The sequence below is a fragment of the Streptomyces sp. ISL-11 genome, assembly GCF_018614525.1.
In the GTDB taxonomy this organism is placed as follows: Bacteria; Actinomycetota; Actinomycetes; order Streptomycetales; family Streptomycetaceae; genus Streptomyces.
Genome location: NZ_JAGGOL010000018.1, coordinates 1 through 56,965 on the forward strand (window position 1 = coordinate 1; position 56,965 = coordinate 56,965).

Sequence of the window (56,965 nt, forward strand, 5' to 3'; positions counted from 1 at the left end):
CGCAGGCGCAGCAGCGCGGCGCCGTCACCCGCCGCCGCGAGGGTCACGGCGGCGTGCAGGGCCACGAACGCGGTCGGCGGCTCCGCCCGCCAGCCCTCCGGGGCCCCGGCGAGGACCGCCTCGGCCGGCAGCGGGCCGTCCCAGGTGCCGGTCACCCGGCAACGCCAGAGCAGCGCACCGGAGTCCACCAGCGCGCGGGCGCCGGTGACCATGGGCGGCGCGAGCTGGGCGAGGTAGCGGGCGCGTACGGCGTCGGTGTCGCCCGTCATCAGTTCGTGCAGGGCCGCGTGCCAGCTGAAGTGGGCCCGGTTGTTGGCGCGCGGGCCCTCCGCGTCGATCCAGCGGTCGATCCAGGCCAGGCCCTCGGTGTGCCGGCCGGTCTCGTAGAAGATGTGGGTCCGCGCGTGGACGGCGTGGCCGGAGCCCGGCTCGGCGGCCAGGGCTCGGACGGTCAGCTCCTCGGCCTCGTCCCAGCGCTCCTGTTCCTGGCGGACGAAGGCGAGCTGGCCCTGGTACCACCAGTCGTCCCCGTAGGCGGGGGCGAGCCGCTCCACGAGGTCCCAGCTCTGTTCGCCGCACGTCACGCCGCCGAAGGCGATGGTCGGTACGGCCAGGCTCACGGCGAAGGCGTCGCGCGGGTGGTCGTCGATGTGGCGCAGCAGGGCGGAGGAGCCGCCGCCCACGGCGCTCGCGGCGGCCGCGACGAAGCTGCGCTCCCGCGCGTCGCAGCCCCGGCGCACCGCGTCGCGGGCGGCCGCCAGGGCGCCGGGTATGTCCACGTCGGCGCCCCATTCGTGGCCGAGGAGGGCGAGGGCGGCGTGGCCGACGGCGAAGCCGGGGTCGGCGGCGACGGCCTCCTTCAGGCTCTCCTCGGCGCCGCACGTCACCCGCAGGACGCTGTCGAGCGCCCGGTTGTACGCGGCGGCCGCGTCCAGCGTGGTGGTGAGCCGCAGTCCGTAGCGGTCGGTGGGCGTACGGCGGCGGGCGACCGGGGCCGCGCCGAGGGCGTCGACGACCGCGGCGGCCACTTGGGCGGCCTGGGCGCGGATCTCGGGTACGGCGGTGGTCTCCCACAGCTCGCCGCGGCGGGGCGCGCCCAGCGTCCACAGCCGCGCCTGCGGGTGTCCGCCGTTCAGGCGTCCGTCGGGGCCGGTGCTCAGCCCGAGGCCGTGCGGGCCGGGGCGGGCCAGGCCGCCGTCGAGCAGGGCGGCCGGCAGGGGGTCGCCGGCGCGGCGGGCGTCGCCCTGGGGGCCGGTGCAGTTGACGACCGCTCCGACGGTGACCGCCTCGCCGTCGGCGAACTCGACGCGCAGGAGGTCCCCGTCGGGCTTGGCGGCCGTCACCTCGGCGGCCCGTACCGCCAGCCGGCCGCTCTCCCGCGCGGCGGCGATCCGGGCGGCGGTGGCGGCGGGCATGCGGTGCCGGTGCACCTCCCACAGGCGCAGGTCCTCGCTCAGGAAGCGGGCGCGGTCCGGGGCGGTGAGCCGCTGCCACAGCGTGGTGGTGAGCGGGCGAAGGCTGTCGAGCGCGGGCCGCCAGTCGCCGTGGGTGCGCCGCGTGCGGGCCACGTGACGCAGGACGGCGGCGCGGAGGGCGGCGAGGTCCTCGGTGCCGGTGAGGGGCGGGGCGGGGACGGGGGCAGGCGCGGGGACGGGGGCAGGCGCGGTGCGGCTGTGGGATCGGCCCGCGCCGCCGTCGCCCTGGCCGGGGGCGTGCGCCGGGGCGGTGGTGCTCGCGGGCGGGCCGGGATGAGCCGCACCGGCCGGCTGTGAGGTGCGCGCCGGGGCCGGCATCGGCCTCGCGGCCGGGCCGTGGGGCCCGCTGGGGGAGTCCTGGCCGCGGCCGGGTGCCGGCGCGGTGGTGCTCGCGGTCGGGCCGGGAACCCGGTCCGGACCGGCATGAGCCGCACCGGTCGGCTGTGAGGCACCAGCCGGGGCCAACATCGGGCCCGCGGCCGGGCCGTGCGGCCCGCCGAGGCCGTCCTGGCCCGGACCGTCCTGGCCCGGACCGTCCTGGTCGGGGCCGTCCTGGCCGGGGCCGGGCGAGTTCGCGTGCGGCGCCGTGGCGCGGGTCTGCGGCAGCAAGCCGCGGGCCCCGCCGGGGCCGTCCTGACCCGGTCCGTCCTCGCCCGGACCCTCCTCGCCGCGACCGCCCTGGCCAGGGCCGGGCGCTGCAGGGCCGGGCGCCGGGCCGGGCGAGTTCGCGGGCGGCGCCGTGGCGTGGGTCTGCGGCAGCAAGCCGTGCCGGGAGACCGCGTGGACCGTGCGGTCCGGCCGGTCGAGGGTCACGGCCACGTCGGCCATCGTCAGGCCCGTACCGACGAGGAGGACGTCCGCGCCCTCCGGTACGCGCGCGAGCGCGCCCGGCTCCCACGGGTCGGCGACGAACCCCGCCGACTCGCGCAGGCCCTCGGGCGCCCAGTCCGTGCCGGGCGCGTGGTTGCCCGTGGCCAGCACGACCGCCTCGGCGGCCAGCTCACCGCCGGAGGCCAGGCGCAGCGTCACGCCGCCGTCCGCGCGCGCGGCGGCGTGGACGACGCGGTCGCGCAGCCGGCGCAGCCGGGTGTCGCCGGCCCGCGCCGCGCTGTGCCGCAGGTGGTCGGCGAGGTAGGCGCCGTAGAGCGCGCGCGGCGCGAACGTGCCCTTGGCAGCGGCCGGTTCGCGGTCCCGGAGCCAGCCGAGGAAGTCCTCGGGGCGGTCGGGATCCGCGCTCATGCGCTCGGCGGGGACGTTCAGCAGGTGCCGGGCGTCGGTGGTGGAGTACGCGGCACCCCGCCCGTTCTCCGCGGCCGGGTCGATCAGCACCACCTCCAGGGGGAGGCGTGCGGCGGCCGCCGCGTCGAGCAGTCGGGCGGCGGTCATCGTCCCGGCGGCGCCGGCCCCGACCACCACGACGGTGCAGAATGGATGTACCCCAGCCATAGAGCGAGAACCCCCAGCGCAGCACGATGTCTACTTTTTCGATGGACATAGTTGTCTCGGTCCATCCAAGACTCTCTCGCCGCCGCGCGCCAGGGATCCCCGGATATACCCTTAGCCGCCCCCTAGTTCGTGCCGGAACCGGCCGGAGAGGACCCCGCGTGAGGATTTCGGCCAAGTCCGACTACGCGTTGCGCGCCATGGCGCAGCTCGCCCGCGACGGCGCGGACGGCTCCCCGGTCAAGGCGGTCCGCCTGGCGTCCGAGCAGGACATCCCGCTCAAGTTCCTCCAGGGCGTGCTCTCCGAGCTCAAGCGCGCCCGGCTGCTGCACAGCACCCGCGGCCCCGAGGGCGGCTTCGTCCTGGCCCGCCCGGCGACGGAGATCACCCTCGCCGACGTCTACCGCGCGATCGACGGGCCGCTGATCAACGTCCGCGACACCCGGCTGTCCGGCATCGAGTACGCCGGCCCCGCCGAGCCGCTGCGCGAGCTGTGGATGGCCGCGCGCAGCAGCCTCCGCAACGTCCTGGAACAGGTCACCCTGGCCGACCTCGCCGCCGGTTCACTGCCCGCCGCCATCACCGAACTCGCCGAGCAGTACCGGCGCGACGTCCGCACGTACTCCTGACGCCGCGTCCCCTCCTGGAACCCGGGGGAACATTCCAGGGGTTGCCGGGGGTTTCTCCGGACCTGTGATCGTATGTAGGTTCGGAAGACTGGGGAGGACGTCACGTGTCCAGGGGAAAACTGCTGGCGGTCAGCGATCTGCATGTCGTCTACGAGGACAACCGCGCCATCGTCGAGACGCTGCGGCCGGAATCCGACGACGACTGGCTGATCGTCGCCGGTGACGTGGCCGAGCAGTACGCGGACATCGCCTGGGCGCTGCGCCTGCTGAGCGAGCGCTTCACCAAGGTGATCTGGGCACCGGGCAACCACGAGCTGTGGACGCACCCGCAGGATCCGGTCGACCTGCGCGGCGAGAAGCGCTATCTGCACCTGGTCGAACTGTGCCGGAGCCTGGGCATCGCCACCCCCGAGGACCCGTATCCCGTCTGGCAGGACGAGGACGGACCGGTCGCCGTGGCCCCGCTGTTCGTGCTCTACGACTACTCCTTCCGCGTCCCCGGCGCCGACACCAAGGAGGAGTCGCTGCGCCGGGCCTACGAGGCGGGCGTGGTCTGCACCGACGAGCACTTCCTGCACCCGGACCCCTACCCCTCGCGCGACGCGTGGTGCCGCGCCCGGGTCGAACTCACCGAACGCCGCCTGGCCGCGGTCGATCCGGCGCACCGGACGGTCCTGGTCAACCACTTCCCGCTGGTGCGCGAGCCCACCCGGATCCTGCGCTATCCCGACTTCGCGCAGTGGTGCGGCACCGAGCTGACCGCCGACTGGCACGTCCGCTTCCGGGCCGCCGCCGCGGTCTACGGTCACCTGCACATCCCGCGCGTCACCTGGCACGACGGGGTGCGGTTCGAGGAGGTGTCGGTCGGCTATCCGCGCGAGTGGCGGCCCCGGCCGCCGCGCCGCCACCTGCGCCAGATCCTGCCCGTGCCCGCCGGCGAGACGCCCGGGGCGGGCCGGTGATCGAGACGATACTGCCGGCCGGGACCGTCGCCGAGGAGACCTTCGCCGACCCACCGCCGACGGCCGGCGCCCTCTTCCCCGAGGAGGCGGCGGTCGTCGCACGGGCGGTGCCCAAGCGGCAGAACGAGTTCACGACCGTACGGCTGTGCGCCCGCAAGGCGCTGGGGCGGTTGGGCCTGCCCCCCACGCCGCTGCTGCCGAACCGGCGCGGTGCGCCGCAGTGGCCCGCGGGTGTCGTGGGCAGCATGACGCACTGCGACGGCTACCGGGCGGCGGTGGTCGCGCGGTCCGCGGACGCGGTCTCCCTCGGGATAGACGCCGAGCCGAACGGGCCGTTGCCGGAGGGGGTGCTGTCGGCGGTGTCCCTGCCGGGTGAGCGTTCCTGGGTACGGGCCTTCGCGGCGCGGCGGCCCGATGTGCACTGGGATCGGCTGCTGTTCAGTGCGAAGGAGAGTGTTTTCAAGGCGTGGTATCCGCTGACGGGGGCTGAGCTGGACTTTTCCGAGGCGGAGTTGGGTGTGGAGCCGGAGTCGGGGACGTTTACGGCTCGGTTGTTGGTGCCGGGGCCGGTCGTCGCCGGGCGGCGGGTCGGGGAGTTCTCGGGGCGGTGGGCGGCGGGGCGGGGGCTGGTCGTGACGGCGATCGTGCTGTGACGGGGGGGCGGGGTTTTTTTTTCCCCAGCCCCGCCCCTTCCCGTAACCGGGGGCGAGCCCCCCGGGCCCCCGGCTGCTGCGGCACGTCGTACCGGACGCGATGTTCGAGACCCGGTTCGGACTGAAGTACCTGCACGCGCGGGGCCACCACCACCTCGCCACCAACCGGCTCCAGGCCGCGCTCGCCGACTTCCGGCGGTGCGGAGAGCTGATGCGGGAGTGGTCCCTGGACCTGCCCGCGCTGGCGCCCTGGCGCAGCGACACGGCACGGGTCCAGCTGGCGCTGCACCAGCGCGAGGCCGCCCGCGAACTGATCGGCGAGGAGCTGGCGCTGCCGGGCGCGGCCGGTGCCCGTACGCGCGGCATCGCGCTGCGCGTCCTCGCCGCGGCCCGCGACCTCAAGCAGCGGCCGCTGCTCCTGCGCGAGGCCGTCGACCTGCTCCAGGCGTCCGGCGACCGGGTGGAGCTCGTCCGCGCGCTGGCCGGCCTCAGCCGGGCGCACCACAGTCTCGGCGAGTTCAACCGGGCCCGGATGATGGGCCGCCGGGCGCTTCAGGTGGCCACGGACTGCGGCGCGGAGGAGCTGTGCCGGCAGTTGCTGGCGGGCCAGGACATGGCCGACGGCGCCGACAGCGCGGAGGCGGACGAGGCCGACAGCGCCGAGGCGCTCAGCGACGCCGAGCGCCGCGTCGCCGCGCTGGCCGCGATGGGGCACACCAACCGGGAGATCGGCAGCAGGCTGTACATCACGGTCAGCACGGTGGAGCAACACCTGACGCGGGTGTACCGGAAGCTGGACGTGACCCGGCGGACGGATCTGCCCCTGCGCCTGAAGGACGGCGATTACAGCTTTCCGCAGCAGGTGACGGCCGAGAGGTGGCCAGTGGGCGCGGAGGCGTAGGCGGTGTCCGGTGGGTCTTCGGCCGCCGGCCGCCTTTGCCGCCTGCGGCGGCGGGCGCGGGTCTTCGACCGCAGGCCGGCCTTGCCGCCTGCGGCGGCGGGCGCCCTGCGGGCGCGTCCTCAAGCGCCGGACGGGCTGATTGTGGCTGAGCTCAGCCGAAATCAAGCCCGTCCGGCGATTGAGGACACCACCGCGCAGCGGAGGTGCGCACGACGCCACCCGCTCACACGATCCGCCGGACACGGCCCCCGTCAGTCCGTCGACAGCAGCCGGAACTGCATCGCGCGGGTGACGGCCGCCGTGCGGTCGGAGACGCCGAGCTTGCCGAAGGTCCGCAGCAGGTGGGTCTTGACCGTGCTCTCGCCGATGAACAGGCGGCGGCCGATCTCGGAGTTGGTGCAGCCCTCGGCCACCAGCCGCAGCACCTCCAGCTCCCGCTGCGAGAGCTGCGGCCGGTCCGGCTCGCCGCCGCGCAGCCGGGAGACCAGCGCGGCCGCCACCGTGGGGGCGAGCACGGTCTCGCCGCGCGCGGCCGCCCGTATGGAGTCGGCGAGGTCGCCGCTGGAGGCGTCCTTGAGGAGATAGCCCGCGGCACCGGCCTCGACGGCCCGCAGGATGTCGCGGTCGGTCTCGTACGTGGTCAGGACCACGACGCGGGTTGCCGGGTGGGCGGCGAGGATCTGGCGGGTGGCCTCCACGCCGTCGCCGCCGGGCATCCGCAGGTCCATCAGCACGATGTCGGGCTTCAGCCGGGCGCAGAGGGCGACGCCCTCGGGCCCGGACGAAGCGCCGCCGACGACGTCCAGGTCGGGCTGGACGTCGAGCATGCCGCGCAGGCCCTCCCGTACCACGGGGTGGTCGTCGACGAGCAGGATCCGGATCATCGGTTGGTCTCCTGGAGCGGTGCGGGAAGGGCGGGCGCGTCGGGGCAGGACGCCGCGGTCAGCCGTACGGTCAGCCGGGTACCCTCGCCGGGCGCGCTGGTCAGCTCCGTGGTGCCGCCGATCTCCGAGACGCGGGCGCGCATGCCGGGCAGGCCGTAGCCCTTGCCGGGGCTGGTGGGGACGAAGCCGCGGCCGTTGTCCCGTACGGTCAGCTCCAGACCCTGGGGCGTGTGGGCCAGGGAGAGCTCGACGCGGGTGGCGTGCGCGTGCTTGCGGATGTTGGACAGTGCCTCCTGGGAGGCGCGCAGGGCCACCACCTCGACGGCGGGCGGCAGCTCGCGGGGGGTGCCGGAGACGTGGACGTCCACCTCGATGCCGAGCTCCTCCGCGAGCCGGTCGCCGAGGCGTCGTACGGCCTCGTCCAGCGAGCTGTCGTCGAGCTGGGCGGGGGTGAGCGAGGCGACGAGGGAGCGGGACTCGGCGAGGTTCTCGCGGGCGGTGCGCTGCATCAGGTCGACGTAGCGGCGGGCCTGCTCGGGGTTGCGCTCCAGCTCGCCCTCCAGCGCCTGGCAGAGCATGACGAGGCTGGTGAAGCCCTGCGCGAGGGTGTCGTGGATCTCCCGGGCGAGCCGCTCGCGCTCCAGCAGGGCGCCGTGCGCGACCGAGAGGCGGGTCAGTTCGTCGCGGCTCTCGTCGAGCCGGCGGATCAGCTCGGCGCGCTCGGTGCTCTGCACGACGATGCTCTCCACCCAGCCGCCGATGGCCATCGAGGAACCGGCGACGACGACGGCGATCAGCACCGTGCGCAGCAGGTGGCCGGGGTCGTCCCACATCAGGACCGTCCAGCCGACCAGCGGGGCGATGTTGTAGACCAGCAGGAAGGCCATCGCCCGGAGCCGGTCGAGCAGCATGTACGACAGCGGCGCCAGGGCGACCATGGCGACGGACGCCTCCTGCGCGAGGATCGCCGCCGGGGTGTAGAGCACGGCCATGCCGGCGCAGAAGGCGACGGCCCGCCGGGAGTTCTCCGGGTCGCCGTGGAGCGCGGGCCGCCCGACGGCCACGTACAGCGGTACGGACAGCAGCAGCCAGCCGTTCATCAGCCAGACCCACAGGCCGGGCCCGTGCGAGAAGGCGACGAACAGCTCCGCCACCACCAGCGCCACACCGAAGTGGAAATCCCACAGCCGAGCGTTCCGCTGCCACGCATGGGTGGCACGGGCGCTCGGCTGTGGGGCCGCGGAGGGCACGGTCATCCGTCGCGCCGGCCCTTCCAGCGGAATGTCGTCAGGCACAGAATCAATCCTCCGATGCACCAAGCGCCCAGGACGAGGGCGACCCGGCCGAGCTCCCAGTCTCCGGCCTGCTCCAGCATCTTCGCCTGGTCGGGCAGGAAGACCGCACGGAAACCCTGGCACATCCACTTCAGCGGGAAGAAGGCGCCCACGTGCTGCATCCAGCCGGACATCGAGTTGATCGGGATGTAGACGCCGGAGATGAACTGGATGACGAGGAAGGGCAGGGTCACGATCGGCGTCGCGCTCTTGGCGTCGCGCGGCACGCTGCTCATCGCGATGCCCAGCAGCGAGCAGGCGATCAGGCCGAGCAGCAGCACCCAGGCGAAGGTGAACCACTTGGCCGGGTCGCTCGGCAGCTCCAGGCCGAAGAAGGAGATGCCGAACACGAGCAGCAGCAGCGTCTCGGAGACGCCGGTCGCCAGGACCAGCCACAGCTTGCCGAAGAAGAACGAGCTGCGCGGGATGGGCATGGCCGCCAGGCGGCGCAGGTTGCCCTCGTCGCGCTCGGTGGCGATGCCGATGGCGATGGCCTGGAAGCTGGTCGACATCAGACCGGCGCCGAGCATCGCGGCCACGTACAGCTGGGAGACGGTGACCCCGGCGCCCTCGACCTTGTCGTGGAAGATCGACGCGAACATCGTCATCATCATGATCGGCAGGGCGAAGGTGAAGACCACGGCGCCCGGGTTGCGGCAGAAACCCTTGATCTCCAGGCCGCCGCGGAGCAGGCCGAGACGGAAGGCGCCGGGGAGCTTGCCGGCCCCGCCGGCCGGGTGCAGGCCGGGTGCGGCGGGACCGCCCGCGAGAGTCTGGGTCATGCCGCTGTCTCCTGTTCCTTGATGAGGCCGAGGTAGATGTCTTCGAGGGAGGGCCGGCTGACCGTCAGCTCGGGGATCTCGCCCTTGAAGTACGCCGCGAGCTCGGTGACGACCGCGGTCGGCGAGTCGGTGCGGTGCTCCATGGGCCCGTCGGCGCCCAGCCAGGAGACGGTGGCCTGGGCGGTGGCACGGCCGCCGAGGGTGACCGGGTCGCCTTCCGTGACGACCTTGCCCTTGACGACGACGGCCAGCCGGTCGGCGAGCGCCTCGACCTCGTCCAGGTAGTGCGAGGTGAGCACGATGGACGTGCCGCCGTCGGCGAGCGAACGGATCAGGTCCCAGAACTGCCGCCGGGCCGCCGGGTCGAAGCCGGTGGTCGGCTCGTCCAGGAACAGCAACTCGGGGCGGCCGATGACGCCGACGGCGACGTCGACGCGGCGCCGCTGGCCGCCGGAGAGGCCGCCCACCCGGGCGTTGGCCTTCTCGGTGAGGCCGACGAGATCGATGATCTCCTCGGGGTCGCGCGGGTTGGGGAAGTACCGGGCGAAGTGCCGTACGGTCTCGGCGACCGTCAGCTCGCCGGCGACGACCTCGTTCTGCCAGACGATGCCGATCCGCGACTTCCAGCGCCGCGAGGGGCGGCCCGGGTCCTCGCCGAGCACGTCCACCTCGCCGGCGTCGCGCTTGCGGTGACCCTCCAGGATCTCCACGGTGGTGCTCTTGCCCGCACCGTTCGGCCCGAGGATGCCGAAGATCTCGCCCCGCCGGATGTCGAGGTCCAGACCGTCGACGGCGACGTGGTCACCGTAGGTCTTCCGCAATCCGCGGACCCGTACTGCTGTTTCTGCCATATCCCCAGCCTGTCGGCCCGGGGAGCGCGGCGGTACGACCGAGGGGACAGACCTGTGTCCACCATCCGGTGGACACGGAGGGCGTCCGCCCCGGCGGGCCGTGGCCGGCCGGGGGTCGCACGGATCCGCGGGTTCGCGTCACTCACCTTGCGAAAAGGGAAACAAGCGGTGGGGCCGGCCAGGGCCCGTCACCGCGGCCTCTGTATGAACCTTCTGTCCGAATCCTGGGTGCAGGTCGAAGAAAGGCTGTCCATGGCAGTGAACGGTCGTGGTACGAAAGGCAATTCCCCGCGCTGGAAACTCACCCCCACATCGGTCGGAGCTACTTTCGGTTCCGTCACCGCGGGCGTCAGCGGCGCCTATGTGACGACCGGCTCGGTGCTGGTCACCTGTGTCGCCGGCGGCCTCGGGCTGCTCGTCGTGGTGATGCTGCTGGCGGTGTTCCTTCTCGCCCGCTGAGCCGGGAGATCCGGGGCCGGTGGCCGCTGTGCGGCGGCGACCGGCCCCGGGCCGGCTTTTCACGAGCACGTCCTCACTGCCAGACGGTGATATTGACCAGGCAGCGCGCCTCCGGAGCTTCCCAGCGGGGAAGCGGCGAAGTGTCCGGGGCGAGTTCGGGTACGGCCGGAATGCCTGCCGTACCGCTCTCCGGTCCCTGTTCCGGGCCATGCTCCGATTCCTGCTCCGGCGCGCGATATGTGGTGAACGCATTCGAACTGAACAGCATTCTGAAGATCAGGCAGGCCGTTCCCCAGGCGGACAGGGAATCGTAGAAGGCCCGGTCGACCATGACGCGCTGCGGTACGACCACGTCCAGGTAGTGCCGCCACGCGTCGGATCCCGGCAACAGGTCGGCGTCCGGACGGACATAGCCGTCCCACAGGGGCCCGGCGATTCCCGGCCGGTAGGAGAAGACCCAGCGGCACTGCTTCGGGTACGAGGCGGCCATCGCCGGGTGTTCGGCGGGTGGTCCCAGCAGGGTGACGTCGCCGCGGAAGAGATTCCACAGCCGCGGCAGGGTCTCGAGGCCGAGCTCCTGGAGGAAGGTGCCCAGCCGGGTCAGCTGCCCCGACCGGTCCCGGGTCCGGAAGTCGTACAGCTGGAAGACCCTGCCGCCCGCGCCCACGCGTGGGTGCCGCACGAGGACCGGGCCGCGCGAGGTGAACCGGATCCACAACGACACGATCGCCAGCATGGGCAGCGCCGACCACAGCAGCGTGGCGCCGACGGCGAGGTCCAGGGCGCGCTTGCTCCTCCTCATCGGCGTCTTCGGGCTCCTCGGCACCGGGGGCCCGCTCCTGGGCGCCGCCTCCTCCCGGAGCTGGGACAGGGCCTCCGGGTGCAGGCTGTCGGGCCGGTGCTCGCGGAGGTCACGCAGCTGGATCACGGTGAACAAGGTGGTCGAGACGATCACACCGAGACCGGCGGAGTGGATCACCGCCTGGCCCCATCTCGGGACGCCGTTGCCGGGCAGGGCCACCACGGCCAGGGCCGCCATCCCGACCAGCAGCAGCCCCAGCCCCAGGTAGCACCACCACCGCCGGAGGCTGCCCTTCCGGGCCGCCTCCGGCAGCGGCGCCGGGCGGCCCCCACGCGCCGCCGCACCCCCCACGCAGCCGGTCAGGCTCAGGAACTCCTGGAGGCCGGCACTGCCCGACTTGTGGTCGCGGACCACGGCCCGGCGGGCGGCCTCGATCTTGATCTCCAGAAGCTTGCGCTCCACCGCCCCGTCGGAGATCTCCGCCGCGAGCCCGGCGTCGAAGGCGTCCTTGAACTCCTTCAGCCGCCGGTCGGCCTCCCCCTTGACCGGATCGCTGACCAAGGCATACCTGTTGAGAGGGGTCAGCAGATCCCGGATATTTCCATCGATGGGTTTTCCGACACTTTCATCGAAGCCTTCATCAACGCCTTCGTCGCCGTAGGTGCTCATTACTCCTCCTCACCATGCGTGTCAGCTGTTGCGCGACTCTCCTGCAGAATGCTGGTTAGCTTGGCTCTCGCCGATCGCAAATTGGACCTCACCGTCGCCGGAAGATCACCGGTGATCTCGGCGATTTCGGAAGGATTGAAACCGTCGTAGGTATAAGCGATGACCTGGCGCTGTTTGTATCCGAGATTCCTCATCAGCGCGAGAACGGCTTCCTCGTCCGCACGCGACGGCACCTCATGACCGGGGAGCCCCGCGCCCACCGCCCAGCCGCCCTTGAGCGCCCGCTTCGGTGCGTCCAGATCACGGGCCGTCGACCGCAGAAAGTGTCGCTCGGCCGCCTTGCGCACCCACGCGAAGGGGTGGGTGATCTCGGCCCAGCATTCCAGCGCGTAGATCATCGCGGCGGACGCGGAGTCCTCCGCCTCCTCCTTCGTGGCGCCGATGAACCGGAGAAAGCCGATCAACTTCCGGTAGTCCGACCGGAAGAACCTGTCGAATTCATTCCCGTCGGGGCCCCTGCGGTGCTGCACGAGATATCCCTCCTCAATCGGCACTCGCTGCTGATGCAGGGGAGTGACACGAGGAAGGGTCAACGTGTGATGCGAGCCGGAACTATATCCAGCCCATCGCATAAATCTATATCCGGCCCCGCCGGCCATGAAGAATTGATCAACCGGATCCCCCCGACCCGTCAATACGTTCGAACTTCGCCCCATCGCAACGACCCCCGTCCGGGCCCGCACAGGCGGCTGACAGCGAGACCCGCACATGGCCTTCCCTTTTCGGAACGGCAACCGAACACGAACAGACGACCGACCCTGCCATCCCCCCGGAACGCCCCCCGTGAGCGCTCCGACGAGCCGGTGTCCGTCGCCTTCACCCATGAGTGCCGCGAAGCCCCCGGAACGTGCAGTGTCCCGCCAACTTTTTTGTCGAACCCCCACGAGCACGCCGGCCCCCCGCGAGGACACGGCCCGAAGGCACCACCGCACACGACGAAGGCCCAGCTCACAGAGTGAGCTGGGCCTTCGTCCTTCGGAGCCGCCTTCGGGATTCGAACCCGAGACCTACGCATTACGAGTTGTCCGATCTTGGTCCGGGGGCGTCCACGGCCGTCCGCGTCCCCTCACCAACCGCAGGTGAGAGAGGGTGGCGGACGAGAACGGATGACGGTGGACGATGGTGGACCAGCCTGCCAATCGAGACCGGAATTGAGACCAGGGCGCCCCGCCGGAGCAGGTGCTCCGGCGGCTCCAGACCTCGTCCTCTCGCCTCAACTTCAACAGGTCAGCCCAGCAGGTGGACGTTCACCGCACGGGCTTCTTCCGCCATGTCAGGGAGCTCCACCACGCTCACCCCCTCGTCACGGAGTGCCTCCACACCGATGCAGTCACCCACGAACAGATCCGGCTCTCGCCACGCAATGACGACGCGGCGAATGCCAGACCGGAGTACGAGCTGGGTACAGGTGAGAGGTCTCGACTTACGCTCTGAGCAGGGCTCCAGGGTGCTGTAGAGCGTGGCCCCGGCGAGTCGCGCATCGTCGTCTGCGGACAGCTTGGCCAACGCGGACTCTTCCGCGTGAACGTGCAGATCGGTCTCTCGTGAGTAGCCGTGCGAGATCTCGTTGCCATCTGCGCCGACGATGACAGCACCCACGGAATACGCGCCTTCCGCCGGCGGGCACCGTCGGGACAGCTCGATGGCGGCCGCCATCCAGGTGCGATCAGCGGCGGTGACCGCGTCGTTGTTCACTTGATGCTCACCAGGTTCGGAAGGTAGCGCAGCAGGACGACGTCACCGATGGTCCGGGCTTCCGCGAGTGCCATGCGGCGGCTTGATCCGCCGGGGTACGAGGCTGGGCTGAGGAACCGGGGCGCGTCGGCATCGCCCACGAGCAGAGGCGCAATGGCGAGATGGATCTCGTCGGCCAGCCCCTGGGAGAGGAACGCGGTGTGGACACTGCCGCCTCCCTCCACCATCAGCTGCTTGACGCCGCGCCCGCCCAGGTCGTCCAAGAGCTTGCCGAAGTCGATGTCCGGCCCGAGGGAAACGACGTCGGCGAGCCCCGCGAGCCGTGCGCTGAGCCTCTCCTGCCCCGCATCGGTGGTGTAGGCGACCTTGGCCCCGCCGTGGTGCCAGAACTTCGCTGCCGGGTCGAGATCACCACTGCCGGAGATCGTGACTTTCAGCGGGTATTCAGGGAGGCCCCGGGAAACGCGGTCGGCCCGGCGCTTGTCGCTGTTGACCAAGAGTCTGGGATTGTCCGCTCGGATGGTCCCGGCGCCAATGAGGATGGCGTCGGATTCGGCGCGGACCTGGTCGACCCTGTCGAAGTCGTCGCTGTTGCTCAAAAGAAGACGCTGGGGGCTCGCGTCATCGATGTAGCCGTCGACAGAGGTAGCGACGCTCAGCAGGACGTATGGGCGGGGCAAGGTGTTCTCCCTGGTTACGGCAGCAATGGTGGAGTGAGGAGTCATGCTTCGTGAAGAACGGAGGCGTTGAGTGCGTCGCGGAACTCTTGCACGGAGGGGACCGTACGCCACCGGTTCAGGTCAGAATCGAGCCGCGCCAGCTCACTCAGGATTCGCGCGGAGCCCGTCTCGTTGCCGATGTTGAGCGCCTGAAGTCCGATGATGGCGGCTTGCTCAGCATCCCGGCTTCCAGCATGCGCCAAGGCTTCCCGTGCGAGGTAGACGCCGTGGTCGCGGTGATAGCCGGCGGGTAGGGCTGCGATCGCGGTTCGGAATCCCTCAGCGGCTGCTTGGTGGTCCCCAAGGACGGACAGGCTGCGGGCGCGCTGCACGTCGATGTACGCGTCGTCCAGCCACACCCCCCAACTGCCCGCCTGGTTGCCGTCCATGGCGTGCAGCAGTTCCCGCGCGTGGTCGTACGAGCGCATGCACTCCCGTGAGTCCCCGCGGAGCGCGTGCCCGTGAGCCGCGTACGTTGCAGATACAGCAGCCAGCCGGGTGCCGGGCCGGGCCGCGTCCTCCGCAGCTTCCGCGACGTCGACCGCTTCAATCGCGTCCCGCATGTCGCCAGCGAGCTGGCTCTTCCGCGCCAGGATGTAGACCGTGAGGTCCGGGTCTCCGGCCATGTGCGACCACTGGAGTGCCCGGTCTGTCCAGTACTGCGCCGCTCGGTGGTCCCCCGCGTCCTGGTGGAACCAGCCACAAAGCTCGGCGAACTGCGTCTGCACCTGAAGCAACTGGCGGCGGTCCGTGCCGCGCTTCCCCTCGCGCAGTGCCGTGATGACGTGGATCTGTTCCTGCACCTTCGGAATCAGCTGACGCGGACCGAACAGGTTGTCCGAGTCGATGAGCACGCGACGGATGGCCTGGAGGTGCTCGACAGGGTTCCGGTCCACGACGGGTATCCGCGGCGTCGGAGCACCGGCCTCTGCTAATGGGGCACTCGCGATGCTCGCTGCTGCGGCGCCAAGGCCACCCAGGAAGATCCTGCGCGGTACAGACACGAAGATGATCCTTCCGTCGGAAGTACGGCAGGGGACAGTCACCCCCTCCTCATCCGACATTGCCTCGACGCCCGTGACGCCAGCCAGGGCCACTGGGGCCTTAGCCACATGAGGCCCGGCTTTGGCCACATGGCCGCGAGACAAATCCCCCATAGCGACCCCGCTATGGATCTCCTGGAAGAGCCCGACTAAGGCACCGCCGGCGTCGAGCGCCTGATCGTATGCCTGCACCAAAGCTTCCGAGGGCGCTTGGTCTCCGCGCTCAACTCGGGCCATATAACTGATGTCATACCTGATCCGAGCCTTCAACTTACCCAAGGACAAGCCGCGCTGATCGCGCCACGACCGCATGTTGGAGCCGAGGTGATGCAGGGGGCTCGCGTGCGGTGTCAACTCATTCGGACGTTGTCCCATCCGTCCTCCCCATATAGCCCATGTGGCTGCTCATGGGCGGCCACATCACGTACCTGGTAGCCAGTCAAGTGCTCTCGCTACAAACGACGCATAGCGAAAACCAACCTATCGGCGTCGGCCAGGCAAGGAGGAGCGATGGCATTAACAGCTGCTGAGCGGCACCAGCTGATGGTGGCTTTACGCCAACTCTCGGCGGATGTCCACCGACTGGAGCGGCGAATCGAACGCACGGCCCAGCTTGTCAGTCTGCACGGGTCGAGCTCTCCAGCTGTTGAAGCCGGTCATCCAAGCGGGCCAAGTGTGCCCGCAACAGCTCGATCTCTCGCATGATCGTCAGGAACTCCGAGCCGGGACCTTGCTCCGCAAGCGTCTCGGGGCGATCGCTCACGAAGTAGCCGCGCGTGGAGTCGGCGCGGATGAAGCCACCTTTGACAAGCAACTGAAGGGCCTTGGTCGCGGTGCCTGCGGCGACCTGGAAACGGGCTGCGATGTGGCGGACTGCCGGCAGCTTCTCTCCTGGCCTCAGCTTGCCGGAAACGATTTCCGCGCGAAGGGCATCCGCGATCTGTTCGTTCACCCGGCGTGCGTCGTCAGCGGTAGGCGTCATGCCCCGATGCTAACCGCCTCCTTCCTGGTCCAACTGGCACTGCCAACACAGACTCTTGTACTGCCTGTGTCAGTCATGCTAGAACAGTCTCACCAGCAAGCGCAGCCACCGAACTGGGCGGCGCGAACCGGTGAGAGACCCGTTTGACGTGCGCAACGTACGTCCGGAGGGCCCTCGTGAGACGGGTCCGAAGGAAGCGTCTGACCCTTGAGAACTGCATAGCGATCATGCGGGACCGCTACGGGAGCGCAGCTCCGGCAGGCGCCTAGGTTGAGGAACCGGGGGCGAACCGCCGAAGCAACTGTTGCTCTCCCCCTACGCACGGCAACGCCACCCCGGATTGGGGTGTGGGGAAGGACCGGGAGCTGACCAGTACGCGAGGCACGCGAGTGTGCACGGCTGGATGGCAAGCGGTATGACCAGTGGGGTCCCAAAGCATGTGGCGAGATGAGACAGATCGCCCCCGAGACGGCCGGGTCACGTTCGTCCCAGAGCGGCACGCCAACAGCCTCGGCAATGGAGAACACCGCAGCATCACCATCCGGTGCCACCCGACGCTCGCCGCCCTGCTTCGTCAGGCAGAGACATGACGCCCGGGAGTACGAACCCCGGCAGCCCCGAGAAGGCGGGCGCATTGCGCGCCATCACGAACTCGCAGCCACGCGCTGCCCAGACGCTTGCCGTACCGCCCCATGCGGTCCGGTGGAGCGGTGGAGAGCGCGGCGGCAATCCCACGGATCATCAACGACAAGCCGATGACCGCGAGGTCGCAAGCGCTTCCCGGCAGCGATCACACCTGCCGTCCTGCACCACCCGAGTGAGCTGTCGTCTCGCCAAAGCCTGCGGCTCACTCGGGCATCCCTGCCCGTTCTCCACTGATCAGGAGACCTGTGCTGATGAAGACTTATATCGGCGGACATGAGGCCGTCACCGTCGACGACTTCCTCGAACTGGCGTTAGGGACGCCGCCCGAGCTGTGGCTGGGCGTCGAGGACGAGAGCGAGGAGGAGCGGTCCGCCCGGCTGGACGCGGCCCGCGACATCCTCGCCGACAACCCGCACCTGTACGACACCGTCACCCGCGTCGCCGCGTCGCTGATCGAAGCCCGCGCCGTGGCCCCGCACCGGCTCACACCGGTGAGCCGCCCCAGGAAGAACCAGGGCGGCCAGGTGGCGCCCGGGGCGGAGGCGGCATGAACACGCTGGCTTCCGTATCCGCGGCCGCCGCCCCGCTGCTGGCCGGATGGTCGGTCCACACCTTGCTGCTGCGCCGAAGGATCGCCCGGATCCGCCTGGACCCGCTGACCGGCTTGCCCGGTCGCGCGCAGTTCACCACCTCGGCCCGGCGCGATCTGCGCGCCCCCGGCGCCGTGGTCGTGCTGTTGGACCTGGACGGTTTCAAGGCCGTCAACGACACCCACGGGCACGCCGCCGGCGACGCGGTCCTGACCGCGGTCGGCGACCGGCTACAGACGTGGGCGGCCCTGCTGGGCGGCAGCGCCGGACGGCTGGGCGGCGATGAGTTCGCCGCTACGGCCGTAATCCCCGACTCCGCCCGCCGGCCGTTCGAGCTGCGTGAGCTCGACGAGGTGCTGTGCTCCCCGGTGCCCTTCCGGGGCGCTGAGCTCACCGTAGGCGCCTCCATCGGCGCGTTCGCCGTCGCCGGCCTTCCCGCCCCGGCCTTGGATCTCGCGCTGCGGCGTGCGGATGAGGCCATGTACGCGGCGAAGCGTACGGGCGGCGGCTGGCGCATCGCGGAGGGCCCGATCCCGGAGATGACCACCACCAACGGTCGCCGGACCGGCCGCCCCGGCACCACCGCCCCGGCAGGAGGCCGCCGATGACCGCACTGCGCCACCGCCTCTACCGCCGCCTCCACCCACGCCGCTACCGCGCCGGACAGCTCGCGGAGCAACGGCATCAGCTCCTGGACCTTGATGCGCATCTGGTGCGCGAGGACTACACCCAGCCCGCCGCCCTCGACGCCGTCATGACGCCCGTTGACGGGCGTCGAGCGGGTCAGGCCATCGGCCGCCGCACGCCCGCCCCCGCAAAGGGGACCTCATGAAGATCTGGCGTTGGAGGCCCGGCCGCGTACCCGGTAGCGGAAGGCGTTCGACGGGCGTCAACGGCCCGTCGACGCCCGTCGGCGTGACGATGCCGCCGCTGGTTGAGGTGGCGATCACCTCGCTCGCGGGCGGGCTGACGATGGTCCTGACGGCGATCGCCTTCTGGCTGTCGTACGAGCATTTGCAGGAACTCGCCGCCCGTCACGGCATGGCCGACGCCGTCGCCCGGTCGTGGGCCTGGCCCGGCACCGTCGACCTGTTCATCGTCGTCGGCGAGCTGCTGATCCTGCGCGCCTCACTCGCCCGGCGCGTCGACTTGTGGGCAATCGGCCTGGCCACAGCAGGTTCTGGCGGATCGATCGCACTGAACGTGGCGGGGGTCGGCACGGACGCCACCACCCTGGACTACGTGGTGGCCGCCGTGCCACCGGTCGCCGCGCTGCTGGCGTTCGGCGCGCTGATGCGGCAGGTCCACGCCTACCTCGCCCACCGAGCGCAGACGCCCGTCACCCCCGTGTCGACGCCCGTCGACCGCCCGTCGATGGGCGTCGAGGTCCCGTTGACGCCCGTCGAGACGGCCCCCGTACCCGTCACGGTGACCCTCGACCGGCCCCCGGTCGGCGAGTCCGTACAGGAGCCTGCCGAGGGCCCTGCGACGCGGGAACTCCCGCCGCCGTCGACGCCCGTCACCCCGGTGTCGACGCCCGTCGAAGCCTTGTCGACGCGCGTGCACCTGTGCCCTCCGGTGATCTACCGCAATCGTGCCGACCAGGTGATTCGCGCACTGTTCGGCACGGACTTCGCCCAGCCGAGTACCGCCCGCATGACGGAGGCGATGGCCGCGGCTGGGCTGGGCGGCTCGGAGTCGACCGCCCGCACCGCGCGCGGCCGGGTCAGGGCCCGTGAGCCCTACCTGGCCAGTCTCCCCACCGCCATCGCCAGCTGACGCGCACCTCCCACAAAGGAGCACCGCAGATGGAACCCCAGACCATAGGTGACCAGGGTCCGGCCATCGTGGCCCTGTACCGGCTGCTCAAGACCTTCCCGCACCTGCCCGCCGCTGACTTCAGGGTCGGCACCGTCATCCTGCGTTCCCGCGTCGTGGAGGGCATCAGCATCACGCTGTACAGCTCGTTCTCGGACTTCGAGACCTGGCGGGAAGCGCTGGGCATCGACGTCAACACCGTCGAGTGGCAGCCCAAGCCGGACCTGTCGTACGAAGTCCTCAAAGGCGGCGGCTCCTTCGCCGACGTCGCGGTCGACCTGTCCGGCCTCATCCCCCGGGAGCCCGAACCGGTACCGGTGACTGCTGCCGCCGCGCTCTGATGTCGCCGACTTTCGGCAAGTGCTACGACCCGACCGGGGAGGTCCACGGAATCCCTACCTTCCCGTGGCGTCTGGCCCCGGACGGCCTGGCCACGATCAGGCAGTTACGGGCCCAGGACCTGCGCCCTGGCGGCCAGGCGATCGCCGCGCAGGTGATGCGCCACAACCGCCGCCGCGGCGGGGTCCAGGTCGCCTACCTCTACCCGATCGCCGGGGCGAAGAAGGTCCGCCCGATGACCCCCGCGAAGCGCGCCGCTCTGGCAAAAGCGATGGCGGCCCGCCGTACGTGTCCCGCCTGCCGCATCGACGCCGGTTACTGCATCCCCACCTCACTGGGGATGTGCGTGACCTGCGCCTATCCCGAGGAACAGCGCGCCGCCTGAACCGTCCAGAGAAGGGAAGCGCATTGCAGTACCGACGTCTTCGTCTCCCGGCCGCCGCCCTTGTCGGCGCGGCCGTCGCTCTGACTGCCGGATCGCGCCTGCGCGGTTACGACGTGCCGGTGGCCTTGACCACGGCGTGCGCGCTGGCGCTCTTCGCCAACGTCACGTGCTCGATCAACCACCTGGTGGAGGTCGCCTTCGCGACCACGCACCGGTGCCAGGTGAGCGGCTGCTCCTTCCGCGTCCGCCTCTCCGACGCGGACGCTGCGGAGAGCCGCCGGTGGCAGGAGGCCGCCGCCGCGCACCCGCGCCACGTCCCCACCTCCCGCAGCTGAGGCAAGTCACCAGTTGGACGCCCCCGGCCTGCTTACCAGGGCCCGGCCGGGGGCGCCCTTTCACTCCCCAAAGGAGCGAAAACAGTGTCCAACACCAAACCTGCGGGGGCACTACCGCCGCCCGCACCGACACGAGAGACGGAGCCTGCCGCTGTTACGGCCGTGTCCGACGGTGGGCAGTCGGTTCCGATCGAGTTCACCGTCACCCACGCCCCCGAAGAGCAGGCCCAGACCCGCTCCCGACAGGGTGCCGGGCTGCCTGTTCTGCCCGCTGCCGTGTTCGGGGCGGAGGCCGTCTCGACCAGCTCGGCCGCCCTATATGCGTCAGCCGGTCTGGTCGGCACGATCGCCGCGGCCGGCGTCGTGGCCGGTACGGCAGCAGGTGTCGCGGTAGTCAGGTCACGGCGTACCCGCCGTGCCGGCCTGGGAGGTTCAGCCGGAGTCTTCCGGGGTGCGAGGCGGGGCGGTCTGGGCCGGGCGGCCGGCATGTTCGGCAGTACGGATGCTGGTGGTGGCCGCCGCCGTTCGGTTGGTGGCCGCGGAGTCGGGGCGGGATGGGGCCGTGGGCGGATTGGCCGCCAGCGCCGCGCAGGTTCCCTGGCCACTGGACCGGCAAGCGCAGGGGCATCGACACCGCGCAGCGGCAGCAGTCGCAGGGGCGGTGCCGGCCGGGGGGTGTCGCTGGCCAAGCAGCCCCGCATGGCGGCTGGATCGGTGGCCGGCACCCGCGGCCCCGGCCCCAGGGTCGGGACGCTCGGCGGTAGTCCCCGCGGCGCCCTGGGCGCCCCCGGTACGCGTTCCAGGGCCCGTGCGGGCCGTGGCACGGGTGGCGGGAAGGTCGGGAGAGCTGGCGGTGGGCACGCCCATCGCGGCGCCGGTGGCCGTAGTAGTGGGCGTGCCGGGGTTCTGGGGCGCCTGGGCTTGCGTCGTGGCGCGGCCTCGGGCGCGGGTTCGGCTCGTTCGGCCGACCGACCGGGCCGGGGCGGCAGCACTCCCAAGGCGGGTGCTGCCGGACGGGCCCTGGCTGCTGGCCGGGGCGGGGTGCGGCCTGCGGTTGCGGCTGCCGCGCGCCGGGCCGGGCGAGTGGCGGTGCGCGGTCTGGCCTCAGCCGGGCGGGCCACCGCGAAGGCCGCTCAGTCTCCTGCCGCACAGAGCCTGCGGGAGCGGATCCGTACTGCCCGGCGGGAGCTGGTGAAGAAGGGGCGGACGGTGGTGCCGTATCTGGCCCGGTCTGCGGGGGCGAAGCTCGCGGCCGGAGCCGTTGGTGCTCTGGCCGCAGTGCCGGGCTTCCTACTCAAGACGCTCGCGGCCGGCGGCGGAGCGGTGCTCCGGTGGCTGCACCTGGCCCCACGCACCGGAAGGCCCTGGGGTGAGCACTTCCTGTCCTGGGGTCCGAAGGCTGCCAGGGCGGTGCACCGGCGTCTGATGCGCAGGGCGAAGAGCAAGTACACCGAGGCCACGCGCCCGGACGTCGCCCTGCGTTTTCCGCAGCCGGGCCGCCCGTTCGCAGGTGCCCTGATCGCCCCGGGCGGGGCGCATTTCGGAGGAGATCTGGTGTCCGTCTTCAAGCGTGAGACCGAGGGCGTGCGCGAGGCGTACGCACGTTACGAGCCGCCGATGATGCTGGCGGTGGCGGCCGAGTACTGGGGCCTGCCCGAGGGCCTGACGTCCACGGCTGAGGCGGTGCGCCAGCTCGCGGTCAACACTGCCGACAAGTACCCCGCCGACGCCCGCATGGCGGACCTGGTTGCCCAGGTCTACGCCCTGATCCACCGGGCCGCGCAGAAGGCGGGCGAGGTCGGGCCGCTGTTCGCCAAGGTTCACGAGCACGACCTGCGCCGCTACGAGGAGCCCCGCAACGGGGAGCACATGTGGAACATCCTGGAGCGCCGCCAGGACGGCAGCTTCGGGCAGCGCCAGCCCTCGCAGTTCGTGGCGGTGTGCCAGGACATCGCGCACGTCTACGCTCGCTACGAACCGGGCCACATGAAGCAGGTCGCTGCCGAGTACGAGGGCATCCCCGACGGCATCGAAAACGTCGCCGCGGCGGTGAACCTGCTTCAGGTCCGTTCCAACGACCGCTACCCGGTCGACAAGGCGGTCGTGGATGCGATCGCCGATATCCACACCCTTCTCATGCAGGCCGCGTCCGCCGCGCAGGAGCTGATGCCGAACTTCCGGCGCCTGCACGCCCCCGACATCTCCCGCCACGAAGCACCTCGCAACGGCGAGGAAGGCGAGGCCATGTGGGACGCCTGACCAGCGCCCCATGAGCACCCCGGATGCCTTTGAGAGCACAGCGCTTCCGTCCCTCTCTCGCGGGCCAGGCACCGGTTACCCCCGGGTGCCTGGCCCGCCCCGTCGCCCGCGTGAAGGAGACCGATCCCTGATGGCACGTAGCAGTACCTCCTGCCTGGACTGGGGCTGGAAGGTCACCCCTGCCGCTGGGGCGGCCATGGCCGCCGGCGGCGCCTACAGCCTCGCTGCCACCGGCGGCCTTACCGGGCTCCCCCCGGGCTACGCCCTCCTGGCCGCCGGGGCCGGCGCCCTCGCGCAGGCCGGAGGCGACCTCTACCAGCGCCGCCCCCACGGCCACATCGTCACCCGCTGCGCCGCCTGGTTGGCCGCTGGCGGTTGGACCGCCGTCGCCCTCACCGATCACGATGCCTTCACCTGGGACAGCGCCGGGTGGTGGGGAGCGGGGACTGCGGCCGCCGTGGTCCTGGCCCGCGCCCTGGCCGGCGCGGAGCAGACCGCGAAGACCGAGCGGGCTCAACGCAGCCTGCAGAAATGGGCAAACGGCAAGGCCGGTGAATGGCAAAGGCGCCTGGCCGAGCTGTTCCGCCTCGAAGGACACAAGGTCGATGGAGTGACGCCCTGGAAGGGCGACGTCGGCTACACCGTCCGCGTCCAGATGCCCGAAGGCACCCCAGAACTCCCCGCCAACGCCGGCCACACCCTCGCCGCAGCCTTGCGGCTCCCGCGCGGCGGCGGCATCCAGATCACCGACGGCATGGTCTACGGCGAGATCCAGATCCGGGTGACCGCCAAAGACGTCATGGCCGAGGAGATCCCGTACCCCGACGACACATCCGTCACCAGCATGGATGACCCCCTGGCCCTGGGCCTGCACCCCGACGCCGAAGACGCCGTCATCCGCCTAGCGGCCGACTGCGCCCTGTTCGTCGGCCAGGTCGGCTCCGGCAAATCCAACCTCGTCAACGTCACCAACGCCTCAGCCCTGCGCACCAGTGACGCGCTGGTATGGCACATCGACACCACCGGCGCCGGCATCTCCATGCCCTGGCTACGCCCCTGGGCCGTCGACGGCACCGCGCACGTCCCGGTCATCGACTGGACGGCGGACACGGTCGAAGAGGCACACATCATGCTCGACGTCGCCATCGCCGGTATCGAGTCCCGCAAGTCCGGCTACCAGGACCTGATGTACGACGCGAACGACGACAAGATCCCCGTCTCCGAGGAACTTCCGGCGATCGTGATCCTGGTGGACGAGATCGCCGAACTCCCGATGAGCATCCTGAGCAAGCTCGACTCCGTCGTCGACACCGGCCGGGCGGCACGGGTCCGCGTGGTGATCTGCGGACTGCGCGCCACTCAGGACGTCATCACCGCCGCGATGAAGAAGCAGTCCCGAAACCGGGCCGCCATGCGTGTGTCCGACCCGGAAGAGCTGCACCACCTCTTCCCCACCGGCACCGGCCGCCTGGACCCCAAGGCCGCCCCGCACCGCGGTTGCGGCTTCCTCTCCTACCCGGGTGCCGAGGACATCGAGACCGCCCCGGCCCCGTTCAAGGCATACCGGCTCACCCCCAAACGGATCTCCCACCTCGCTGTCACCTTCGCTGGCCGCCGCCCCACCCTGGACCCGGTCTTCCTCGACACCGCGCCCGCCCGGTTCTACGCCTCGCGCTGGGGCCGCATCCTGCCCCGCCGCTACAAGGACAAAAAGCTCTCCACCGCGACCCTGCCCTACACCGACATGGAGATCCTGCGCCCGCTCATCGACGAGATCACCGGCCTCCCCCTCACCGGCGCAGGCGAGAAGGCCACTACCAACCCGGCATCCCGCACCCCGGCCGCCAGCGCCGTGGACGCGAGCGACGGTGAAGGGGAGGGCGGCCCGCAGATCCGGTTCCGCGGTGACCTGCTCTCCCAAATGCTCGACGCCGCCCGCACCGTCACCGGCCGCCACGACCAGGCCCCCGAGGACGAAGCGAACGTGATCCGGGCCGAGTTCGGACGCGTCGTCCAGCAGACCGGCGGACCTGACAACCGCCCCGACCCCGTTCCCCAGCTCCTGCGCGACGCGCACCAAGCCGTCATCGCCGCCGGCGGGCGCATGCACTCCGGCACGCTCGCCGCAGCACTGGACCTCGACCCCAGCGCGTTCGGTGCCGAGCTAAACAAGATCCTCAAAACGGTCGGCGTCACCCGCCCCGGGGCCGGGACTGTCCGGATCGGAGACGACTCCAAGGTCGGCTATCTGGCCGAGACCCTCGCGGAAGCCATCACCCGGTACCGCAACGCACAGTGACCGCTACAGGTCGCGTGACCCACACACCCGCAGCTCATACGCACCCCGCAGCATCTGTATGACGCACACGCCCTGTGTGAGCCATTGACCAGTGCGTATGAGCCGTGTGAGTCGCACAGCACGACGGGCCGCAACCGTCCGCGACCCCCTCCGGAACCGGATCCGGGCCCTTCCTTCGCCGCCCGTATGCCTCACACAAAGGTGCTCACTCCACGTCACCGAACTCAGGAGAACACGTGGTCCTCTCCCTCTCCGCCGTCGTCGTCCTGGGCATCATGACCGCCCTCATCCTGCGCGCCCGCACCGTCGGCCCCGGCACCGCCGTCGTGCTCTTCCTCTTCGGATTCTTCGCCGCCGGCACCGGCGCGGCCGGGCCCATCAACCGCGTGTGCGCCGCGCTCATCCACGCCATCCCCAACCTCACCTCCTGACAGGAGACCCCGCATGCGCCAACCACCCCCGCCCAACGTGACGTTAGGGACCCTCGCCCCGCACATCCCCGCCGAGCTCTACCGCCAGGCCGGCGGCCGCCCCTTCGTCATCGTCCAGACCACCCCGACCCCCGAGCGCACCGCCCGCTCCTACGCCGGGCCCGTCTTCATCGGCCTGGCCATCGCGCTCGGCCTCATGGGCACGATCGCCGCCGCCCTCGCCCTCTTCGAGTTCGCGATCCGCACCGCGGCCGTCGTCGGCTCGCTCTCCGGCCCCATCGGGGTCGGCCTGAGCCTCAAGCTCTTCCACTCCAAGAAATAGCCTCGGGAGGCTCCTGTGATCCGCCGCTTCCTCGCACGCCGGCGCCTGGAGATCCGCTTCCACCCCGCGTGGTACTCCCACCGGCTGGGCCACCGCCCCATCGGCCCCCGCCCCATGCTCGCCCTGCACCGCCTCCCCGACCCCGCATGCCCCACCTGCGAAGGTGACGGCGCCGTGATGTCCGGCTACCCCGGGGCGGAAGAGCCCGACTTCGAGGACTGCCACTGCGCGCCGTTCCTGCCCCTGGCCCGGTTGTGGCTGCCCCACAAGACGGCCACGCTCCAGCGCTGCTCCGTCTGCAAGCACCGCCGCCGCGCATGCACGTGCACCTTCGCCACCGAACCCCCCTTCTGACCCGCACTGAGGAGACCGACATGTCGTTCGGAGAGACCCCGATCACCGTCATCGGCAACCTGACCGCCGACCCGGAACTCAAGTTCACCGACAACGGATCCGCCCTGGCCAAGTTCACCGTCGCCGCAACCCCGCGCACCTATGACAAGGACTCTGGGCAGTGGCGTGACGGCACGTCGACGTTCTTCCGCTGCGCCGCCTGGCGCACCCTCGCGGAGCACATCGCCGAGTCCCTGACGAAGGGCTCCCGCGTCGTGGTGTCCGGCCGGATCCGCCAGCACAACTGGCAGACCCCCGAGGGCGAGAACCGCTCCATGCTCGCCCTGGAAGTCGACGACATCGGCGCGTCCCTGCGCTTCACCACCGTCGCCATCAACGGCAAGCAGCCCCGGCCCACGTCCAACGACGCCTGGAGCACCGGATCCGGCCCGACCACCGCCGAGGCCGGCACCGAGCCCCCGTTCTAGCTGTGCCAAGGGCGGCCCCCGTCTCGCCAAAGCCTAGGGCCGCCCTTGCCTGCCAGCACTTCTCACAGAACTGGAGACATCCAGCATGACGCAACCCACCCCCATCGGGCGAGCCTGCCCCCGGTCGCACTTACCTGGGCGGGCCGCCACATGAACGAACCCTTGACGATGGACCTCCAACACCAGCACCTGTTCGCCGCCGCCCTGGACTGCGCAGAGCGCGGCTGGCCCGTCATCCCCCTGCACCCGCGCGCCAAACGGCCCGCCGGACACCCCGAGCGCTCCTGCCCCCGCACGGGGCGCTGCGCGCGCGGGCACCGGACCCCCGAGCAGCGGGCCACGACCGACCCGGGACTCATCCACGCCGCATGGGCCCACCACCCCTACAACGTGGGGATCGCGACGGGTCCGGCCAGTCTGCTGGTCATCGATCTGGACATGGCGAAACCGCAAGAGCCAAAAGGAGCGCCTGACGGCGCCACTTCCTTACGGGCGCTCTGCGAGCGCGCCGGCCAGAGCATCCCGGCCACCTACCAGGTGCGGACACCCAGCGGAGGCCACCACCTGTACTTCACCGCCCCGCCCGGGGCGCGGCTGAAGTGCAGCGTCGACCGCCTGGGGCGGCACATCGACACCCGCGCGTGGGGCGGCTACGTCGTCGCCCCAGGCAGCACCACACCCGAGGGCGTGTACGAGGTCACCGAGGCTGCGCCCGTCGCCGCGCTCCCGCGGTGGCTCGCCGCGCTGCTGCTGGACGCACCAAAACCCGCGGCACCGCCCGCCATCAAGCCGGTGCGGGACGGCACACGGGCCGCACAGACCGCTCTCGACCGCGAATGCGCGGTCGTCCAGGCCGCCCAGCAGGGAGGCGAGAGCGGCCGCAACGCCACCCTGCATCGCAGCACGTGCAAGGTGGCCCGGTTCGTCGCCTGGGGACACATCTCCCGCCACACAGTCGAAGAGGCAATCCAGGCGGCGGGGGAGTCGACCGGACTGTCCGCGGCCGAGTGCCGCACCACCATCCGCAGCGCCATGGAATGGATCCTCGCCCACGCCACACCACAGGCGACCGCATGAGCGCCCCCAACTCCCCCCACCTGGATTGCCCTAACTCCACCGCCAAAGCCCGCCAGCACGCCAACCGGACCGCGCCCCACCCGGCCGTGGTGCGGCCGAAGGGCGACGCCGAAGGCGTCCGAAAAGCTCTTCGCCCTGACCCGCGGTCGCACGACGGGCGTTACGCGGTGGCGTGGCTGCACATCCGCGCACCCCACGGCGCCACCCCCACCGCCACATCGACGTGCGCGTGCGGCAGGGACCGCAGCGCCGTCGGCCGCACGAAAGTACTCGCCCTGATCGCCGACCACACCGCCCACCGCGACACCTGCCCGCTGCGCAACCCCCAGGAAGGGAGGAACGCCGCATGAGCAACACCGACGCACCCACACAGCCCATCGACGGCGCCGCCGTGCTGGACGACGTGGAAGCATTCCACCGCCGCTTCAACGTCTTCCCCACCGAGGCCGCCTACGTCGCCGTCACCCTGTGGGACGCCCACGCCCACCTCATCGACGCGCTCGACGGCACCGCACGGCTCGCGTTCCTCTCCCCGGAACCGGGCTCGGGCAAGTCCCGCGCCCTGGAGATCGTCGAAACCCTCACCCCCCGCGCCGCGACCACGGTCAACGCCTCCCCCAACGCCCTGTTCCGGCTGGTAGAGGCAGCCGAGGGCCCTCCGACCCTCCTCTTCGACGAGATCGACACCGTGTTCGGCCCCAAAGCCGGGGACAACGAGCCCGTACGCGGCTTCCTCAACTCCGGATACCGGCGCGGCGCCAAATCCCTGCGCTGCGTCGGCGACGGCTCCAACCAGACCGCGGGATGGTTCTCATCCTTCTGCGCCGTCGCCATGGCCGGGCTCGGCTCCCTGCCCGACACGATCCTCACCCGCTCGATCATCATCCGCATGCGCAAGCGCGCCCCCAACGAGAAGGTCGAGCCCTACCGCCGGCGCATCCACGAAAGGGAGGGCAACGCGCTGCGCGACCGGCTCGCCGAATGGGCCGACACCGTTCGCGACGACGTCGCAGACGCCTGGCCGGTCATGCCCGAAGGGGTATCCGACCGCCCCGCCGACGTGTGGGAGCCCCTACTCGCCGTCGCGGACGCCGCTGGCGGGCACTGGCCCACGCGGGCCCGCGCCGCCTGCCTGGAGCTGGTCCACACGGCGCAGGACGACGAGGCAGCGTCCCTCGGCGTTCGACTGCTTACTGATCTGCGGGACGCGGTGTTCCGGGGCGCCGACCGGATGCCCACCGCGACCATCCTGGAGCGGCTGTTGAGTCTGGATGACGCCCCGTGGGGCGATCTGGACGACAAGCCCATCAACTCCCGGGTCCTGGCGAAGTTGCTCGGGCAGTACGTCACCGCGGCGAACAAGCCGATCAAGCCGCGCGGGGTCCGGGTCGGCTCCGACACCCCGAAGGGCTACTACGCGGAGGACCTCGCCGACGCGTGGAAGCGGTACTGCCCCCCACCCCCCGGAAAGTCCGCAACAGCCGCAACATCCGCCACACCGCAGGTCAGCAGGGGTGAAACTGTGGCGGATCCGCTTCCTGACATCCGCCACACGCCCCCGGAACCCGCCACGCGCCCGCTCAAGGTCGCCGGCTGACCAGCCCGGATTCACCGGTGCCGCCACGCGCCCGCGTGGCGGCACATATCCGCCACACAACCGCCAGCCGCCACAAATCCAGGCCGCTGACCAGCGGTGTTGCGGTGTGGCGGATGTTGCGGACGTAGGAGCAGGGGCCGTCGCGCCCTCGACTCCCGCCGAGGAGGCATGCACCGATGAGTACCGCCACGCCACCCATCGAACCCCTTCTCTACACCCCCGAGGAAGCCGCGAAAGCACTTCGGATCGGCCGCTCCACGGTCTACGAGCTGATGGCCGAGGGAGCCCTGCCGTACACCAAGCGCGGTCGGTCTCGCCGCATAAAGCGGTGCGACCTGGAGGCGTACGTCATGGACCTCCCGCACGAGGCCATCCACGCCAGCTAGCAGCCACAGCGAGAGGTGGGCCCGCGCGATCCGCGCGGGCCCACCTCTGTATGGAGGAACACGTGGGTCCCCGCAAGCCGAACATGGAGTCGACCATCTACCTGGGCAGTGACGGTTGGTGGCACGGTCGCGTCACGATGGGCGTCAAGGACGACGGCAGCCCGGACCGGCGCCATCGGAGGGCCAGGACGGAACCCGAAGTGCGCCGGAAGGTCAGGGAGCTGGAGAAGCTCAGGGACGAGAAGCGCGCGCCGAAGGCCGGCCGCATCCCCACCGTGGCTCAGTGGATGGAGACGTACCTGACCACCATCGCGAGCCTGAAGCTCAAGCCGCGCTCGCTGGACGACTACTGGTCCAAGACGCGCAACGACATCGTCCCGGGCGTCGGAGGGCACCGTCTGGACAAGCTCCAGCCGGAGCACTTGGAGCGGATGTATGCGGCCATGCTCGCGGAAGGTCACGCACCGTCCCATGTACTCAAAGTGCACCGCATCCTGTCGCGGGCCCTCAAGATCGCGCACCGGCGCAGGGTGATCGGGGAGAACGTCGCCACGCTCGTAGACCCTCCGTCCGTCGACGAAACCGAGGCGAATCCCTTCACGAAGGAGCAGGCCAAAGCCTTTTTGGAGGCTGCCGCAAAGCGGCCGACCTTCATGCGGTGGACCGTCGGCGTCGGCATGGGCTTCCGGCAGGGGGAGACCCTTGGGCTGCGGTGGCCGTACGTCGACCTCGAACAGGAGCTCTTTCATCCCCGCTGGCAGCTTCAGCGCCTCACCTGGCGCCATGGCTGCTCAGACCCGCATGCCTGCGGCGATCGCCTTCACAGGTTCGAGCCGTGTCCGCCCGGCTGCACGGCGCACACGAGGTACAAGCGTGGCTGCCCCAAACCGTGTACGAAGACCTGCAAGAGGCATGCCAGCGCGTGCCCGCAGCGCAAGGGCGGGGGTCTGGTCTTCACCCGGCCCAAGACCAAGAAGAGCTGGGAACCCGTGCCTATCCCGCCGCCCTTCATCCCGTACCTGCGCGAGCACAAGGCGCAGCAGGACGAGGACCGGGCCACGGCCGGCGCAGCGTGGCAGGAGTGCGGGGCGGTCTTCACTCGGCCGGACGGTCGGCCGCTCGACCCCCGGCAGGACTGGGCGGAATTCAAGGAGCTGCTTGAGGAGGCCGGCATCAGTGACCGGCGTCTCTACGACGGCAGCCGACACACGGCCGGCACGATCCTGAATGAGCTGGGCGTGGACATGCCCACGATCATGGAGATCCTCCGGCATACGCAGATCAGTCAGACCCGCCGGTACGTCAAGGGACGGTCGTCGCTCTCCAAGGACGCCATGCGCCGGATGGGGGACGCCTTCATGCCGTCGTCGAGACCCACCACTGAGACCAGAACTGAGACCGAGGACACCCGATCGGCACGCGCCCGCCGTCGCAGACGCATCTGGTAAAAGCAAAAGCCCCAGGTCACGGCGAGTGAGTCCTGGGGCTTCTACGGAGCCGCCTTCGGGATTCGAACCCGAGACCTACGCATTACGAGTGCGTTGCTCTGGCCAACTGAGCTAAGGCGGCAAGCTGCCGGAGCCGGGATCGGCATCAGCAGCGCGGCCAAGTCTACACAGGTTCCAGGGGTGCTCCGTACACGGTGGGCCGGAGGGGAGAGCTGCAGGTCAGGAGCACTTCTGGGAGGCCGGGGGCGGGGTGGAGGTGAGGAGGTAGCGGTTGATCGCGGTGTCCACGCAGGCGCTGCCGCGGGTGTAGGCGGTGTGGCCGTCGCCGTCGTAGGTCAGGAGCCGGCCGGAGGAGAGCTGGGCGGCGAGGGCGCGGGCCCAGGGGTACGGGGTGGCGGGGTCGCGGGTGGTGCCGACGACGAGGATGGGGCCGGCGCCCGGGGCCGGGATGCGGTGCGGACGGCCGGTGGCCGGGACGGGCCAGTATCCGCAGGACAGGGCCGCCCAGGCGAGGCTCGCGCCGAAGACGGGGGACGCCTTCTCGAAGGCGGGGACGGCCCGGCGGACGTCGGCGGGGCTGCGGAAGGCCGGTGGGAGGTCGAGGCAGTTCACCGCGGCGTTGGCGTACATCAGGTTGGCGTAGCGGCCGGCGCCCGAGCGCTCGTAGTAGGCGTCGGAGAGCCGCAGCAGCGGGGCGCCGTCGCCCCTCGTCGCGGAGCGCAGGGCGGCGCGCAGCAGGCCCCAGGCCGACTCGTCGTACATGGCGGAGATCACACCCGTGGTGGCCAGGCTCTCGGTCAGCCGGCGGGGCCTCGTGGCGGGCAGGGGCTTGGCGTCGAGCTGCTTGAAGAGCGCGGTCAGGCGCTCCCCCGCGGCCGTGGCGTTCGTGGTGCCCAGCGGGCAGTCCCTGCGTTTGACGCAGTCCTCGGCGAAGGAGGTGAACGCGGTCTGGAAGCCGGCGGTCTGGTCGCGGTTGACGCGCTGGGCGTCGAGCGAGGGGTCGAGGGCGCCGTCGAGGACGAGCCGGCCGACACGGCCCGGGAAGAGCCCGGCGTAGGTGGCGCCGAGGAACGTGCCGTAGGACGCGCCGACGTACGTCAGCTTGTCGTCGTCCAGGGCCGCGCGCAGGACGTCCATGTCGCGGGCGGCCTCGATGGTCGAGACGTGGCCGAGGAGCTTGCCGGAGCGGCCGGCGCACCCTTCCGCGAACTTGATGTAGGTGTCGACCAGTTCACCGACCTCCCCGGCGTTGTCGGGGGTCTGGTCGACCTGGGTGTAGGCGTCCATGTCGGCGTCGGACAGGCAGGTGATCGGTTCGCTGGCGGCCACGCCGCGCGGGTCCATCGCCACCATGTCGTACCGGGCGCGGACGGTGGCGGGATAGCCGAGGGCCGCGTACTGCTGGAGATAGCCGATCGCCGAGCCGCCCGGCCCGCCCGGATTGACCATCAGGGAGCCGAGGCGCTTGCCGGAGCCGGTCGCCTTCTTGCGGGAGACCGCGAGCTTGACGTCGTCGGCCGCCCGTGGCTTGTCGTAGTCCAGCGGCGCGATCAGCGTGGCGCACTCGAAGCCGGACGTGCCGCAGGGGCGCCAGGTCAGCTTCTGTTTGTAGTACGGGCGCAGGGCGGCCGGCACCGCGGCGGGCAGCGGGGCCAGGGTGTCGGCGACGGCGGTGGAGTCCGGGGAGGCGGGCGCGGAGGAGTACGGGATGCGGGCGGCGCCGATCCTGCTCAGTCGCGCGGCGATGTCCCAGGGCCGGGCGTCACCGCGGTCCGGTGCCGGACGCCCTGCCGCGGATGCCCGGGGGGAGGCAGCTTCCAGGGCGCAGCCGGAGATCAGCAGGGCCGCGGTCGCGACGACGGCGCCGGAGGTGCGGAGCAGACGGCTGGTGTCCATCGGCTGGTCCCTCTACGTGAGTGGACGGGCATGGCGTGTGCGGGGGCCTCGGACGCACGGAAACCTGCGGTCATCACAGGCAGTTACGGAAAAGGACGATGCCCGGACGGAGCGTATCCGGAGGGGTATATGCCGTGGCCAGCCACTGGGCCTCATTGGCCTCGTATGAGTGAGAGGGCGTAACCGTGGGGGACTTGGCGCGTAGGCGACGCTGGGCCGTGTCCGGCGGGTCGTGTGAGCGGTCGGCTGCGGGGCCTTGTCGTCCGCACCACCGCTGCGCGGTGGCGTCCTCAAGCGCCGACGGGCTGCTGTGTTGTGTCCTCAAACGCCAGACAGGCTGCTGTGTTGTGTCCTCAAACGCCGGACAGGCTGCTGTGCTGTGTCCTCAACCGCCGGACAGGCTGAAGCGGCTGAGCCCGGGCCGAATCAGGCCCGTTGGGGGCACCCCCAGCGGTAGCTGGGGGAGATTGAGGACGCGCCCGCAGGGCGCCCGCCGCCGCAGGCGGCAAAGAAACGGCCCGCAGCCGGAGATCCGCCGGACGCCGCCTAACCGGCCCGCAGCGACACCGTCATGGCCTCGACCGCGAGCAGCGGCGCCACGTTCCGGTCGAGGGCCCGGCGGCACTCGATGATCGCCTCGATCCGGCGCAGCGTCCCTTCGGGTCTCGATCCGGAGGCGATGCGCTGGAGGGCGTCGTGCGCGTCCGTGTTGGCGATCGGCACGCGCGAGCCGAGCTGTATCGCCAGGACGTCGCGGTAGAAGCCGGTGAGCTCGACGAGGGCGAGGTCGAGGCTGTCGCGCTGGGTGCGGGTGCTGCGGCGCTTCTGACGGTCCTGGAGCTCCTTCATGGCACCCGCGGTGCCGCGCGGGAGCCGGCCGCCGGTGCCGGCCGCGGCGCCGAGCGCGGCGCGCATCTCCTCGGTCTCCTTGGTGTCGACCTCTTCGGCGACCTGCTTGGCGTCCTCGGCCGCGGCGTCGATGAGCTCCTGCGCGGCCTTCAGGCAGCCGCCGATGTCGTCGACGCGCAGCGGCAGCCGCAGGACGGCCGCGCGGCGGGAGCGGGCGCGCTCGTCCGTGGCGAGCCGGCGGGCCCGGCCGATGTGGCCCTGGGTGGCCCGCGCCGACTGGGCGGCGAGCTCGGGCTCGATGCCGTCGCGGCGGACGAGGATGTCCGCGACCGCGTCGACGGGCGGCGTCCGCAGGGTCAGGAGGCGGCAGCGCGACCGGATCGTCGGCAGCACGTCCTCCAGCGACGGCGTGCACAGGAGCCACACGGTGCGCGGCGCGGGCTCCTCGACGGCCTTGAGGAGGACGTTGCCGGCGCCTTCGGTCAGGCGGTCGGCGTCCTCCATGACGATGACCTGCCAGCGGCCGCCGGCCGGGGAGAGCTGGGCCCGGCGGACCAGGTCGCGGGTCTCCTTCACACCGATCGACAGCTGGTCCGTGCGAACGATCTCGACGTCCGCGTGGGTGCCGACGAGGCTGGTGTGGCAGCCGTCGCAGAAACCGCAGCCGGGGGCGGCCCCGTGGGCGCGGTCGGGGCTGTTGCACTGCAGGGCCGCGGCGAAGGCACGGGCCGCGGTGGCCCGGCCGGAGCCGGGCGGACCGGTGAACAGCCAGGCATGCGTCATCGACCCGCCGCCGGGCGCCGCCGGCGCTCCGGCGGGCGAGGGAGAGGCCGCGGCCGTCACCAGCGCGTCCGCGTCGCGCGCGGCAGCGGAGAGCTGCTCCGTCACCCGGTCCTGGCCGACCAGGTCGTCCCACACCGCCATGGCTGTCCTCCGCGCTGGTTGTCCTGCGATTACCCATTGTGGGACACGGCACTGACAACGAACGCCGCGAAGGTGATCCGGGGGCCGCGCTGCTGCCGGCCGTCGGCCTGCCCGCGAAGCGGCCCAGAGGCGGCCCACGAAGCGGCCCACGAGCCGGTCCGCGGACCGGGACCGTACACCAGCCCCCGCATGAGTGAGGGCCGCGGATCCGAACGCTCGGATCCGCGGCCCTCCTCGTGGCCGTCCGCCATCAGCCCTTGCGGCGGCCTCCGCTGTCCCCGTCGCCGTCGCCGTCCCGGCCGTTCTCCCGGTCGGCACCACGGGGGTCGTCCCCTCGGGGGCCGAGGAGCTCGTCCGCGAGGGTGGGGGCGTCGTCCGCCCAGCCCGGGCGGTTACGGGCCCCGCGGCCGGCCGCGCCGGACGGGTCCTCGCCCAGCTGCGGCAGCTCGCGCGTGATCTCGCTGTCGGAATCGGCCGGTGCCGGAGCGGACCCGGCGTCCTCGGGCCGGAACAGCCAGTGCGGCACCCGCTCCGTCGGGTTGGCCGGGCGCTCGACGCGGCGGGGCCGCGCGGGGTCGGAACCGGCACCGGACCGCTCGGGCCGCTCGGACGGCACGGGCGGCAGCACGGCCGTCTCTTCGGCGTCACCGGAAGCGGATACCGGGCCCGACGGCGGCTCCTCGCCCCGTACGGGCGGGAGGACCGCGGTCTCGTCGGCGTCGCCGGCGGACTCCGCCCGTACCGGCGGCAGCACCTCCGTCTCGCCCTCGGTGCCCGGCGCGGCCGGCGCCGGCTGCGGGAGCACCGTCGTCTCCTCGGAGTCCGAGGCGTCCGCGGGCCGCTGCTTCTCCATGCCCCACGTGATCCGCGGCGGCCGCGGCCGCTCGATCGCGACCGGCGGCAGCACCGTCGTCTCTTCCTCAGGGCTCGCGGGCGCGACGCGCGAAACGGTGCGCGGGTCGATCCGCGGCCGTTCGACCGTCGGCGTCCGGTCCACGGTGCGCGGATCGGGCCGGCCGAGGACCGGCTTGCGCAGGGTCCGCGTGTCGTCCGAGGCGGAGGATTCGCCGGAACCAGCGCCGGATCCGGCATCGGAACCGCCGTCGGAACCGCCATCCCCCGGCTCGGGCTTCCGGAACGACGGCCGCTCGACCGTCGGCGCCTCACTGGACCCACCAGGCTCACCGACACCGGCACCGCCACCAGCACCGGCAGCAGCCGAAGCCGCGGCCTGCGCCTCGGCAGCCGCCTGCGCCGCCGCGACCCGCGCCTCCTCCGCCCGCAGCAGCGCCTCCTCCGCCTTGCGCTGCCTCTCCAGGCGCCGCTCCTCGGCCTCGGCCCGCAGCCGGGCCTCCTCCTCGGCCTGCTTGCGGAGCCGTTCCTGCTCGGCGGCGCGGGTGCGTTCCTCCGCCTCGCGGCGCTTGCGCTCCTCCTCCGCCAGGCGGCGCGCCTCCTCGGCCCGCTGCCGGGCCTCCTCCGCGAGACGCTCCTCCTCGCGCCGGCGGGCCTCCTCCAGCTCGCGGCGCTTGCGCTCCTCTTCCTCCGCGCGCAGCTTGGCGAGCATGGCCTGGCGCTCGCGCTCCAGCCGCTCCTCCTCCGCCTTGCGGGCGGCCTCCTCCTCGGCGCGGCGGCGTGCCTCCTCCTCGGCGGCCTTGCGGGCCTGCTCGCGGCGCTCGATCTCGGCCTCGGAGAGCGGGAGGAGCTGGTCGAGGCGGTGGCGTACGACCGTGGAGACGGCCTCGGGCTCCTGGCCGGCGTCCACGACGAGGTACCGCGACGGGTCCGCCGCGGCCAGGGTCAGGAAGCCGGTCCGTACGCGCTGGTGGAACTCCGCGGGCTCGGACTCCAGGCGGTCGGGCGCCTCGGTGAACCGTTCACGCGCGGTCTCGGGCGAGACGTCGAGCAGCACCGTCAGGTGCGGGACGAGCCCGGCGGTGGCCCAGCGCGAGATGCGGGCGATCTCGGTGGGCGACAGGTCGCGGCCGGCGCCCTGGTAGGCGACGGAGGAGTCGATGTAGCGGTCGGTGATGACGACCGCGCCGCGCTCCAGGGCGGGGCGGACGACGGAGTCGACGTGCTGCGCGCGGTCGGCCGCGTACAGCAGGGCCTCGGCGCGGTCGGACAGACCGGCGGAGCCGACGTCCAGGAGGATGGCGCGCAGCCGCTTGCCGATGGCGGTCGCGCCGGGCTCGCGGGTGACCACGACCTCGTGGCCCTTGGCGCGGATCCAGTCGGCGACCGCCTGGACCTGGGTGGACTTGCCGGCACCGTCGCCGCCCTCGAAGGCGATGAAGAATCCGGTTCCCGAGAGTGCCTGCTCGGGGTCGCCGCCGCGCAGGACGTCCATCAGGTCGCGGCGGAACGGCACGCCGTGGCGGTCGTCGGTCTTGCCGAGGACGATCGCGCCGACGGGCAGCAGCAGCGCGCCGACGAGCATCAGCGTGAACGCCGCGCCGCCGTGGGCGAAGACGAAGCTGCCGCTCTCCAGGCGGTGCGGTCCGATGGCGGCGGCGAGCAGGGGCGCCACGACCGCGCCGAGGGCCGCGCTGACGCGGACGACGGCGTGCAGGTGGTCGGTCGTACGGGCCCGGCGGCTCTCCTCGGTCTCCTGGTCGAGCAGGGCGTGACCGGTGTTGGCGACGACGCCGGCGCCGATGCCCGCCAGGAGGATGAGCAGGAGGACGGTCGTCGGGTCGGGCACCAGCCCGGCGGCCAGCAGGGTGAGACCGGTCAGGGCGAGGGCGAGGGCGAGCAGCCGGCGGCGGGAGAAGCCGGGCAGGATCTTGCGGGCGCTGCGGATGCCGATGACCGGGCCGCCGCCGAGGGCGAGCACCAGCAGCCCGAAGGCCACCGGGCCGCCGCCGAGGTCGACGGCCTGGAGCGCGGCGACACCGACGGCCGAGGCGATCGCGCCGGCGACGGCGGCGCAGGCGAGGACGAGCACCGGGATCGCGCCCGTGCGGCCCGTGTCGGGTCCCTGGGTGGGCGTCTTGGGGCGGCGCAGTCCCTCAAGGGGGGAGCGCACGCGGGGCGACCGCGCGCCGGGGAGTTCCAGGGCGTAGAGGATCGCGACGGAGGTCGCGAACAGGCCGGCGGCGAGGAAGGAGCCCATCGCCACCTGGTGCTCGTGGAACCAGTCGATGCCGGAGCCGAACAGATTGCTGACGAGTGTGATGACGACGAGGGCCGCCGCGGCGGCGGGCAGCGTGACGAAGTTCGTCCGCAGCGAGAGCCGGCGCAGCGCGTCGTAGTGGTCCGGTAGCGGCCGTACGCTCGCGCCCTCGGCGGGCGGTGCGGGCAGCAGCGCGGGGGCCGCGCCGTCCTTGGCGACGGTCCAGAAGCGTTCGGCGACGCCCAGGAGGAAGGCCGAGACCAGCAGCAGGGCGGACGCTCTGGACTCGGTCCAGTCGATCCACAGGGGGGCGGCGACCAGCAGGGCGAAGCGGACGCCGTCCGCGCCGATCATGGTCCAGCGGCGGTCGAGCGGTCCGGCCGGCGCGATGAGCGAGGCGACCGGGCCGAGCAGGACGGCGCCGAAGATCAGGGTCGCGAGCAGCCGCGTGCCGAGGACCGCGGCGACCGCGAGGGCGGCACCGCGGTAGCCGCCGCCGAACGCCCCGGTCACGACGGACGCCTGGAGCGACAGCGCCAGGAGGACCAGGAGGGCGAGGGAGTCCCCGACCCCGCCGACGACCTGGGCGCTCCACAGCCGCCGGAGCGGGGGGATGCGCAGCAGGGCGCGTACGGCGCGCTCGCGGGAATCCGCGGCTAGGGCGCCGGATGTGGGGGTTTCCACCGTTGGCTGCTCGGCTCGCGTCATCCTGCCAGCCTATCCGGAGTGGCCGCCCATCAACCGCCGCCCCGAACGCGCACGCGAGTCCTGGACCTGGGGGTCGGCCGCTCACGCGACCGCTCGTGCGACCGCTGCGACTGATGTGCGCCGTGGCTCACACGAAAGAGGGCAGAGCGCCGGATTCCGGTCTCTGCCCTCTTTCACGTGCTCGCACCCGCGGAACGCCCGTATCCGGGCCGGTCCGCGGCTCTCCACTCCGCCGCGCCCGTGCCCGGGCCGGCCCGCGGCTCTACTCCGCCGCGGCCGCCGACGCCTTCGTCGCGGCGGTCTTCTTCGCCGCCGTGGCCTTCTTCGCGGTCGTCGTCTTCTTGGCGGCCGTCTTCTTCGCGGCGGTCTTCTTGGCCGTCGCCTTCTTGGCGGTCGTCGTCTTCTTCGCCGCCGTGGCCTTCTTCGCCGGCGCCTTCTTCGCGGTCTTCTTCGCCGGGGCCTTGGCGCGCTTCTCGGCGAGCAGCTCGTAGCCGCGCTCCGGAGTGATGGTCTCGACGTCGTCGTCACGGCGCAGCGTGGCGTTGGTCTCGCCGTCCGTCACGTACGGGCCGAAGCGGCCGTCCTTGACCACGACCGGGCGCTCGCTGACCGGGTCGGTGCCCAGCTCCTTCAGCGGCGGCTTGGCCGCGGCGCGCCCGCGCTGCTTGGGCTGCGCGTAGATCGCGAGGGCCTCGTCGAGGGTGATGCCGAAGAGCTGGTCCTCGGTCTCCAGCGACCGCGAGTCCGTGCCCTTCTTCAGGTACGGGCCGTAGCGGCCGTTCTGCGCGGTGATCTCCACGCCTTCGGCGTCCTTGCCGACGACGCGCGGCAGCGACATCAGCTTGAGGGCGTCGTCGAGGGTGACCGTGTCGAGGGCCATGGACTTGAAGAGCGAGGCGGTGCGCGGCTTGACCGCGTTCTTGCCGGTCTTCGGGGTGCCCTCGGGCAGGACCTCGGTGACGTACGGGCCGTAGCGGCCGTCGCGGGCGATGACCTGGTGCCCGGTGGCCGGGTCCGTGCCGAGCTCGAAGTCGCCGCTCGGCTTGGCGAGCAGCTCCTCGGCGTAGGCGACGGTCAGCTCGTCGGGCGCCAGGTCGTCCGGCACGTCGGCGCGCTGATGGCCGTCGGTGTCCTTCTCGCCGCGCTCGACGTACGGGCCGTAGCGGCCGACGCGGAGCACGATGCCGTCGCCGACCGGGAAGGAGGACACCTCACGGGCGTCGATCGCGCCGAGGTCGGTGACGAGCTCCTTGAGTCCGCCGAGGTGGTCGCCGTCGCCGTTGCCGGCGTCGGCTGCGGAGGCCGGGGCGCCCTCCTCGGAGCCGAAGTAGAACCGGCGCAGCCACGGCACGGCCTGGGCCTCGCCGCGGGCGATGCGGTCGAGGTCCTCTTCCATGGAGGCGGTGAAGTCGTAGTCGACGAGCCGGCCGAAGTGCTTCTCCAGCAGGTTCACGACGGCGAAGGACAGGAAGGACGGCACGAGTGCCGTGCCCTTCTTGAAGACGTAGCCGCGGTCGAGGATCGTGCCGATGATCGACGCGTAGGTCGACGGGCGGCCGATCTCGCGCTCCTCCAGCTCCTTGACCAGCGAGGCCTCGGTGTAGCGGGCCGGGGGCTTGGTGGCGTGGCCGTCGGCGGCAATCTCCTCGGCGGTCAGCGGGTCGCCCTCGGTGACCTGCGGGAGGCGCCGCTCACGGTCGTCGAGCTCCGCGTTCGGGTCGTCGGCGCCCTCGACGTACGCCTTCATGAAGCCGTGGAAGGTGATCGTCTTGCCGGAGGCGCTGAACTCGGCGTCCCGGCCGTCGCTCGACCGGCCTGCGATCTTGACGGTGACGGAGTTGCCGGTCGCGTCCTTCATCTGGGAGGCGACGGTCCGCTTCCAGATCAGCTCGTAGAGCCGGAACTGGTCACCGGTCAGGCCGGTCTCGGCGGGAGTACGGAAACGATCACCCGACGGGCGGATCGCCTCGTGCGCCTCCTGGGCGTTCTTGACCTTGCCGGCGTACGTACGCGGCTTGTCCGGCAGGTAGTCGGCGCCGTAGAGCTGCGTGACCTGGGCGCGAGCGGCCTGGATGGCCGTCTCGGACAGGGTCGTGGAGTCCGTACGCATATAGGTGATGAAGCCGTTCTCGTACAGCTTCTGCGCCACCTGCATGGTCGCCTTCGCACCGAAGCCGAGCTTGCGCGAGGCCTCCTGCTGGAGCGTGGTCGTGCGGAACGGCGCGTACGGCGAGCGGCGGTACGGCTTGGACTCGACGGAGCGCACCGAGAACGCCGAGTCCGCGAGGGCGGCGGCGAGGGCGCGGGCGTTCGCCTCGTCCAGGTGCAGGACGGTGGAGTTGTCCTTGAGCACGCCGGTCGAACCGAAGTCGCGGCCCTGGGCCACGCGCCGGCCGTCGACGGCGGTCAGGCGGGCGGCGAAGGTGCCCGGGTCGCTGGCGTCGCCGCCGCGGCCCGTGGCGAAGCTGCCGGTCAGGTCCCAGTACTCGGCGGAGCGGAACGCGATGCGCTCGCGCTCCCGCTCGACGACGAGACGGGTGGCGACGGACTGCACCCGGCCGGCCGACAGCCGGGGCATGACCTTCTTCCACAGGACCGGCGAGACCTCGTAGCCGTAGAGGCGGTCGAGGATGCGGCGGGTCTCCTGGGCGTCGACGAGCTTCTTGTTCAGCTCGCGCGGGTTGGCGACCGCCTCGCGGATGGCGTCCTTGGTGATCTCGTGGAAGACCATCCGGCGGACGGGCACCTTGGGCTTGAGGACTTCCTGGAGGTGCCACGCGATGGCCTCGCCCTCGCGGTCCTCATCGGTGGCGAGGAAGAGCTCGTCGGACTCGGCCAGCAGCTCCTTGAGCTTCTTGACCTGGTCCTTCTTGTCGTGATTGACGACATAGATGGGCTGGAAGTCGGCATCGACGTTCACGCCGAGGCGCGCCCAGGGCTCACCCTTGTACTTGGCCGGGACCTCGGCGGCCCCGTTCGGCAGGTCACGGATGTGCCCGACGCTCGCCTCGACGACGTATCCGGGGCCAAGGTAGCCCTTGATCGTCTTCGCCTTGGCAGGCGACTCGACGATGACGAGTCGGCGGCCGCCCTGTGCGGTCTCGCTGGTCGGGGACAACTTCGCTCTTCTTCCGGTCGGCACTCGGTGTAGGCGCTGCGGTGACGCTGCGGAGTGTGACGGTACATCCCGCCCCCGTGTCAAACGGAAAAAGCCCGCAACGCCACTCGAACGGTAACCCGACAAGCGTCCTGTCTGCCGCCCGGACCGGCACACCACCGGACGGAAGGGGCCACCGGGACGCCCGGCGGCCCTGTTCCGGCCGGGAATGCGGGGTGTCGTGAACCCGACCCCCTCCGGCGTGCCGTCAGTCCGTCACCGGGAGCAGGAAGCCCTGCTCGACGAGGAGCCGGATCGCGTCCGGCGTACGGTCGCGCAGGACCACCGGATCCTCTCCGACCAGCTGCGCGATGGCGTCGAGGATGCGGCCGGCACTGAGAGAGCCGTCACACACGCCGGCGAAGCCCGCGCCCACCGTGTCGACCTTGGTGGCCCGCCGCATTCCGCGGTTCTGGCGGAGCACCACGTGCTCGGGGTCCTCGGCGCCGGGCAGCCCGACCTGCTCCTGCACGACCTCGTCGGCGAGCCGGAAGCAGGCGGCCAGCAGCGACGCGTCGTCATGGGCGCGCAGGAAGTCCTGTCGCTCGAAATGGGCCCGAACGGACGCACCGAGCGGCTGCTCGACCGGGTGGGGCCACTCCTCCATGGTGACGGAAGGCCGCTCCGAGCCCGATTTACGCAGCGTGATCCAGCCAAATCCGACGGCCTTGGTCCTGCGGGCCTCGAACTCCTCCAGCCACGCCTCGTAGCGCGCGGTGTACTGCGCCGGGTCGGCCAGGTGGTCGCCGCCGTCGCGCAGCCACAGTTCGGCGTACTGCGCGACGTCCTGCACGTCGCGCTCGACGATCCAGGCGTCGCAGCCCCGCGGCACCCAGGAGGAGAGCCGGTCGCGCCAGTCCTCTCCCTCGATGTGCTGCCAGTTGGCCAGCAGCTGGCAGTAGCCGCCGTCGTTGAGCCGGTCGGCGGCCTGCTGGACGAGGCTCCGGCAGAGGTCGTCGCCGCCCATGCCGCCGTCGCGGTAGGTCAGCCGGGCGCCGGGAGAGATGACGAACGGCGGATTCGAGACGATCAGGTCGTACGTGTCCTGGCCGGCCGGTTCGAAGAGGGAGCCCTCGCGCAGGTCGGCCTCGGGCGCGCCGGACAGGGCGAGCGTCAGGCGCGCGAAGTGCAGGGCGCGCGGGTTGAGGTCGGTGGCGGTGACCTTGGTGGCGTGCTGGGTGGCGTGCAGCGCCTGGATGCCGGAACCGGTGCCGAGGTCGAGCGCGCTCGCCACGGGCGTACGGACGGTGATGCCGGCGAGGGTGGTGGAGGCCCCGCCCACGCCGAGGACGAGCTGCGAGCGCTCGACACCGCCCGGCCCGGCGGAACCGCCCGCGATGCCGCCGGCGCCGCCGACCGCGCAGCCGAGGTCGGAGACGATCCACCAGTCCTGCCCCTCGGGGCCGCCGTAGGGGCGCACGTCGACGGTCGCGCGGACCTCGTCGCCGTCCCGGACCAGCCAGCCGTCGGCCAGGCAGTCGTCGACCGGCAGCGCCGCGGCGGCCCGCGCGTACGGGACCGGCCGCTGCAGCAGGAAGAGCCGGACCAGGGCCTCCAGCCGGCCGTCGCCCCGGGTGGCGCGCAGCGCGGGAACGGTCTCGCTGCGGGCGAGGGCGGCGTAGGCGGACGCGCCCAGCAGGTCGAGGAGGCCGTCGGCGGTGAAGGCGGCGGCCAGCAGGGCGGCGCGCAGTTTGTCGGTGCGCGCGCGGTCGGCGGTGGGAAGGAGCGTACTCACGTGACCATTGTCGGGGGCGGCACCGACAAATGACGAAAGCGCGGTGGGCGGGCGGCGCGCGACAGGGACAGCCGGGGGCGCCGGAGCCGGCGATGCGGACGTGAAGGCCCGGCGCCACGCCCGCGGGGGCGCGGCGCCGGGCGGCGCTTCTTCCCGGCTCCTACTTCTTGGTGTTCGTCGGCGTCGACTACTTCTTGGTGTTCGTCGGCGTCGGCCCGCCGGAGGTCTTCTGGCAGCCGGGCTGCTTGGCCATGGCCTTGCCGACGTCGCCGGACTGGAGCTTCTTGAGGGCCTCGTCGCTCTGGCTGCTGAGCTTGCCGATGTCCCCGCCGATGCCCTTGAGGCCGCCGGCGAACTTGGCCTTGTCACCGGTGTCGAGACCGTCGATGCGCTTCTTGAGGCCGGTGTACGCCCCGGAGAGGTCGTTGAGGGCCTTCACGGCGTTCTTCTGGCTGGTCTCGCCGTCCTTGACGGGCGGGGCGCCCGCGTTCTGCACGCTCTGCGCCAGCGCCTTGTACGCGTCCGCGTTGGCCTGGAAGGCGGCCGAGTCGGTCTGCTGGACCTTCTTGGAGTCCTCCTCCGTCTGGACGCCGGCGATGGCGTGGTTGGCGTCCTGGATCTTCTTCACCTGGGGCTGCATCTGGTCGCAGACCTTCTTGGACCAGTCGTCGAGCTTCTTGTTCCCGTTGTCGTCGCCGCCGCATCCCGTCAGTGCCAGGACGAGTGCCGCACCGCCGGACAGTGCAGCCACAAGCTTCTTGTTCACCGGATTGGTCCCTTCGATGGCTCCCGGCCCCGGAACTTACACGTCCAGGCGGTACCGCCCGAGAGCCGAGCACCCTGTACGCCCCCTTTTAAAGCCATTTGCACCAAGCCAGGCGTGGCGTTCGCCGCACCTGATCGTCCTCGTACGCCCCACCGGCGCACACAGGTGGGCGGCGCGCCCGCGCGCGCCGCCCCTCCGCACTCCTGACGTCTGACGTCCGGTCAGCGAGCTTCCACCGTCGGGTCGCCATGCCGTCAGAAAACCGCCCGTGGCGCGGACATGACCGCCGTCAGGGAACCACCGCCGTCAGGAGACCACCGCCGGGTCCACCGGTCGCGCCGCCGGTTCGGCGTTGCCGTCGTCGCCGTCGACGGCCACGCCGCGGCGCTTGGAGACGTACACCGCGCCGACGATGACGGCGATGGCCAGCACCGCGACGCCGATCCGCAGGCCCCTGTTGGCGTCGTCGCCGTAGGAGAACTTCACCACCGCCGGGGCGATCAGCAGCGCCACCAGGTTCATCACCTTCAGCAGCGGGTTGATCGCCGGGCCGGCGGTGTCCTTGAACGGGTCGCCGACCGTGTCGCCGATGACCGTCGCGGCGTGCGCCTCACTGCCCTTGCCGCCGTGGTGGCCGTCCTCGACCAGCTTCTTCGCGTTGTCCCAGGCACCACCGGAGTTGGCCAGGAAGACCGCCATCAGCGTGCCGGTGCCGATCGCGCCCGCGAGGTACGAGCCGAGCGCGCCGACGCCCAGCGAGAAGCCGACCGCGATCGGCGCCATGACGGCCAGCAGGCCGGGCGTGGCGAGTTCGCGCAGCGCGTCCTTGGTGCAGATGTCCACCACCCGCCCGTACTCCGGCTTTTCGGTGTAGTCCATGATCCCGGGGTGTTCGCGGAACTGCCGCCGCACCTCGTAGACCACCGCGCCCGCCGAGCGCGAGACGGCGTTGATGGCCAGCCCCGAGAAGAGGAAGACGACGGCGGCGCCCAGGACCAGTCCGACGAGATTGTTGGGCTGGGAGATGTCCAGGCTCAGGCCCAGCTCGCCGGACTTGGCGTGCACGTCCTCGACGGCGGTGGCGATCGCGTCGCGGTACGAGCCGAACAGCGCCGACGCGGCCAGGACCGCCGTGGCGATCGCTATGCCCTTGGTGATCGCCTTGGTGGTGTTGCCCACGGCGTCGAGGTCGGTGAGGACCTGGGCGCCCGCGCCCTGGACGTCGCCGGACATCTCGGCGATGCCCTGCGCGTTGTCGGAGACCGGGCCGAAGGTGTCCATGGCGACGATGACGCCGACGGTGGTCAGCAGGCCCGTACCGGCGAGCGCGACGGCGAACAGCGCGAGCATGATGGACGTGCCGCCGAGCAGGAACGCGCCGTAGACGCCGAGGGCGATCAGGACGGCCGAGTAGACCGCCGACTCCAGGCCGATGGAGATGCCGGCCAGGACGACGGTCGCGGGGCCGGTCAGGGAGGTCTTGCCGATGTCGCGTACGGGCCGCCGGGTGGTCTCCGTGAAGTAGCCCGTGAGCTGCTGGATGAGCGCGGCGAGGACGATGCCGATGGCCACCGCGACGAGCGCGAGGACCCGCGGGTCGCCGCCGTGGCCGCGGATGGCCTCGTCGCCGATGCCCTTCAAGTCGGCGTACGAGGACGGCAGGTAGGCGAACACCGCGACGGCCACGAGGACCAGCGAGACGACGGCCGAGATGAAGAAGCCGCGGTTGATGGCGGTCATGCCGCTGCGGTCGCTGCGGCGCGGGGCCACCGCGAAGATGCCGATCATCGCGGTGAGCACGCCGATGGCGGGGACGAGCAGCGGGAAGGCCAGGCCGGCGTCACCGAAGGCGGCCTTGCCGAGGATCAGGGCGGCGACGAGGGTCACGGCGTAGGACTCGAAGAGGTCCGCGGCCATGCCCGCGCAGTCGCCGACGTTGTCGCCCACGTTGTCGGCGATGGTGGCGGCGTTGCGCGGGTCGTCCTCGGGGATGCCCTTTTCCACCTTGCCGACCAGGTCGGCGCCGACGTCGGCGGCCTTGGTGAAGATGCCGCCTCCGACACGCATGAACATCGCCAGGAGCGCCGCGCCGAAGCCGAAGCCCTCCAGGACCTTGGGCGCGTCGGCGGCGTAGACGAGCACCACGCAGGAGGCGCCCAGCAGGCCGAGCCCGACCGTGCACATCCCGACGACGCCACCGGTACGAAAAGCGATCTTCATGGCCATGTGGGAAACGGCCGTCAGATCCTTTTCCGGCTCGCCCTCGGCGGGGGTGGCCTCGCGCGCGGCCGCGGCGACCCGCACATTGCTGCGGACCGCGAGCCACATGCCGATATAGCCGGTGGCCGCGGAGAAGAGCGCGCCGATCAGAAAGAAGACCGAACGCCCGAAGCGTTGCGACCAGTTGTCCGCCGGCAACAGCATGAGCAGGAAGAACACTCCCACGGCGAATACACCGAGGGTGCGCAACTGCCGGGCGAGATAGGCGTTCGCGCCTTCCTGCACGGCCGCGGCGATCTCTCTCATGCGCTCGGTGCCCTCACCGGCGGCGAGGACCTGCCGTACGAGCACCACGGCGACCACGAGCGCCGCGAGTGCGACGGCCCCGATCACCATGACCAGCGTGCGATTGCCTTGTGTCAGCTCGGCTGCGAGATGCTGGGTGAAGTCCACCTGTCGAGGGGTAAGGGGCCCCGCCATTCGTCCTCCTTGACGTTTGGCACATGGGCGCGCGACAGCTCCGCGAGCGCGGAACAGTCGCCACGCTCAGGCGACCTGAGCTCAAGATGGACGGATTGTAGGGAGCATGCCGAGATCAAAACAGAGCGCCGCACAGCGAAGGAGCCCGGGGCCGGTGAAGATCGAGTGAATGATCGGCCGGATAAACGATCGCGGGAGAAGATCGGAAAGCGGAGATCGCCGGTTGGAGATCGGAATGACCGCCCGTACCCATGACGCACCGATGAATTAGGCCAAACGAGTGGCGACGGCGGAGCCGGCCCCGGGCGCAGAACAGTTACGACCACCAGGGGACGGCCGACTACGCCGATGGGGGGACGCGGAGCTACGGAAGCACGGCCGCCGACGTCGTCGGCCAGCTCATCCGGATGAGGCCACCGGTCTCGTCAGCGGTCACCTCGACGTCGTCGACCAGGCCACTGATGACGGCGAGGCCCATGTCGTCCTCGGCGTCGGCGCCGCCTTCGTCCTGGGCGGGAATCGGCCGTTCCCGGCCGAGCGCGGCGGTGATCTCGGCGGGCATGGCGTGGGGCGCGTCGTCGCCCACCTCGATGGAGAACTTCTTCTCGTCCTCGGTCAGCACGACCCGCACGGGGGTGGTCACGCCATGGCTGATGTGCAGCCCGACCGCGCGCGAGCACGCCTCACCCACGGCGAGGCGCAGCTCGTCCAGGACGGCCTCGTCGACACCGGCCCGGCGCGCCACCGCGGCCGCCACCAGACGGGCGGTGCGGACGTGCTCGGGAAGGGCGCTGAAGAGCAGTTCGACGGTGGCCATGCCATCCCCCTCGGTCGCACGTGCCACCCTTCCCCTGTTCCGGAAAAGGGCGGACTCGCGAGAGGGCCGGGCCCTCGGGCCCGATACCCCCCGCGTGACAGTCTTCCGGCGGCGACCGTCAGTCGGTCGCCTGCACCGCGTCCTCGACCGAGGTGTGGATCGGGAACACCTTGGTCAGGCCGGTGATACGGAAAATCTTCAGAATGCGCTCCTGGTTGCAGACCAGGCGCAGCGAGCCCTCGTGGGCTCGCACCCGCTTGAGGCCGCCGACCAGCACGCCGAGCCCGGTGGAGTCGAGGAAGTCGACGCCCTCCATGTCCACGACGAGGTGGTAGTTGCCGTCGTTGACAAGCTCGACCAACTGCTCACGCAGCTTGGGCGCGGTGTACACATCAATCTCGCCACCGACCCGGACAACCGTACGGTCGCCTACGGTCTCGGTCGACAGGGACAGGTCCACGGATCCTCCAGCACCTTGCATCGAGCGGTCGCCCCCCATGGATCGGCAGCCGCGATGGCATTCAATCACTTACCGGCAGGCGTGCACGACGCCTTGACGCCATTGTCCGTCACGCCAGTGACACACTCGGTGTCGATGGCCAACGATCAACTCCCGCCGGACGCGGGCGTACATCCCACTCCCCGGACAGTCCTCGACCGACTGACCGCCGGGACAGACCGGGCTGCGCGCATCACTCATACGGAGCACTTGCCCCCGCGTCCGGGACGTCATGCCCCCTGGCCTGAGAAGATCCGGCCGGAAGTGGTCGACGCCATCCGGACGGCCGGCATCGAGCGCCCGTGGGCCCACCAGGCGCTCACGGCCGAGCACGCGCTGCGCGGCGAATCGGTGGTCGTGGCCACCGGCACCGCCTCCGGCAAGTCCCTCGCCTACCTCGCCCCGGTCCTCAGCGCCCTCCTGGACGGCTCCGAGGCCCCCAACGGACGCGGCACGACGGCCCTGTACCTGGCCCCCACCAAGGCCCTGGCAGCCGATCAGCGGCGTGCCGTACGCGCCCTGGCCGGCCCCCTGGGCAAGGGCATCCGGCCCGCCGTCTACGACGGCGACACACCCGTGGAGGAGCGGGAGTGGGTGCGTCAGTACGCCAATTACGCGCTCACCAACCCCGACATGCTCCACCGCTCGATCCTGCCCGCCCACCCCAAGTGGTCCTCCTTCCTGCGCGCCCTGCGCTATGTCGTCATCGACGAGTGCCACACCTACCGCGGCGTCTTCGGCTCACATGTCGCCCAGGTGCTGCGCCGCCTCCGGCGTGTCTGCGCCCGCTACGGCTCCGAACCCGTCTTCCTGCTCGCCTCCGCGACCGTCTCCGACCCGGCCACCGCCGCCACCCGGCTGACGGGCCTGCCGGTGGCCGAGATCACCGAGGACGCCTCCCCGCGCGGCGAACTGGTCTTCGCGCTCTGGGAGCCGCCGCTCACCGAGCTCCACGGCGAGAAGGGCGCCCCCGTCCGCCGTACCGCCACCGCCGAGACCGCCGACCTCCTCACCGACCTGGCCGTCCAGGGCGTACGCACCGTCGCCTTCGTCCGCTCCCGGCGCGGCGCGGAACTCGTCGCCCTGATCGCCCAGGAACGCCTCGCCGCCGTCGACCGCTCCCTCCCCTCCCGCGTGGCCGCCTACCGGGGCGGCTACCTCCCCGAGGAACGCCGCGCCATCGAGCGCGCCCTGCACTCCGGTGAGCTGCTGGGCCTCTCCGCCACCAGCGCCCTGGAACTCGGCGTCGACGTCGCCGGCCTCGACGCCGTCCTCCTCTCCGGCTACCCCGGTACGCGGGCCTCCCTGTGGCAGCAGGCCGGCCGCGCGGGCCGTACGGGCCGAGGCGCCCTCGCCGTCCTCATCGCCCGGGACGACCCGCTGGACACCTACCTCGTCCACCACCCCGAAGCGCTCTTCCGCCGACCGGTGGAGTCCACCGTCCTCGACCCGGACAACCCCTACGTCCTCGCTCCCCATCTGTGCGCCGCCGCCGCCGAGCTTCCGCTCACCGAGTCCGACCTGTCACTGTTCGGCCCCGAGACACCCGGCCTCCTCTCCCAGCTGGAGGGCCGCAAGCTGCTCCGCCGCCGGGCCGCGGCCTGGCACTGGACCCGCCGGGAGCGCGCCGTCGACCTCACCGACATCCGCGGCGGGGGCGGCCGGCCCGTCCAGGTCGTCGAGGAGGGCACCGGGCGGCTGCTGGGCACCGTGGACGCGGCCGCCGCCCACACCACCGTCCACGAGGGCGCCGTCCACCTCCACCAGGGGCGGACCTACCTCGTCCGCCACCTCGACCTGGAGGGATCGGTCGCCCTCGTCGAGCAGGCCGACCCGCCCTATTCGACGACCGCCCGCGACACCACGGCCGTCTCCATCCTGGAGACCGGTGCCGAGGTCCCCTGGGGCGACGCACGGCTGTGCTTCGGCTCCGTCGAGGTCACCAATCAGGTCGTCTCCTTCCTCCGCCGCCGGCTCATCACCGGCGAGGTCCTCGGCGAGTCCAAGCTGGATCTGCCGCCCCGTACGCTGCGCACCCGCGCCGTGTGGTGGACCGTCACCGAGGACCAGCTCGACGACGCCCGCATCGACCCCGAGGCCCTCGGCGGGGCCCTGCACGCCGCGGAACACGCCTCCATCGGCATGCTGCCGCTCTTCGCCACCTGCGACCGCTGGGACATCGGCGGCGTCTCCATCCCCCTCCATCCGGACACCCTCCTGCCGACCGTCTTCGTCTACGACGGCCACTCCGGCGGCGCCGGCTTCGCCGAACGCGCCTTCCACACCGCCGCCCGCTGGCTCACCGCCACCCGTGAGGCGATCGCCTCCTGCGAGTGCGAGTCCGGCTGCCCCTCCTGCGTCCAGTCCCCCAAGTGCGGCAACGGCAACGACCCCCTCGACAAGAAGGCCGCCATCCGCCTCCTCACCCGCCTCTTGGCAGGAGCCCCACGTGAGCCCGTCGAGGGGGGCCCTGAGGGCTACGGGGGCTCTCAGGGACCTGAGGGCTCTTAGCGGCCCAGAGGCGGTCAGAGAGCCCGGGGAGGCCCTGTGGGGACGGAGGTTGCCAACCCTCCCGGCCCGAGGTCACCGTCCAGCCGGGCGCCCGGCCGGACGGCGGGCAGGGCCCCCGCCCGCCGCGCGCGTCCCCGACCGTCACGGCCAGGGCCCCGGCACCGCGGCCGCGGGTCCCGCCCGCGAGCGGGCACGGGCGGTGTACGGGCCTTCCCGCGCCTCCGCCGACACCTCGGCGAACTCGCCGCTCACGGCGCAGCGCACCACCCGTACGCCTTGGGCGCCGGCCACCTTCCCGGCCAGTCCGCAGGCCGTCTCCTGGCCCCGTAGGGCGTGGTCCGCGGCCGCCAGCGCCGCCAGGTCCGCGGCTCCTCCGGCTCGATGCCGGGCCACCATCGCCTGCCCCATGGCCAGCACCACGGCGAACACCGCGCAGATCGCCGTCGCGGCCACCGCGACCCACACCGACGCCATGCCCCGGTCATGCCCGCGATGTCTCTCCCGGTCACTGCCCCTGTCATTCCACGGTCTCTTCCGCAAGGGCCACCGCCTCTCCCTTCAGCCGGACCGTCAGCGGCCCGGGTCCCGCCGTACGCGCCTCGACCCGCACGCGCACCATGTCTCCCTCTCGGGCCAGTGCGATGTGGGCCCCTTCCGGCGCGGCCGCTCCGGCCGCGGCCAGAGCGGCCGGCGCGGACTCCGACCGGGCCGCCGCCCGAGCGCCGGCCCGGGCCGCGTCCACGCACTGGATCTGCCCGCACACGGCCATCAGCCCCCAGATCAGTGCCACGCCGAACAACGTCAGCGTGGGCAGCACCAGCGCGGCCTCCGCCGTCACGTAACCGCGGTCGGGCACGTAGCCGCGGCCGGGCACGCACCTGTGGTCAGAACGGCGCATGGAGCGCCCTCGTGATCAGCGACTGCATCGCCGCGTTGACCGGGCCGCTCGTGACCACCTTGTAGAGGACCGCGGCCAGAGCGCACGCCGCCAGCGTCCCGACGGCGTACTCGGCCGTCGACATCCCGGCGTCGCCGCCCGCCCTCAGCCGCGTCCAGCGCCGTCCCCGGCCCCATGACCACCACCGCATCGCCATCACTGATTCCCCCGTCCTCGCTTCACGCATCGTCAATCCCCCTTCATCAGCCCGCTGGCCAGTCCGACCACCACGGGAACCACACCGACCGTCAGGAACGCGGGCAGGAAGCACAGCCCCAGCGGTGCTGTCGCCAGGACGCCCGCGCGCCGGGCTCGTATGCCCGCCGCCCTGCCGCGCTCGGCCCGCAATCGACCCGCGAGCCGGGACATGGGCTCCACGGCCGGCACACCCGTCGCCTGGGCCCGCTCCAGGCAGCGCGCCAGCCCCCGGGCGCCCGGCAGTTCGCCCACCCGGCTCCAGGCGGTGACCGGATCGCCGCCGAGCCGCACCTCCGCGGCAGCCTGGGCCAGCCGCTCCCCCACGGGGCCGCCCAGCGAGCCGCCCACCGCTTCGGCCGCCTGTATCGGCCCGGCTCCGGCGGCGAGACAGGCCGCCATGAGGTCCGCAGCGACCGGAAGTTGTCGCTCCACCGCATGCGCAGGCACGCCTTCCGACGCACCGCCCGTACCGCTCCCGGCGCATTTCGAGCGACGTCGCCACCGCCACATGCCGTACGCGGCGGCGAGTCCCGCTCCCCACCCGGCGATCCCTCCGACGAGGATGGGTCCAGCGGCACCCGCTCCGGCCACGGGCAGCCAGTCCCGGACCACCGTCATCCGCCCCGCCCACGCTCGCGACAGACCTTCCACGGCCGACGGCCGCGCCGACTCGCCCGCCACGAACAGCGAGGTGACTCGCCGGCGAGCCGCACGCCTGCCCCGGGCCCTGCCCATCATCGACACCATCGCGGAGGCGACTCCGAGAAGAATCACTGTCCACAGGCTGTGGATAACATTCGCGTTCACGAGCCTCCTCCCGATGCCGTCCGTACGATCCGCCGGGTCCATACGAGCCCGGCGCCCTCCAACAGACCGCCGACGACCAGGCAGCCCAGTCCCGCCGTCGTATGCAGCAGCACCCGCAGCGGCGCGGCACCGAGCGCACTGCCCAGCAAGAGGGCCAGAACGGGCAGGAGGGCCAGCATCACGGCGGTCGATCGCGTACCGGCCAACTGGGCGTGGAGCTCCTCCCGTTGATCCCGCTCGGCACTGAGGGAAGCTGCCACCCTTTCGAGCCCGGCCGCGAGGCCTGCTCCGCCGTCGACCGCGACCTGCCAGCAGGCGGCCACACCGTGCAGCCCCTCCGCCCCCGGTCGTCGGCCCACCGTCCGCAGCGCTTCCGGGACGTCACCACCGAATCGCGCCGCCGCCGGCACCACGGCCCATCCCGCTCCGAGGTCCGTCGCCGGTACGCCCACCAAGGCCTCATGGGGCTGTCTGCCGGCCCGTAGATCACCCGCCACGGCCCCGCACAGCTCGATCACCGCCGCCTCGCACCGCTCCCGCTCCCGCTCCGCGCAGTGGGCTGCGAGCCACCGCCGTACGAGTGGCACGGCCGCCACGGCGACGAGCAGCGGCAGCACGGAATCCCCCAACAGGGCGACAGCGCAACCCATTGGAATGCACATCAGCTCGCGCCGCTCCCGCGCCCAGCGCCGCATCCGGGCGACCCCGTCGACGACCCGGTCGGGCGGCCACGGTCGTACCGGATCTACGGCGCCCCCACCCGCGAACAGCAGCCGGGCCCTCCGCAGCTCCCGGTCGTGCCGCGTGAGCGACCAGATCACGGCCATCGCACCCAGCGCCGCCGCGCACACCAGCGTGGCCTGCGGTACCGCCCCGGCGGCCGTCACGGCGTGGCCCCGCCGCGCTCGCACAGCTCCGCCAGCCGGCCCCATCCGGGAGCCCGCTCGAAACCCTGCGGCGCCCACACGACGGCCGGTACGGTCGTCACGAACCCGGCGGCGTCCCGGTCCAGTACATGGATCTCGGCGACGCGCCGTCGGCCGCCGCGCTCGCGCGCCAGGTGGACGACTGCCGACAGGCCCGCCGCCAACTGGCTGTGCAGCGCCGCCCGGTCGAGCCCGGCGGTCGAGCCCAGTGCCTCCAGCCGGGCCGGGACGTCCGCGGCGGCGTTGGCGTGCACCGTGCCGCAGCCGCCTTCGTGACCGGTGTTGAGCGCGGCCAGAAGGTCGGTGACCTCGGGCCCACGGACCTCTCCGACGACCAGCCGGTCGGGCCTCATCCGCAGTGCCTGCCGCACCAGGTCCCGGAGGGTGACCAGACCCATGCCCTCCTGGTTCGCCGGCCGTGTCTCCAGCCGCACCACGTGCGGATGGTCCGGGCGCAGCTCCGCCGAGTCCTCGGCGAGGACGATCCGCTCGTCCGGCGCCACCAGCCCCAGCAAAGTCGTCAGCAGTGTGGTCTTCCCCGACCCCGTGCCCCCGCTGATGACGAAGGAGAGCCGGGCGTCCAGCACCGCCCGCAGCAGCCGCTGTCCGCCCGGCGGGACGGTGCCCGCGGCCTCCAGGTCGTCCAGGGTGAAGGCACGGGGCCGCACCACCCGCAGCGACAGGCACGTCGAGCCGACGGCCACCGGCGGCAGCACCGCGTGCAGCCGCGTCCCGTCCGGAAGCCGGGCGTCCACCCAGGGCCGGGCGTCGTCGAGTCTGCGCCCGGCGGTCGCGGCGAGCCGCTGGGCGAGCCTGCGCACCGCCGCCGCGTCGGGGAAGGACACATCGGTGCGCTCCAGGCCCGATCCGCGGTCGACCCATACCTGGTCGGGCGCGGTGACCAGGACGTCGGTGACGTCGGGCGCGGCGAGGAGCCGTTCCAGAGGGCCGGTGCCGATGAGTTCGGAACGCAGCCGGGCCACGACGCCGAGGACTTCGGCGTCCCCGAGCAGCCGCCCCTCCCGGCGCAGTGCCTCCGCGACGCGGGCGGGCGTCGGCTCGGCGCCGCTCTCGGCCAGTCGCAGCCGCACGGCGTCCAGCAGTTCGGTGCTCATGCCGGGACTCCCCCGCTCTCGGCGGGCACCTGGGCCCAGAATTCCGCACAGAACTTGGCGAGCGGCCCGCGGTCGGCGGTGCCCGGCGGTCTGCCGGCCGCCAACGCGGCGGGCAGGCGGTTCTCCGGGGAGAGTTCACCGGCCAGCGGCAGGCCGAGGAGCCGGGCGATCTCGGCTGCGTCGAGCCCGGAGCCACAGGGGCCGCGCACGACGACCCGCAGGTCGCCGAGTGCGTTGCCCACCGTCGCGGCGACGCGGTGCGCCGCAGCGATTGCCCGGAGCTCGGCGGGCACCACCAACAAGCCCATGTCCAGCTGCCCGAGTGCCTCGACGGCGGCTTCGTCCAGCCGGCGTGGGAGGTCGACGACCACCACCCCGCCACGTCGGCGCGCCGCCGCGAGGACCGCGCGCATCGCGTCGGGCGGCACGCTCGGGCAGTCACCACGGTCCCAGCTGAGCAGGCGCATCGAGTGGAGCTCGGGCAGGGCCTCCTCCAGAGCCTCGCCGGCCACCCGGCCGCGGGAGTCGGCGAAGGCCGGCCAGCGCAGGCCCTCGGCCCGCTCTCCACCGAGCAGGACGTCGAGCCCACCGCCCAGAGGGTCGGCGTCGATGAGCATGGTGCGCCTGCCCGCGCGGGCGGCACCGACGGCCAAGGCGCAGGCCAGTGTGCTGGCGCCCGCGCCGCCGCGGCCGCCGATCACCCCCACGGTGCGGGCGGGGCTGCCGACTCCTTCGACGGCGTCGGCGATGCGGTCGACCAGCCAGGTCTCACCGCCGGGCAGGACGGTCACGTTGCGGGCGCCGATCTCCACGGCCCGCCGCCAGATACCGGGGTCGTCCGGATCACTGCCGACGAGCACGGCTCCCTCGTCGAGGGGGCCGAGCGACGGGTTCATGAACCGATGGGCACAGTCGTCCCCGATCAGGAGCAGCGGGGAGTCCTCCCTGGCGGCTCTGCGCGGGGGCGTTCCATGCGCCACTTCGGGCATGGCCCCGGCCGCCGCGCACAGGCGCAGCAGGTCGTCGAGCAGTCCTTCGTCCTCGGTGACGATCAGCGGTCCGCCACGCCTTCCGGCGACGGTCGCCGGCCATTCGGAAGTGCTGGATCCGGCCACAGTGTCCTCCCCGTGTCACTACGCGCTCTCGCTTCCGCGAACATCGCGGAACATCGCGGGGAATCACCGTGCACGGAACTGGAAAATCATGTGGATCTTGGTGGAAAACTGTGGACAACTCAACCGTTGTGAATATCCCGGTCACCTATACCGGTGACTTCCGGAGAGCAGTCTCCCGATTACCCTGCGTGACGTGTATGAAGGGTGTGACACAGGCGCGAGATCAGCGGAACGGAAGGGAGAAGGAGCCGATGAGGACACTCAAAAGGCATCCGGACATGCGACGACCCCCGCCGGGGGGGAGAGCGGGGGTCGTCCCCACGGCCGACTCGGGGGGGGAGGAGTCGGGCCGGGTTAGACACGGTCGCGAACGATCCGTGACTTCCATGGTGTACCCGAGAGCCTTCTCAGGCAAACCCACACGCCTCAGCTTACGCCGAATGGAGGGCGCCTATGCTCGGCACCGTGGAAAACCACTCGTTGTCTCGGACAGCCGCGTTCTTTGATCTGGACAAGACGGTCATTGCGAAGTCGAGCACGCTCACCTTCAGCAAGTCCTTCTACCAAGGCGGCCTGATCAACCGGCGAGCCGTCCTGCGTACCGCGTATGCGCAGTTCGTGTTCCTGGCGGGCGGAGCCGATCATGACCAGATGGAGCGGATGCGTGAGTATCTCTCCGCGCTCTGCCGGGGCTGGAATGTCCAACAGGTACGCGAGATCGTCGCGGAGACCCTGCACGAACTCATCGATCCGATCATTTACGACGAAGCCGCCTCTCTCATCGAAGCACACCACACCGCCGGACGCGACGTGGTGATCGTCAGTACGTCCGGCGCGGAGGTCGTCGAGCCCATCGGCGAACTCCTGGGAGCCGACCGCGTGGTCGCCACTCGCATGGTCGTCGAGGACGGCGCATTCACGGGCGAGGTCGAGTACTACGCCTACGGCCCGACGAAGGCCGAGGCCATCAGGGAGCTCGCCGCCTCCGAGGGATACGACCTGGCGCGCTGCTACGCCTACAGCGACTCGGCGACGGACGTACCCATGCTGGAAGCCGTCGGGCACCCGCACGCGGTCAACCCCGACCGCGCGCTGCGC

At 71.8% G+C, this 56,965-nt stretch carries 52 protein-coding genes, 1 tRNA gene and 1 pseudogene (1 of these 54 cut by a window edge); 25 read left to right on the forward strand and 29 right to left on the reverse strand.

What is annotated here, in order from left to right; genetic code table 11:
* The coding region (locus J7E86_RS05155) for an FAD/NAD(P)-binding protein (RefSeq protein WP_215080215.1) at nt 1–2,891 on the reverse strand (2,891 nt) is incomplete at its 3' end.
* Between the two features lie 188 nt (nt 2,892–3,079).
* On the opposite strand from J7E86_RS05155, the gene J7E86_RS05160 reads away from it, so the two are divergent.
* The 4 genes from J7E86_RS05160 to J7E86_RS05175 all read left to right on the forward strand — a co-directional run bounded on the left by J7E86_RS05160 (nt 3,080) and on the right by J7E86_RS05175 (nt 6,063).
* Complete coding sequence (locus tag J7E86_RS05160) at nt 3,080–3,547, forward strand: Rrf2 family transcriptional regulator (protein ID WP_215080217.1); 468 nt, start codon at nt 3,080–3,082, stop codon at nt 3,545–3,547.
* A gap of 104 nt (nt 3,548–3,651) precedes the next feature.
* Nucleotides 3,652–4,509, forward strand: a complete 858-nt coding sequence (locus tag J7E86_RS05165) for a metallophosphoesterase (RefSeq protein WP_215080219.1) — start codon at nt 3,652–3,654, stop codon at nt 4,507–4,509.
* Nucleotides 4,506–5,162, forward strand: coding sequence for a 4'-phosphopantetheinyl transferase superfamily protein (locus J7E86_RS05170; protein ID WP_215080221.1), 657 nt, complete (start codon nt 4,506–4,508; stop codon nt 5,160–5,162). Before J7E86_RS05165 ends, J7E86_RS05170 begins: the two co-directional genes overlap by 4 nt.
* Nucleotides 5,163–5,262: 100 nt before the next feature.
* Complete coding sequence (locus J7E86_RS05175; protein WP_215080223.1) at nt 5,263–6,063, forward strand: LuxR C-terminal-related transcriptional regulator; 801 nt, start codon at nt 5,263–5,265, stop codon at nt 6,061–6,063.
* Between the two features lie 251 nt (nt 6,064–6,314).
* Here J7E86_RS05175 and J7E86_RS05180 read toward each other — a convergent pair whose 3' ends face one another.
* The 4 genes from J7E86_RS05180 to J7E86_RS05195 are packed head-to-tail and all read right to left on the reverse strand — an operon-like array spanning nt 6,315 to nt 9,914.
* Entirely contained in the window at nt 6,315–6,947 is a 633-nt protein-coding gene (locus J7E86_RS05180) for a response regulator transcription factor (protein WP_215080225.1), read from the reverse strand.
* Nucleotides 6,944–8,242: a sensor histidine kinase gene (locus J7E86_RS05185; RefSeq protein WP_308312474.1), complete on the reverse strand. Its 1,299-nt coding sequence runs from the start codon at nt 8,240–8,242 to the stop codon at nt 6,944–6,946. Before J7E86_RS05185 ends, J7E86_RS05180 begins: the two co-directional genes overlap by 4 nt.
* Nucleotides 8,200–9,063, reverse strand: a complete 864-nt coding sequence (locus tag J7E86_RS05190) for an ABC transporter permease (RefSeq protein ID WP_215080227.1) — start codon at nt 9,061–9,063, stop codon at nt 8,200–8,202. Before J7E86_RS05190 ends, J7E86_RS05185 begins: the two co-directional genes overlap by 43 nt.
* Complete coding sequence (locus tag J7E86_RS05195) at nt 9,060–9,914, reverse strand: ABC transporter ATP-binding protein (RefSeq protein WP_215080229.1); 855 nt, start codon at nt 9,912–9,914, stop codon at nt 9,060–9,062. Before J7E86_RS05195 ends, J7E86_RS05190 begins: the two co-directional genes overlap by 4 nt.
* 252 nt (nt 9,915–10,166) lie before the next feature.
* On the opposite strand from J7E86_RS05195, the gene J7E86_RS05200 reads away from it, so the two are divergent.
* Complete coding sequence (locus tag J7E86_RS05200) at nt 10,167–10,373, forward strand: hypothetical protein (RefSeq protein WP_215080231.1); 207 nt, start codon at nt 10,167–10,169, stop codon at nt 10,371–10,373.
* Between the two features lie 73 nt (nt 10,374–10,446).
* Here J7E86_RS05200 and J7E86_RS05205 read toward each other — a convergent pair whose 3' ends face one another.
* The 7 genes and pseudogenes from J7E86_RS05205 to J7E86_RS05225 form a co-directional block, all read right to left on the reverse strand.
* The gene (locus J7E86_RS05205; RefSeq protein ID WP_215080233.1) at nt 10,447–11,844 is read right to left on the reverse strand and encodes a sugar transferase; all 1,398 of its coding nucleotides are present in this window, start codon (nt 11,842–11,844) and stop codon (nt 10,447–10,449) included.
* A complete protein-coding gene (locus J7E86_RS05210) occupies nt 11,844–12,374 on the reverse strand; it encodes an RNA polymerase sigma factor (protein ID WP_215080235.1) in 531 nt (176 codons plus the stop codon). Before J7E86_RS05210 ends, J7E86_RS05205 begins: the two co-directional genes overlap by 1 nt.
* 757 nt (nt 12,375–13,131) lie before the next feature.
* Nucleotides 13,132–13,599: a deaminase gene (locus J7E86_RS30765; protein ID WP_308312475.1), complete on the reverse strand. Its 468-nt coding sequence runs from the start codon at nt 13,597–13,599 to the stop codon at nt 13,132–13,134.
* Nucleotides 13,596–14,279 carry a RibD family protein gene (locus J7E86_RS30770; RefSeq protein ID WP_251018690.1) on the reverse strand — a complete coding sequence of 228 codons (684 nt, stop codon included), beginning with the start codon at nt 14,277–14,279 and terminating at the stop codon, nt 13,596–13,598. The genes J7E86_RS30765 and J7E86_RS30770 overlap by 4 nt, the downstream gene beginning before the upstream one ends.
* A gap of 41 nt (nt 14,280–14,320) precedes the next feature.
* A complete protein-coding gene (locus J7E86_RS30775; RefSeq protein WP_308312478.1) occupies nt 14,321–15,172 on the reverse strand; it encodes a DNA-binding protein in 852 nt (283 codons plus the stop codon).
* A gap of 348 nt (nt 15,173–15,520) precedes the next feature.
* A pseudogene (locus J7E86_RS30780) lies at nt 15,521–15,736 on the reverse strand (multiprotein-bridging factor 1 family protein); the annotation flags it as partial.
* A gap of 241 nt (nt 15,737–15,977) precedes the next feature.
* On the reverse strand, nt 15,978–16,343 hold the full coding sequence (locus J7E86_RS05225) for a GntR family transcriptional regulator (protein ID WP_215080237.1): 366 nt from the start codon (nt 16,341–16,343) through the stop codon (nt 15,978–15,980).
* Nucleotides 16,344–17,239: 896 nt separating this feature from the next.
* Between J7E86_RS05225 and J7E86_RS05230 the strand changes: the two genes are divergently transcribed.
* The 18 genes from J7E86_RS05230 to J7E86_RS05315 all read left to right on the forward strand — a co-directional run bounded on the left by J7E86_RS05230 (nt 17,240) and on the right by J7E86_RS05315 (nt 31,095).
* Complete coding sequence (locus tag J7E86_RS05230; RefSeq protein ID WP_215080239.1) at nt 17,240–17,539, forward strand: hypothetical protein; 300 nt, start codon at nt 17,240–17,242, stop codon at nt 17,537–17,539.
* Nucleotides 17,536–18,186 carry a GGDEF domain-containing protein gene (locus J7E86_RS05235; RefSeq protein WP_215080240.1) on the forward strand — a complete coding sequence of 217 codons (651 nt, stop codon included), beginning with the start codon at nt 17,536–17,538 and terminating at the stop codon, nt 18,184–18,186. The genes J7E86_RS05230 and J7E86_RS05235 overlap by 4 nt, the downstream gene beginning before the upstream one ends.
* The gene (locus tag J7E86_RS05240; protein WP_215080242.1) at nt 18,183–18,410 is read left to right on the forward strand and encodes a hypothetical protein; all 228 of its coding nucleotides are present in this window, start codon (nt 18,183–18,185) and stop codon (nt 18,408–18,410) included. Before J7E86_RS05235 ends, J7E86_RS05240 begins: the two co-directional genes overlap by 4 nt.
* Nucleotides 18,407–19,357: a DUF2637 domain-containing protein gene (locus tag J7E86_RS05245; RefSeq protein WP_374223766.1), complete on the forward strand. Its 951-nt coding sequence runs from the start codon at nt 18,407–18,409 to the stop codon at nt 19,355–19,357. Before J7E86_RS05240 ends, J7E86_RS05245 begins: the two co-directional genes overlap by 4 nt.
* Before the next feature lie 29 nt (nt 19,358–19,386).
* Entirely contained in the window at nt 19,387–19,737 is a 351-nt protein-coding gene (locus J7E86_RS05250; RefSeq protein WP_215080244.1) for a hypothetical protein, read from the forward strand.
* The gene (locus tag J7E86_RS05255; protein WP_215080246.1) at nt 19,737–20,120 is read left to right on the forward strand and encodes an RRQRL motif-containing zinc-binding protein; all 384 of its coding nucleotides are present in this window, start codon (nt 19,737–19,739) and stop codon (nt 20,118–20,120) included. Before J7E86_RS05250 ends, J7E86_RS05255 begins: the two co-directional genes overlap by 1 nt.
* 119 nt (nt 20,121–20,239) lie before the next feature.
* Nucleotides 20,240–20,455: a hypothetical protein gene (locus tag J7E86_RS05260; protein ID WP_215080248.1), complete on the forward strand. Its 216-nt coding sequence runs from the start codon at nt 20,240–20,242 to the stop codon at nt 20,453–20,455.
* 1,425 nt (nt 20,456–21,880) lie between these two features.
* Nucleotides 21,881–22,714 carry a hypothetical protein gene (locus J7E86_RS05265; protein WP_215080250.1) on the forward strand — a complete coding sequence of 278 codons (834 nt, stop codon included), beginning with the start codon at nt 21,881–21,883 and terminating at the stop codon, nt 22,712–22,714.
* Nucleotides 22,715–22,844: 130 nt separating this feature from the next.
* A complete protein-coding gene (locus J7E86_RS05270) occupies nt 22,845–25,013 on the forward strand; it encodes a hypothetical protein (protein WP_215080252.1) in 2,169 nt (722 codons plus the stop codon).
* Between the two features lie 236 nt (nt 25,014–25,249).
* Nucleotides 25,250–25,444: a hypothetical protein gene (locus J7E86_RS05275; protein WP_215080254.1), complete on the forward strand. Its 195-nt coding sequence runs from the start codon at nt 25,250–25,252 to the stop codon at nt 25,442–25,444.
* A gap of 13 nt (nt 25,445–25,457) precedes the next feature.
* Nucleotides 25,458–25,766 carry a hypothetical protein gene (locus J7E86_RS05280; RefSeq protein WP_215080256.1) on the forward strand — a complete coding sequence of 103 codons (309 nt, stop codon included), beginning with the start codon at nt 25,458–25,460 and terminating at the stop codon, nt 25,764–25,766.
* A gap of 15 nt (nt 25,767–25,781) precedes the next feature.
* The gene (locus J7E86_RS05285; protein ID WP_215080258.1) at nt 25,782–26,120 is read left to right on the forward strand and encodes a hypothetical protein; all 339 of its coding nucleotides are present in this window, start codon (nt 25,782–25,784) and stop codon (nt 26,118–26,120) included.
* Between the two features lie 20 nt (nt 26,121–26,140).
* Complete coding sequence (gene ssb / locus J7E86_RS05290; RefSeq protein ID WP_215080260.1) at nt 26,141–26,587, forward strand: single-stranded DNA-binding protein; 447 nt, start codon at nt 26,141–26,143, stop codon at nt 26,585–26,587.
* A 150-nt stretch (nt 26,588–26,737) separates the two neighbouring features.
* Nucleotides 26,738–27,664, forward strand: a complete 927-nt coding sequence (locus J7E86_RS05295; RefSeq protein ID WP_215080262.1) for a bifunctional DNA primase/polymerase — start codon at nt 26,738–26,740, stop codon at nt 27,662–27,664.
* Complete coding sequence (locus tag J7E86_RS30785) at nt 27,661–28,014, forward strand: hypothetical protein (RefSeq protein WP_251018691.1); 354 nt, start codon at nt 27,661–27,663, stop codon at nt 28,012–28,014. The genes J7E86_RS05295 and J7E86_RS30785 overlap by 4 nt, the downstream gene beginning before the upstream one ends.
* Complete coding sequence (locus J7E86_RS05305) at nt 28,011–29,261, forward strand: DUF3631 domain-containing protein (protein ID WP_215080264.1); 1,251 nt, start codon at nt 28,011–28,013, stop codon at nt 29,259–29,261. The genes J7E86_RS30785 and J7E86_RS05305 overlap by 4 nt, the downstream gene beginning before the upstream one ends.
* A 176-nt stretch (nt 29,262–29,437) precedes the next feature.
* Nucleotides 29,438–29,647 carry a helix-turn-helix domain-containing protein gene (locus J7E86_RS05310; RefSeq protein WP_215080266.1) on the forward strand — a complete coding sequence of 70 codons (210 nt, stop codon included), beginning with the start codon at nt 29,438–29,440 and terminating at the stop codon, nt 29,645–29,647.
* A 62-nt stretch (nt 29,648–29,709) separates the two neighbouring features.
* The gene (locus J7E86_RS05315) at nt 29,710–31,095 is read left to right on the forward strand and encodes a tyrosine-type recombinase/integrase (RefSeq protein ID WP_308312476.1); all 1,386 of its coding nucleotides are present in this window, start codon (nt 29,710–29,712) and stop codon (nt 31,093–31,095) included.
* A gap of 47 nt (nt 31,096–31,142) precedes the next feature.
* On the opposite strand, the gene J7E86_RS05320 is transcribed toward J7E86_RS05315, so the two are convergent.
* The 10 genes from J7E86_RS05320 to bldG all read right to left on the reverse strand — a co-directional run bounded on the left by J7E86_RS05320 (nt 31,143) and on the right by bldG (nt 48,219).
* Nucleotides 31,143–31,216, reverse strand: a tRNA-Thr gene (locus J7E86_RS05320).
* A 98-nt stretch (nt 31,217–31,314) separates the two neighbouring features.
* Complete coding sequence (locus J7E86_RS05325; protein WP_215080269.1) at nt 31,315–32,991, reverse strand: alpha/beta hydrolase; 1,677 nt, start codon at nt 32,989–32,991, stop codon at nt 31,315–31,317.
* A 546-nt stretch (nt 32,992–33,537) separates the two neighbouring features.
* Nucleotides 33,538–34,764: a DNA polymerase III subunit delta' gene (locus J7E86_RS05330; protein WP_215080271.1), complete on the reverse strand. Its 1,227-nt coding sequence runs from the start codon at nt 34,762–34,764 to the stop codon at nt 33,538–33,540.
* Nucleotides 34,765–35,014: 250 nt separating this feature from the next.
* A complete protein-coding gene (gene tmk, locus J7E86_RS05335; RefSeq protein WP_215080273.1) occupies nt 35,015–38,584 on the reverse strand; it encodes a dTMP kinase in 3,570 nt (1,189 codons plus the stop codon).
* 262 nt (nt 38,585–38,846) lie between these two features.
* A complete protein-coding gene (gene topA, locus J7E86_RS05340) occupies nt 38,847–41,702 on the reverse strand; it encodes a type I DNA topoisomerase (RefSeq protein ID WP_215080275.1) in 2,856 nt (951 codons plus the stop codon).
* Nucleotides 41,703–41,949: 247 nt separating this feature from the next.
* On the reverse strand, nt 41,950–43,476 hold the full coding sequence (locus J7E86_RS05345) for a class I SAM-dependent methyltransferase (protein WP_215080277.1): 1,527 nt from the start codon (nt 43,474–43,476) through the stop codon (nt 41,950–41,952).
* Between the two features lie 187 nt (nt 43,477–43,663).
* Nucleotides 43,664–44,242: a small secreted protein gene (locus J7E86_RS05350; protein WP_215080279.1), complete on the reverse strand. Its 579-nt coding sequence runs from the start codon at nt 44,240–44,242 to the stop codon at nt 43,664–43,666.
* A 306-nt stretch (nt 44,243–44,548) separates the two neighbouring features.
* Nucleotides 44,549–46,942, reverse strand: a complete 2,394-nt coding sequence (locus J7E86_RS05355) for a sodium-translocating pyrophosphatase (RefSeq protein WP_215080281.1) — start codon at nt 46,940–46,942, stop codon at nt 44,549–44,551.
* Between the two features lie 364 nt (nt 46,943–47,306).
* Nucleotides 47,307–47,759, reverse strand: coding sequence for an ATP-binding protein (locus J7E86_RS05360; protein WP_215080283.1), 453 nt, complete (start codon nt 47,757–47,759; stop codon nt 47,307–47,309).
* A gap of 118 nt (nt 47,760–47,877) precedes the next feature.
* Entirely contained in the window at nt 47,878–48,219 is a 342-nt protein-coding gene (gene bldG, locus J7E86_RS05365; RefSeq protein ID WP_086565946.1) for an anti-sigma factor antagonist BldG, read from the reverse strand.
* A 54-nt stretch (nt 48,220–48,273) separates the two neighbouring features.
* Between bldG and J7E86_RS05370 the strand changes: the two genes are divergently transcribed.
* Entirely contained in the window at nt 48,274–50,769 is a 2,496-nt protein-coding gene (locus J7E86_RS05370; protein ID WP_215080284.1) for a DEAD/DEAH box helicase, read from the forward strand.
* Between the two features lie 141 nt (nt 50,770–50,910).
* Here the strand turns inward: J7E86_RS05370 and J7E86_RS05375 are convergent, their stop codons facing one another.
* The 7 genes from J7E86_RS05375 to ssd form a co-directional block, all read right to left on the reverse strand.
* The gene (locus J7E86_RS05375; RefSeq protein WP_215080286.1) at nt 50,911–51,243 is read right to left on the reverse strand and encodes an Rv3654c family TadE-like protein; all 333 of its coding nucleotides are present in this window, start codon (nt 51,241–51,243) and stop codon (nt 50,911–50,913) included.
* Nucleotides 51,244–51,286: 43 nt separating this feature from the next.
* Nucleotides 51,287–51,667 (reverse strand): TadE family type IV pilus minor pilin, encoded by a 381-nt coding sequence (locus J7E86_RS05380; RefSeq protein ID WP_215080288.1) that lies wholly within the window; start codon nt 51,665–51,667, stop codon nt 51,287–51,289.
* Nucleotides 51,654–51,863, reverse strand: coding sequence for a DUF4244 domain-containing protein (locus J7E86_RS05385; RefSeq protein WP_215080290.1), 210 nt, complete (start codon nt 51,861–51,863; stop codon nt 51,654–51,656). The genes J7E86_RS05380 and J7E86_RS05385 overlap by 14 nt, the downstream gene beginning before the upstream one ends.
* A 32-nt stretch (nt 51,864–51,895) precedes the next feature.
* On the reverse strand, nt 51,896–52,351 hold the full coding sequence (locus J7E86_RS31765) for a type II secretion system F family protein (protein WP_308312477.1): 456 nt from the start codon (nt 52,349–52,351) through the stop codon (nt 51,896–51,898).
* A 356-nt stretch (nt 52,352–52,707) separates the two neighbouring features.
* Nucleotides 52,708–53,598: a type II secretion system F family protein gene (locus J7E86_RS05395; protein ID WP_374223767.1), complete on the reverse strand. Its 891-nt coding sequence runs from the start codon at nt 53,596–53,598 to the stop codon at nt 52,708–52,710.
* On the reverse strand, nt 53,595–54,752 hold the full coding sequence (locus tag J7E86_RS05400) for a TadA family conjugal transfer-associated ATPase (protein ID WP_215080294.1): 1,158 nt from the start codon (nt 54,750–54,752) through the stop codon (nt 53,595–53,597). The genes J7E86_RS05395 and J7E86_RS05400 overlap by 4 nt, the downstream gene beginning before the upstream one ends.
* Nucleotides 54,749–55,867, reverse strand: coding sequence for a septum site-determining protein Ssd (ssd, locus tag J7E86_RS05405; protein ID WP_215080296.1), 1,119 nt, complete (start codon nt 55,865–55,867; stop codon nt 54,749–54,751). Before ssd ends, J7E86_RS05400 begins: the two co-directional genes overlap by 4 nt.
* A gap of 453 nt (nt 55,868–56,320) precedes the next feature.
* Here ssd and J7E86_RS05410 point away from each other — a divergent pair, with 453 nt between their 5' ends.
* On the forward strand, nt 56,321–56,965 hold the 5' portion of the coding sequence (locus J7E86_RS05410; RefSeq protein ID WP_215080298.1) for an HAD family phosphatase. Its footprint extends 198 nt past the window's final position; only the first 645 of its 843 coding nucleotides appear in the window; its start codon is at nt 56,321–56,323; its stop codon lies beyond the right edge, outside the window.

Excerpts from the sequence above, each read along its gene's own strand:
- J7E86_RS05310 (WP_215080266.1), top strand. The coding sequence starts at position 29,438 with ATGAGTACCGCCACGCCACCCATCGAACCCCTTCTCTACACCCCCGAG.
- J7E86_RS05400 (WP_215080294.1), bottom strand. The coding sequence starts at position 54,752 with ATGAGCACCGAACTGCTGGACGCCGTGCGGCTGCGACTGGCCGAGAGC.
- J7E86_RS05355 (WP_215080281.1), bottom strand. The coding sequence starts at position 46,942 with ATGGCGGGGCCCCTTACCCCTCGACAGGTGGACTTCACCCAGCATCTC.
- J7E86_RS05195 (WP_215080229.1), bottom strand. The coding sequence starts at position 9,914 with ATGGCAGAAACAGCAGTACGGGTCCGCGGATTGCGGAAGACCTACGGT.
- J7E86_RS05235 (WP_215080240.1), top strand. The coding sequence starts at position 17,536 with ATGAACACGCTGGCTTCCGTATCCGCGGCCGCCGCCCCGCTGCTGGCC.
- J7E86_RS05245 (WP_374223766.1), top strand. The coding sequence starts at position 18,407 with ATGAAGATCTGGCGTTGGAGGCCCGGCCGCGTACCCGGTAGCGGAAGG.
- J7E86_RS05280 (WP_215080256.1), top strand. The coding sequence starts at position 25,458 with ATGCGCCAACCACCCCCGCCCAACGTGACGTTAGGGACCCTCGCCCCG.
- J7E86_RS05375 (WP_215080286.1), bottom strand. The coding sequence starts at position 51,243 with ATGGCGTCGGTGTGGGTCGCGGTGGCCGCGACGGCGATCTGCGCGGTG.
- J7E86_RS05230 (WP_215080239.1), top strand. The coding sequence starts at position 17,240 with ATGAAGACTTATATCGGCGGACATGAGGCCGTCACCGTCGACGACTTC.
- J7E86_RS05270 (WP_215080252.1), top strand. The coding sequence starts at position 22,845 with ATGGCACGTAGCAGTACCTCCTGCCTGGACTGGGGCTGGAAGGTCACC.
- J7E86_RS05325 (WP_215080269.1), bottom strand. The coding sequence starts at position 32,991 with ATGGACACCAGCCGTCTGCTCCGCACCTCCGGCGCCGTCGTCGCGACC.
- J7E86_RS05305 (WP_215080264.1), top strand. The coding sequence starts at position 28,011 with ATGAGCAACACCGACGCACCCACACAGCCCATCGACGGCGCCGCCGTG.
- J7E86_RS05240 (WP_215080242.1), top strand. The coding sequence starts at position 18,183 with ATGACCGCACTGCGCCACCGCCTCTACCGCCGCCTCCACCCACGCCGC.
- J7E86_RS05190 (WP_215080227.1), bottom strand. The coding sequence starts at position 9,063 with ATGACCCAGACTCTCGCGGGCGGTCCCGCCGCACCCGGCCTGCACCCG.
- J7E86_RS05360 (WP_215080283.1), bottom strand. The coding sequence starts at position 47,759 with ATGGCCACCGTCGAACTGCTCTTCAGCGCCCTTCCCGAGCACGTCCGC.
- J7E86_RS05370 (WP_215080284.1), top strand. The coding sequence starts at position 48,274 with ATGGCATTCAATCACTTACCGGCAGGCGTGCACGACGCCTTGACGCCA.
- J7E86_RS05265 (WP_215080250.1), top strand. The coding sequence starts at position 21,881 with ATGCGCAGGGCGAAGAGCAAGTACACCGAGGCCACGCGCCCGGACGTC.
- tmk (WP_215080273.1), bottom strand. The coding sequence starts at position 38,584 with ATGACGCGAGCCGAGCAGCCAACGGTGGAAACCCCCACATCCGGCGCC.
- J7E86_RS05385 (WP_215080290.1), bottom strand. The coding sequence starts at position 51,863 with ATGGCGATGCGGTGGTGGTCATGGGGCCGGGGACGGCGCTGGACGCGG.
- J7E86_RS05205 (WP_215080233.1), bottom strand. The coding sequence starts at position 11,844 with ATGAGCACCTACGGCGACGAAGGCGTTGATGAAGGCTTCGATGAAAGT.
- J7E86_RS05175 (WP_215080223.1), top strand. The coding sequence starts at position 5,263 with ATGTTCGAGACCCGGTTCGGACTGAAGTACCTGCACGCGCGGGGCCAC.
- J7E86_RS05180 (WP_215080225.1), bottom strand. The coding sequence starts at position 6,947 with ATGATCCGGATCCTGCTCGTCGACGACCACCCCGTGGTACGGGAGGGC.
- J7E86_RS05255 (WP_215080246.1), top strand. The coding sequence starts at position 19,737 with ATGTCGCCGACTTTCGGCAAGTGCTACGACCCGACCGGGGAGGTCCAC.
- J7E86_RS05225 (WP_215080237.1), bottom strand. The coding sequence starts at position 16,343 with ATGACGCCTACCGCTGACGACGCACGCCGGGTGAACGAACAGATCGCG.
- J7E86_RS05250 (WP_215080244.1), top strand. The coding sequence starts at position 19,387 with ATGGAACCCCAGACCATAGGTGACCAGGGTCCGGCCATCGTGGCCCTG.
- J7E86_RS05330 (WP_215080271.1), bottom strand. The coding sequence starts at position 34,764 with ATGGCGGTGTGGGACGACCTGGTCGGCCAGGACCGGGTGACGGAGCAG.
- J7E86_RS05295 (WP_215080262.1), top strand. The coding sequence starts at position 26,738 with ATGAACGAACCCTTGACGATGGACCTCCAACACCAGCACCTGTTCGCC.
- J7E86_RS05200 (WP_215080231.1), top strand. The coding sequence starts at position 10,167 with ATGGCAGTGAACGGTCGTGGTACGAAAGGCAATTCCCCGCGCTGGAAA.
- J7E86_RS30785 (WP_251018691.1), top strand. The coding sequence starts at position 27,661 with ATGAGCGCCCCCAACTCCCCCCACCTGGATTGCCCTAACTCCACCGCC.
- J7E86_RS05380 (WP_215080288.1), bottom strand. The coding sequence starts at position 51,667 with ATGCGCCGTTCTGACCACAGGTGCGTGCCCGGCCGCGGCTACGTGCCC.
- ssb (WP_215080260.1), top strand. The coding sequence starts at position 26,141 with ATGTCGTTCGGAGAGACCCCGATCACCGTCATCGGCAACCTGACCGCC.